The sequence below is a fragment of the Streptomyces sp. NPDC005492 genome (genome assembly GCF_040605995.1).
Lineage (GTDB): Bacteria > Actinomycetota > Actinomycetes > Streptomycetales > Streptomycetaceae > Streptomyces.
Genome location: NZ_JBEXDX010000014.1, coordinates 112,833 through 170,503, shown reverse-complemented (window position 1 = coordinate 170,503; position 57,671 = coordinate 112,833). Strand labels below are relative to the sequence as shown.

Below are 57,671 nucleotides of genomic sequence, written 5' to 3'. Positions count from 1 at the left end.
GACCCGAGGCCAGCAGCATCGACTCGGCCCGCGACAGGCCGGTGTCCTCGGCGATGACGTCGCAGATCGCCTCGGCGCACTCGTTCGTCACCTTGTCGACTCGCTCGCGCACGGCGGGCTCGTTCGTCAGGTCCGACTCGAAGACCAGCCGGAAGGCGCCGCCGTCGTCCTCGACGTAAGCGAAGTACGCGTCCATCGTCGCCCGGACGCGCTGCTTGTTGTCGGAGGTCGACGCGAGCGCGGTCTGCACCGCCTGGATCAGCGACTCGCAGTGCTGGTCGAGGAGGGCCAGATAGAGGTCGAGCTTGCCGGGGAAGTGCTGGTAGAGCACCGGCTTGCTGACGCCGGCGCGCTCGGCGATGTCGTCCATCGCGGCCGCGTGGTACCCCTGCGCGACGAAGACCTCCTGGGCGGCTCCCAGCAACTGGTTCCGTCGGGCACGGCGCGGCAGGCGTGTGCCTCGCGGGCGCGCCGCCTCTGTCTGCTCGATGGCTGTCACGCCGCCTCCCAAATGTCGTCCTCATGCGGTGAGCGCCGCGCCGCCATCGTACTTTTCGGTAACCGTGGTGTGCGCGGTGAGAGCGCAGAATTTCACGGACCGGACGGCGGCGATAGCGGCGCAAAGTGTTTCGAAGGGGGATGGAGTGGGCAAGGGTGCGCGTCTCACCGCCCCCTCCATAGGGGCGCCGTCAGCGATAGTCGTCCTCGTCGATGGCGACGGCCCGGGCCTGTTCGATGACGTCGGCCTCGTTCGCGGCGTCGGGGTCCACCCTGGTCAGTGGCTCGTCGCCGTCCGGAGTCACATCGGCCGACTGCTCGGCCGCGTCGTCCTCCGGGGCCTCGACGTCGAGCTCGGCGGCGGTGTCCTCGTCCTCGAAGGTCTCGGGATCGGTGGGGTCGACGGCCATGGTGGGCTCCCTTCCTAGGTACGCGTCCTTGTGCGGGTGCCCTGAATATGAGCCTAGGAGACACCCGATCCGGACGCCATGCGATGTGCGTGGCGCGCGTTCGCTGTCCGTGACGGCGTCTGTGGCGAGGGTGGGCGCGGAACGGCTTGTGACCGCGAACACATGAACCACTGCGTGATCGTCTCGTAACATTGCCGCATGTCTTCGACAGAGCTGCCTTCCGTGTCGGCCGCCAGTGTGCTCCCGAGAGTGGCGCCCGTCAGGGTCGGCGAAGGGGAGCGGCTCCGGTCGGTCGGGCTGCCGGGGATCACCCTCACGATGCGGTCGAGACCACCGGTGCGCGAAGGACTGCCGCCCGCGCTCTACGTCCACGGACTCGGCGGTTCCTCGCAGAACTGGTCGCAGCTCATGGCCGAGTTCGACGGCCTGGTCGACAGCGAGGCCCTGGACCTGCCGGGCTTCGGTGACTCCCCGCCACCGGACGACGGCGACTACTCCGTCACCGGGCACGCGCGCGCGGTCATCCGCTACCTCGACGCGGCCGAGCGCGGCCCCGTGCACCTCTTCGGCAACTCGCTGGGCGGCGCGGTCACGACCCGCGTGGCGGCGGTCCGCCCGGACCTGGTCCGCACGCTCACTCTTATCTCCCCGGCGCTGCCGGAGATCCGCGTCCAGCGCTCGGCGGTGCCGACGGCGCTGCTGGGCGTCCCCGGAATCGCGTCGCTGTTCACCCGCATCAGCAGGGACTGGACGGCCGAACAGCGCGTCCGCGGGGTCCTCGGCCTCTGCTACGGCGACCCCGGCCGGGTGACCCCCGAGGCGTTCCGGTACGCGGTCGAGGAGTTGGAGCGACGTCTCCAACTGCCGTACTTCTGGGACGCGATGGCCCGCTCTTCGCGCGGCATCGTGAACGCGTACACCCTGGGCGGCCAACACGGCCTCTGGCGCCAGGCCGAACGCGTCCTGGCCCCGACCCTCCTCATCTACGGCGGCCGGGACCAACTCGTCGGCTACCGCATGGCCCAGCGAGCGGCCCGCACCTTCCGCGACTCCCGACTGCTGTCCCTGCCGGACGCGGGACATGTCGCGATGATGGAGTACCCCGAGACGGTGGCGACGGCGTTCCGCGAACTCCTCGCGGACACGGGAGAGTTGGGCAAGCCTGCGGCGACGGGCACAGGTGCAGGGCGCACGCTCCGTACGGTCGAGGCGGAAGGTTTCGGCCGAGGTGGCGCGGGTGGCGCGCGAGGGTCCCGTGACGGCGGTTCGATGCGTACGGTGAGCGAAGGCAAGGCCGACGATATGAACAAGGGGAGCTGAGGGGGCGACGTGGGACGCCATAGTCGCCGCCGTAAGTCCCCTGCCGAGGGTGACTCCGCGGACATAGGCACGGGCGCACGGGGCGCCGAGGAGACTCAGGGATCGCAGCGAGGTGTGGGGCGCGGGGGTGGCCTGCCTGGGCAGCGGGCTGTGCCGGGGGCGGGCTCGGGTGCGGTTTCCGGTGCGGGTCCGGGTTCAGGTGGAGGGGTGGGGCGTAGGCCAGGGCCTGGGGGGATGCCTGGCCGGGAGCAGTCTTCGGCGGGCGGTGGTCCGGGGTATGGAGGAGGGTCGGGGCTGCCTGATGGGACGCCGGCTCGGGGAGTGCCGCGCACGGCGGAGGGAGCGCCTGTAGGGGGTGCTTCGCGTTTCGGGGGAGCGGTGCCTGGGGCCGCAAACGGGGGGCCGCGGCTTGCGGATGGGGCGCCGGGTCAGGGCGTGCCGCGTTTTCAGGGTGCGCCGCCCGGGCAGGGTGCGTCGCGTTCCCCTTCGCTGGATGGGACCCCGGGGCATGGCGTCCCGCGTTCCCAAGGTGCGCCGCCCGCGCAGGGTGCGCCGCGTCCCCCGGCCCCGGATGGGACCCCGGCTCACGGCATCCCGCGTTTCCACGGCGCCCCGCCCGCTCAAGCAGGACCGCGTCTCCCCGACGGGACCCCTGCTCACGGGACGCCGCGTTTCTTCGGCGGTACCGGTGCTCCCGCCACCGGAGGCACACGCCTGCCTGATGGCACTCCCGCGCGCGGCGTGCCGCGTTTGCCGGACGGTACGCCTGCTCGCGGTGTCCCCAGGTTTGCGGACGGTACGCCTGCTCAGGGTGTCCCGAGGTTCGCCGACGGCACTCCGGCGCACGGGTTTCCCCGGCTTCCGGACGGCACTCCGGCGCACGGGTTTCCCCGGCTTCCGGACGGCACTCCGGCGCACGGATTCCCCCGGCTTCCGGACGGGACCCCGGCGCACGGCTTTCCGAGGCTCCCTGATGGCACCCGTATGCCTGACGGCACCCCCGCGCACGGCACGCCCCGCTTCCCCGGCGGCACCCCTGCACAGGGCGTCCCGCGGCTGCCGGACGGCACCCCCCGAGCCCGTGCCGGTCATCCCGAGCAGGCTGAATCCGGTGGTGGTTGGGGTGAGTTGAGGGGGAGGAGCGGCGCACCCGCTGCCAGCCCCGGGGTGTCCATCCCCCGGCAGCGCCAGGCGCCTCAGGCCGGTCGGGGCCCCCGGTCGGACTACGTCGACGCCTTCGAAGCGGACGACGACGTCTTCGCGCCCCGGACGGATGCCGCGACGCACGCGCACCCCGCCGATACGTACAGCTCCGACACCGACGACGCGTCTCCCAGCGATCCCGATTCCGCGCCCGCACCGGCCAAGGCCCGCAAGGGCCGCGCCTACACCGGCATCGCTGCCGCCGCAGTCACCACCGTGCTGGCCGTCATCGTGGCCGGGCAGGTCGTCACTGACCGTGACGACGGCGGGGCACGGTCGCAGGAGGCCACCGATCAGGGGCGGGATGCGGGGAGTACGGCCTCCGCGCAGCCCAGTCCGTCCGGTGCCGCGCGCGTCGCGACGCTGACGTACGCGCAGAAGATGGACGAGAAGTACCCGCTCAGCGCCAAGCTCAAGGGCCCGGACAAGTTCGACGCGGTGCCCGGCGTCGACAAGGCGCCCGGCAAGGGGCGCAAGTACACCTACCGTGTGGACGTGGAACAGGGACTCGGCCTGGACGGCGCGCTCTTCGCCGAGGCGGTGCAGAAGACGCTCAACGACAACCGGAGTTGGGCCCACAACGGCGCCCGTACTTTCGAGCGCATCTACTCCGGCAAACCGGACTTCGTGATCACGCTCGCCAGCCCTGGTACGACCGCTACGTGGTGTGCCAAGTCCGGGCTCGACACCACCGAGGACAATGTGTCGTGCGACTCGGCGGCCACCGAACGCGTGATGATCAATGCGTATCGATGGGCGCAGGGGTCCTCAACATATGGGGACAAGATGTACGCGTATCGACAGATGTTGATCAACCATGAAGTCGGTCATCGTCTCGGCTACGGGCACGTCACCTGCGACAAGGACGGCGAGTTGGCCCCGGTCATGCAGCAGCAGACCAAGTTCCTCGACCACGACGGGATCCACTGTCTGCCGAACTCCTGGCCGTACCCGAGCAGTTGACCCGCGACGCTTATGTCACATTGACACGAGCCGCAACTTCCTTCATATTTTTGGGCATGTGGTCTAGTCATGTCGCGAACCGCGCCGCCATCGAGCTGGCGCTCATCGGCGTGACCCCGCTCTGCGTGGCCGACATTCTCTGTCGCTGAACACCCGCCCCTGGCGTTCGTGTCGCGACCCGTACCACCATGCCCTTGTCCATGGCCGTGGCAGGGCTTTTCCGACGACCTGACGCCGGGGCAGAGGCCTGTTCGCTGCCGTCTCACCCCTCGTCCACCTGTCTCAGTATTCGAGAAGCTCCGTGAGAGTTCCCGAGAAGCTACCCCGAGAGGTCGTCATTCCGATGCGTCAACCGTCCGTCATAGCCCGGCGCGTGGCCGTGGCATCCGTCAGCCTGGCCGTGGCAGCGGGCGCCGCCGCCTGCGGGCCGAAGGACAACGATGCCAACGGCTCCGGTGGCGACTCCACGCCCCACAAGGGCGGCACCCTCACGGTCCTCAACTCGCAGCCGCAGGAGGACTTCGACCCCGCGCGCCTGTACACCTCGGGCGGCGGCAACGTCCCGTCCCTCGTCTTCCGTACGCTCACCACCCGCAACCGTGAGAACGGCGCGGCCGGCGCCAAGGTCGTCCCCGACCTCGCCACCGACACCGGGCGCCCGAGCGAGAACGCGACCGTGTGGACGTACACCCTGAAGAAGGGCCTCAAGTACGAGGACGGCACCGCGATCACCTCGGCCGACATCAAGTACGGCATCGAGCGCTCCTTCGCCGCCGAACTCTCCGGCGGCGCGCCCTACTTGCGGGACTGGCTGGTCGGCGCGGCCGACTACCAGGGGCCTTACAAGGACAAGAAGGGGCTCGATGCCATCGAGACACCCGACAGTCGGACCATCGTCTTCCATCTGAACAAGCCCGAGGGTGAGTTCCCGTACTTGGCGACCCAGACCCAGTTCACGCCTGTCCCCAAGGCGAAGGACACGGGGACGAAGTACGAGCAGCACCCGATCTCTTCGGGGCCGTACAAGGTCGTCAGCAACCAGAACGACGGTGAGACGCTCGTCCTGGAGCGCAACACGTACTGGTCCACCGCGACGGACGCCGAGCGCAAGGCCTATCCGGACAAGATCGACGTGAAGTCGGGGCTCGACTCGTCCGTGATCAACCAGCGGCTGTCGTCGTCCCAGGGGGCGGACGCCGCCGCCGTCACCACGGACACCAACCTCGGTCCTGCCGAACTCGCCAAGGTGACCGGCGACAAGGAGCTCGCGGCGCGCGTCGGCACCGGGCACTTCGGTTACACGAACTACATCGCGTTCAACCCCACGGTCGCGCCGTTCAACAACGTCAAGGTGCGGCAGGCGATCTCGTACGCCATCGACCGTTCCTCGGTGGTCAACGCGGCGGGCGGTTCGTCGCTGGCCGAGGCCGCGACCACCTTCCTGCCGAACCAGAAGTCCTTCGGGTACGACCCCTACGACCTCTTCCCGGCGGGCGCGTCCGGCAACGCGGCGAAGGCGAAGGAGCTGCTGAAGGAGGCCGGTCACCCGAACGGGATCACCGTCACCCTGACGCACTCCAACGACAAGGACTTCGAGACCAGCCCGGAGATCGCGACCGCGATCCAGGACGCGCTCAAGAAGGCCGGCATCACCGTCAAGCTCCAGGGCCTGGAGATCAACGACTACAAGGACAAGATCCACAGCGTCAAGACCGAGCCGGGCTTCTTCCTCGCCCACTGGGGTGCCGACTGGCCCTCCGGCGGTCCCTTCCTCGCCCCGATCTTCGACGGCCGCCAGATCGTCAAGGACGGCGCGAACTTCAACACCGGTCTGCTCAATGACAAGTCGGTCAATGCCGAGATTGATTCGATCAACAAGTTGACGAATCTTGACGAGGCCGCCAAGCGGTGGGGTGCACTGGACAAGAAGATCGGCGAGCAGGCATTGACCGTGCCGCTGTTCCACCCCGTCTACAAGCGACTGGTCGGCAAGGACATCAAGAACGTCGTGATCAGCGACTGGACCGGCGTCCTGGACATCTCCCAGGTCGCGGTCAAGTAACCCCATGAGTGAGGCACTTGTCGCCTCCCAGGCCGCCGGGACGGACGTCTCCGTCCCGGCGGCCTCGGGGGCCCGTCAGTTCTGGCGGCGGCTGCGTGCGCAGCGCGCCGCCCTCGTCGCGGCGGCCGTCGTCGCGCTGCTCGTCCTGGTCGCGCTCGCCGCGCCACTGCTCACCGCGATCGAGGGCCAGGACCCCTTCACCTACCACCCCTCGCTCATCGACTCCGCGCGCGGCGGCGTACCGACCGGCTCCTTCGGGGGGATCGGCGCCGACCACTGGCTCGGCGTCGAACCGCAGACAGGGCGCGACCTGTTCGCCCGGCTCGCCTACGGCGCCCGGGTCTCGCTCGGCGTCGCCCTGGGGGCCACCGTCGTACAGGTCACCATCGGGGTCGTGATCGGTGTCGCCGCCGCGCTCGGCAGTCGATGGGTTGATCAACTGTTGAGCCGGATCACCGACATCATCGTGGCGATGCCGTTGATGATCATGTCGTTGGCGCTGCTGGCGATCGTGCCGAGCAGCTTCCCCCGGCCCCTGCTCGTCGCGCTAGTCATCGGGCTCATCGCCTGGGGCAACATCGCGAAGATCGTCCGCGCCCAGACGCTGTCCCTGAAGGAACTCGACTACGTCTCCGCGGCCAGGCTCAGCGGCTGGGGCACCTGGCGCATCGCCCGCCGCGAACTGCTGCCCGGGCTGGCCGCGCCCGTCATCACGTACGCGGCGCTCCTCGTCCCGATCAACATCACCACCGAGGCCGCGCTGTCCTTCCTCGGTGTCGGCGTGAAGCCCCCGACGCCCTCCTGGGGACAGATGCTCACCGCCGCCGACGTCTGGTACCAGGCCGCCCCGCAGTACCTGCTGCTGCCCGCCACCGCCCTCTTCGTCACCGTCCTGGCGCTGACCGTCCTGGGCGACGGCATCCGCACGGCCCTCGACCCGCGCGCGGCATCCCGGCTGCGCATCGGCACCGGCCGCAAGCGCGAGGCCAAGGCCGACGCGAACGCCAAGGCCACGAACACCGAGGAGGCCACCTCATGAGCGGCTTCGGAGGATTCGTCCTGCGCCGCGGCATCGCCACCGTGATCACCCTGCTCGCCATCTCGGTGATCGTCTACGTCGTCTTCTTCGTCACCCCCGGCAACGTCGCCCAGATCACCTGCGGCCCGCGCTGCTCGCCGGAACAAGTGCACCAGGTCGCCCAGCAGTTGAGGCTCGACGACCCGCTGTACCTCCGCTACTGGCACTTCCTCCAGGGCATCCTCGTCGGCCAGGACTACTCCACAGGCACCTCCGTGGAGCACTGCGCGGCGCCCTGCCTCGGGCTGTCGTACCAGGGCGACCAGCAGGTCACCCAACTGATCCTGGCGAAGCTGCCGGTCAGCCTGTCCCTCGTGTTCGGCGCGATGGTGCTGTGGCTGATCCTGGGCGTCGGCACCGGCGTCCTGTCGGCGTGGCGGCGCGGCCGGTTCACCGAACGCCTGCTGACCGGCGTCACCCTCGCGGGCGTCGCCACCCCGGTGTTCGTGATCGGCCTGGTGCTGATGATCGTCGTCTGCGGACAGCTCCAACTGCTGCCCTTCCCGCAGTACGTCGCCCTCACCGACGACCCCGAACAGTGGGCCTGGAACCTGCTGCTGCCCTGGCTCTCACTGGCCCTCATCGAGGCCGCCGCGTTCGCCCGGCTCACCAGGGCGTCGATGCTGGAGACGCTCGCCGAAGATCACATCCGCACCTTCCGCGCGTACGGCGTCGGCGAGCGGTCGATCATCGGGCGGCACGCGCTGCGCGGCGCGTTCGCGCCGATCATCGCGCTCAACGCCAACAACGTCGGCTCGGCGGTCGGCGGCGCGGTCCTCACCGAGACGCTCTTCGGACTGCCCGGCATCGGACAGGAACTCGTCCATGCCGTCAATGTCGTCGACCTCCCTGTGGTCGTCGGCATGGTCCTCGTCATCGGCTTCTTCGTGGTCGTCGCCAACGCCGTCGCGGACGTGCTGTACGCGGTGGCCGACCGACGGGTGGTGCTCGCATGAGTCCGGTGCACGGCTCCACGGACGGCTCCGTGGACGTCCTGGTGGAAGTCACCGACCTGACGGTCGGGTTCGGGTCGCTGCGGGCCGTCGACGGCCTCTCCTTCCGGCTGGAGAGGGGCGCCGCGCTGGGCCTGGTCGGCGAGTCCGGCTCGGGCAAGTCCACAGTCGCCTCGGCCCTGTTGGGCCTGCACCGCGGCACGGGGGCCGAGGTCGGCGGCTCGGTGCGGGTGGCTGGCATCGACGTGCGGGAGGCGTCCGACGCGGAACTGCGGCGGCTGCGCGGCGGGAAGGCGGCGATGGTCTTCCAGGACCCGCTGTCGTCCCTGGACCCGTACTACGCGATCGGCGACCAGATAGCCGAGGTGTACCGGGTGCACGCGCGTGTGTCGCGTCGCGCGGCACGCGCGCGTGCCGTCGACGTACTGGAGCGGGTCGGCATTCCGGACGCTCCTCGACGGTCCCGTTCGCGTCCGCACGAGTTCAGCGGCGGTATGCGACAACGCGCCCTGATCGCCATGGCGTTGGCCTGCCAACCGGACCTGCTGATCGCCGACGAGCCCACGACCGCGCTCGACGTGACCGTCCAGGCGCAGATCCTCGACCTGCTGCACACGCTCCGCGAGGAGACCGGCCTCGGCCTGCTGCTCGTCACCCACGACGTGGGCGTCGCCGCCGAGAGCGTCGACGAGATCCTGGTGATGCGGCACGGACGGGCCGTCGAACACGGGCCGGTAGGTGCCGTATTGGGGGCGCCGACCGAGCCGTACACCCAGGATCTGCTCGGTGCCGTCCCGCGCGTGGACGCGCGGCGCGCGCCCTCGGAGGCGTCCCAGGAGGTCGTTCTGGAGGCGACCGGCCTACGGCGTGAATTCGGGCGCGGGAAGCGGGCGTTCGCGGCCGTGGACGACGTGTCGCTGACCATCCACCGGGGCGAGACCCTCGGCATCGTCGGCGAGAGCGGCAGCGGCAAGACGACACTGGGCCGCATGCTGGTCGGGCTGCTGAGGCCGACGGCCGGCGAGATCAGGCCCGGCGGTGGCGTACGCCCAGAAGTGCAGATGGTGTTCCAGGACCCCGTCTCCTCGCTCAACCCCCGCCGCAGCGTGGGCGAGTCGATCGCCGACCCGCTCCGCGCGCGTGGCGAACGCGACGAGGAGCACATCAGGGGGCGCGTCCGCGAACTGCTGGAGCGCGTGGGGCTCGAAGGGGCGCACTACGACCGCTACCCGCACGAGTTCAGCGGTGGTCAGCGCCAGCGTGTGGGCATCGCGCGGGCGCTCGCGGCAGACCCACGCGTGATCGTGTGCGACGAACCGGTCTCCGCGCTCGACGTCACCACACAGGCCCAGGTCGTCGCCCTGCTCGGTGAACTCCAGCGCGAACTGGGCCTCGCCCTGGTCTTCGTGGCCCACGACCTCGCCGTCGTGCGCCAGGTCAGCGACCGGGTCGCGGTGATGCGACGCGGGAGGATCGTTGAACAAGGCCCCGCCGACGAGGTCTACGACTCCCCGCAGGACCCGTACACGAAGCAGCTCCTGGCCGCCGTACCGGCCCTCGATCCGGAAGTGGCGGCCCAGCGCAGGGCGACACGACGGGAGTTGGCGACGGCCTGAGGATCGTTGAACGATCCGCTCCAGGGTGATCCCTTAGCGCGAGCGAACGCGAGCCGCACGGGAAAGTTACGACCGTTCACCCCTTTTGGTGGCGCGATGGACAACCGTCCATCGCGCCACCGCCTTGTCCGCATACGTTCGTCCCGCTGCGAGCCGCCGGGTCAACGGCGGCTCCCCATATGGGAGATCGGGGGTGTGCCCGTGCGCATAGGACTGCTTACGGAGGGTGGCTATCCGTATGTGAGCGGTGACGCCAGGCTCTGGTGCGACCGGCTCGTGCGCGGGCTCGGGCAGCACGAGTTCGACATCTACGCGCTCAGCCGCAGCGAGCGCCAGGAGGACGAGGGCTGGCTCGAACTGCCGCCGCACGTCACCCGCGTACGGACCGCGCCGCTGTGGACCGCAGAGGATGACGGGGTGTCCTTCGGGCGCCGTGCGCGCCGGCGGTTCGACGAGTGCTACGAGGAACTGGCGGCCGTCCTGTGTGCCGGGGACGGCCGGACGGCGGTCGACGGGCCGCTGTCCGAGGCCGCGTCCGCAGGGCCCTCCGAAGTCCCGGCGGCGGCCTCCGCCCATGTGGCGGACCGTTTCGCCAACGCGCTGTACGGGCTCGCGGACCTCGCCCGCGACGAGGGCGGACTTGTTGCCGCGCTGCGCTCCGAACGCGCTGTGCGCGCGCTGGAACGCGCCTGTCGTGCGCCCGGCGCACTCCGTACGGCACGCGAGGCGCGCGTACCCGAACTCCTCACCGTCGCCGGACACCTGGAACGCGCCCTGCGCCCCCTCTCCCTCGACTGGTACGAGGACGACGCCCTCGGCTCCGTCGACCTCTGCCACGCGACGGCCGGAGGCACGGCGGCCCTCCCCGGCCTGCTCGCCCGGCACTTCGCCGGCGTACCGCTGCTGGTGACCGAGTACGGCGTGCAGTTGCGCACGCACTACCTCGCCTCCGCGGACGCCCCGCCCGCCGTACGGGCCCTGCTCGCCGCCTTCCACGGCAGGCTGGCCGCCGAGATCTACCGCCGGGCCACCCTGATCACCCCCGGTAACACCCACACCCGCCGCTGGCAGGAACGGTGCGGCGCCGACCGGGCGAAACTCCGCACGGTCTACCCGGGCATGGAGGCGTCCCGCTTCGCGGAGGTGGGTGAGGCACCGGAGGGCGCCGACCGGGACACGCTCGTGTGGGTCGGCCGTATCGAACCCGCGAAGGACCTGATCTCCCTGCTGCACGCCTTCGCGGAGATCCGCAAGGAGGAGCCCGGGACGCGTCTGCGGATCGTCGGCGCCCCCTCCGGTGCTGAGGGCGACGCCTATCTGGGCCACTGCCGGGCGCTGGCCGCCCAGCTCTTTCCCGACGAGGCCGAAGGTGTGCACGCGGTCGGCGACAACCCGGTGTCCTTCGAGGAGATCGGCGGCCCGGAAGCCCCCACGCTGGCCGAGGCGTACGCGTCCGGCACGATGACGGTCCTGTCGAGTGTCGTCGAGGGCTTCCCGGTCGGCCTGGTCGAAGCCATGTTCTGCGGCCGGGCGACCGTCTCCACGGACGTCGGCGCGGTGGTCGAGGTCATCGGCGGTACGGGACTCGTCGTACCCCCGCGCAATCCGCGGGCGCTCGCCGAGGCGTGCGTGACCCTGCTGCGCGACCCCGAGCGCCGTGAGCGCCTGGGCGCCGCCGCGCGCGCCCGCGCACTCGAACTGTTCACCGTCGAGCAGAACATCGCGGCATTTCACGGCATTTACCTGGAGATCGTCTCGCACTCCCCGGTCCGCCATGTCGTCCTCGACGACGCCGGCGCCCCGCGCCCCTTCGCCGCCCCCGCCGAGGCCCACGTCCCCGGCGGCTGGACCGGCCCCGCGGCCCGCGTCGTTGCCCGCGGCGGCCCGCGCTGGGCGGCAGGAGCACCGGTACGCGCGACCACGGAGGCGGCCCGATGAGCGGCCTCGGCGAACTCGACCGCCCCGGGACACCCCGAGGGGCGGGGGCGTGGGACGCGCGGTCCGAGGAGTGGCTCGGGGGACCGGGGGAGGAGCACCCAGAACCGGAGGCGCACGAGGGGGACACGTCGGCTGTCGATCGGGACACCCACGACAGCCCTCTCTCCCCGCCCGTTCTACGGGACGCTGAGCCGTCGGCACCAGAACAGGCCGCCCGTGCGAGCGACCGCAAGCCAACCCCCGCCCGGCGCGGCGCCGCCGACCCCGTGAAGGCGCTGATGCACCGTCACCGCGAGCTGTGCGAGCGGGCCGTCGACCCGCTGGAGATCGCGGCGGGGCTCGAAGCGCACGGAGTCACCGACCGGACCGCCGGCCGTTTCCGGCACCGGGACGTCTTCTCGCTCGCCGAGGAGATGTACGCCCGCGTGCCCCGCGACGACGCGGCGACCCCGCGCTCCGAGGCCGTGGCCGCGCCGGCGCCCCGCGCCGACTGGGCCGTACTCGCCCTGCTGCCCGGAGTCCTCTGTGCCGCCACCGTGACCGGCCTGCGTCTCACGGACGGCCGGGTACGGCTGACGGTCGCCGTCGTCGGCGTGCTCGCCGTGGCCCTCGGCGTGCGCGTGGCGCTCGGCCGCGGCCCGCTGAGCACCCCGCCCGGCACCCACGCCTGGCGCACGCCCCCCGGCGCGCGCCTGTGGACGTACTGGCTGCTCGCCTACGCCCTCCTCGGCGACGGACTGCTCCGCGCCGCGGACGACGGGGGCCCCGACGGACTGCCCACCGGCACCGCGGACGGCCTCTGGCCCCTGACCACCGCACCCGTCCTGGCCCTCACCCTGGCCTGCGCCCCCGCCGCATGGTGCGCCCACCACTTCGCCGTACGCGCCCGGCGCAAGCTCGCGACCAGCCGGGGCCTGGAGGACTTCGCCGACTCCGTGCAACCGCTGCTGCTCGGCACGTTCGCCCTGTTCCTGTGCGCCCTGACGGCCCTCCTCGCTCTCTGCGGCGCGATCCTGGGCGAACCCGCCGCGTACGCCCAGGCCGTGACCCTGGGTGCCCTGCTGCTGCTCGCCCGCCTCCTCATCGTCCGCCGCTTCACCCACGCCCCGGCCCTCGCCCTCGGCGCGGCGGCCGCGGCCGAGGCGACGGCACTGGCCCTGGACTTCATCGGCCGGCTCCCCGGCTGCGGCTTCCTGGCCACCCCGGTCGAAACCCTCATGGGCTTCTGGGGCCCGGGCGGCATTCCCGCCCTCGCCTGCGGAGCGGCCGCCCTGATCCTCCTGTTCCACACCACCCGCACGCTGACCAGAGCCTCCGCGCACGCGCCTGCGGACGAGCCGGGGTGACACCGACATGCCCCCATGCCAACGCGTCACGTCACCCGGCCGCAGGCGCCCGGCCCCACCGCCGGAGGCGACCGCACCACCTTGTGAAGGAGAACACCAGATGATCACCTCCCGATCCGGAGAGTCGGCCCGGGGAGCCGTCCGATGAGGGTCCTGCTGATCGGAGCCAATGGCTACCTCGGCCGCTTCGTCGCCGACCGCCTGCTCGCCGACCCGGCCGTCCAGCTCACCGCGCTCGGCCGCGGCGACGACGCCGACGTCCGCTTCGACCTCGCGTCCGGCAGCCCCGGAGCACTCACCCGCTTCCTGGACGCAGTCCACCCCGGAGTCGTCGTCAACTGCGCCGGTGCCACCAGAGGCGGCGCCCGCGAACTCACCCGCCACAACACCGTCGCCGTCGCCACCGTCTGTGAGGCCCTGCGCCGCAGCGGCTGCGGCGCCCGGCTGGTGCAGATCGGCTGCGGCGCCGAGTACGGCCCCAGCCAGCCCGGCTCCTCCACCGCCGAGGACGCCGTGCCCCGCCCCGGCGGCCCGTACGGCGTCAGCAAACTCGCCGCCACGGAACTGGTGCTGGGCTCCGGCCTCGACGCCGTCGTGCTGCGCGTCTTCTCGCCCGCGGGACCCGGCACCCCCGCCGGCTCCCCGCTCGGCCGGCTCGCCGAGGCCATGCGCCGGGCCATGCAGTCCGGCGACGGCGAACTCAAGCTCGGCGGCCTGGGCGCGCAACGCGACTTCGTCGACGTCCGGGACGTGGCCCGCGCCGTCCATGCCGCCTCGCTCTCCGCCGCGCAGGGCGTCATCAACATCGGCTCGGGCCGCGCGGTCCGGCTGCGCGACGCCGCCGCCGTCCTCGCCCGCGTCGCGGGATACGGCGGTGCCCTGCACGAACTCGACGGTCCGCCCGGACCGCTGCGGGCCGCCATCGGCCACCCCCGCAGCGACCCCGACCACGCGGCGCCCGTCGCGTACCCGTACCCGGACGGCTGCGGGAGCTGGCAGCAGGCCGATGTGCGCACCGCGCGCGACCGGCTCGGCTGGCGGCCCCGGATCAACCTGGAGGAGTCCCTCGCCGACATCTGGATGGAGGCGGCGTGCCGCATCTGACCAGCACGTCCCTGGGCATCGCGAGCACCGGCGTCCGCACCGGCTTCGGCATCCCCGGCTACGCGCACCCGCTCGTCGCCCCCACCGAATGGGGCGAACTCACCCGCCCCGGCACCCCCTTGCACTGGGTGGTCCTCAATGTGTCCTCCGGTCCCGGGACCCGTCCCGACCCGCACTGCCTGGAGGCGGCCGGCCGGCTCCGCAATACGGGCGTCCGTGTCCTGGGCCACCTGGACGTCGCGCACGGCGCCCGTGCCTTCGGCGCGCTGGTCTCCGAGGCTCAGCGCTATCTCGACTGGTACCGGGTCGACGGCTTCCTCCTGGACCGCTGCCCCGCGGGACGCGGCGCGCTTCCGGAGGTCCGCCGCACGCTCACCGCGCTGCGCGAGATCCGTGACGGCGCCCACATCGTGCTGGGGCACGGCACCCACCCCCACCCCGGATACGCCGAGTGCGCCGACCAGTTGGTGACCTTCTCCGGCCCCTGGAGCGACTACCGCTGGTCGCAGGTCGCCGAGTGGACCGCCGACCACCCGCCCGAACGCTTCTGCCACTTCGTGCACGGCGTCCCGCGCGGCCATCTCGACGAGGCGCTGCGCATCGCCCGCTGGCAGGGCGCCTCGACCCTCTACTTCACCGACCGCACCGATCGCGGCGGCCGCACCGACCCCTGGGAGACGATGCCCGGCTACTGGGACGAGCTCGTCTCGCGGATCGGAACAGGTGTCTCGGAATGAAGAGGGGCATGGCAGTGTTACGGGGAGAACAACTGTAGTGATTGACCGACCAACGGAGTCCCCGTGTCGCTGCCACCCCTGGTCGAGCCGGCTGCCGAGCTCACCGTAGACGAGGTCCGCAGGTACTCCCGCCACCTGATCATCCCCGACGTGGGCATGGACGGGCAGAAGCGGCTGAAGAACGCCAAGGTGCTCTGTGTGGGCGCCGGCGGTCTGGGCTCGCCGGCGCTGATGTACCTGGCCGCGGCGGGCGTGGGCACGCTCGGCATCGTGGAGTTCGACGAGGTCGACGAGTCGAACCTGCAACGCCAGATCATCCACAGCCAGGCCGACATCGGCCGCTCCAAGGCGGAGTCGGCGCGCGATTCCGTGCTGGGCATCAACCCGTACGTGAACGTGGTCCTGCACGAAGAGCGGCTTGAGGCCGAGAACGTGATGGACATCTTCAGCCAGTACGACCTGATCGTCGACGGCACGGACAACTTCGCGACCCGCTACCTGGTCAACGACGCCGCCGTACTGCTGAACAAGCCGTACGTGTGGGGTTCGATCTACCGCTTCGACGGCCAGGCCTCGGTCTTCTGGTCCGAGCACGGCCCCTGCTACCGCTGCCTCTACCCGGAGCCCCCGCCCCCCGGCATGGTCCCCTCCTGCGCCGAGGGCGGCGTCCTGGGCGTGCTGTGCGCGTCCATCGGCTCCATCCAGGTCACCGAGGCGATCAAGGTCCTGACCGGCGTCGGCGACCCGCTCGTCGGCCGACTGATGATCTACGACGCCCTGGAGATGCAGTACCGCCAGGTCAAGGTCCGCAAGGACCCGAACTGCGCGGTCTGCGGCGAGAACCCGACCGTCACCGAGCTCATCGACTACGAGGCCTTCTGCGGCGTCGTCTCCGAGGAGGCCCAGGAGGCGGCGGCCGGCTCGACGATCACTCCCAAGCAGCTCAAGGAGTGGATCGACGACGGCGAGAACATCGAGATCATCGATGTCCGCGAGGTCAACGAGTACGAGATCGTCTCGATCCCCGGCGCCAGGCTGATCCCCAAGAACGAGTTCCTCATGGGCACCGCCCTCGAGAGCCTCCCGCAGGACAAGAAGATCGTCCTGCACTGCAAGACGGGTGTCCGCAGTGCGGAAGTCCTCGCCGTCCTCAAGTCGGCCGGCTTCGCGGACGCGGTCCACGTCGGCGGCGGCGTGATCGGCTGGGTCAACCAGATCGAGCCCGACAAGCCGGTCTACTAGGCACACGCCTTTCCGGAAGGGGCTCGGCACCACAGGTGCCGGGCCCCTTTCCGCTGCCCGGGTTTGCGTCGCCCGGGCGGGCGTTCGCGCTACGAGGCGCAGACCTTGCCGTCCTTGGGCACCGTCCCCTTCAGCAGATACGCGTCCACCGTCGAGTCGACGCAGTCGCTCCCGCTGCCGTACGCCCCGTGCCCCTCGCCCTTCCAGGTCAGCTCCACACCGACGCCCTTGCCCAGCTCGTCGGCCATCTTGCGGGCGCCCTCGTACGGCGTCGCCGGGTCCCCGGTGTTGCCGACCACCAGGACCGGCGCCGCACCGGACGCACTGACCTCCGGGGTGTCGTACTGCCCGGCCACCGGCCAGTCGTGACACCACCCGGCCGTGTCCCAGCCCATGAAGTCGCCGAACACCGGGGAGATCTTCTCGAACTCGGGCAGCAGCTTCCGCGTCTGCTCGGGCGTCGGCCGCTGCTTGTCGTCCAGGCACGATATGACCCGTTGCGAATGGGTCGTCGTGCCGTAGTGCCCCGTGCTGTCACGGTCGTTGTAGCCGTCGGCGAGCGCCAGCAGCTCCGAACCGTCGCCCCCCTCGGCGGAGTCCAGGGCGCTGGTCAGGGTGGGCCAGCTCTCCTTGCTGTACAGCGGGAGGACGATGCCGGTCAGGGCGAGGGTCTGGGTCAGCTTCCGCCCGGACGAGGTCGCCAGCGGCTTGGCGTCCAGCCGCTTCAGCAGGGCCGCGATCTTCTTCGAGCCCTGCGTGGGGTCCTGTCCCGTCGACTTGAGGTAGTCGTCGAGGGCGCGCTGGAAGCCCCGGGTCTGGTTCAGCGCGTGGCCCACCGAGTCGGCGCTCGGGTCGACGACCGCGTCCAGGATCAGCCGTCCCACCTTCTTCGGGAACAAGTGGGCGTACACACCGCCGAGTTCGGTGCCGTACGAGATGCCGAAGTAGTGCAGCTTGTCGTCGCCCAGGACCTGGCGCATCAGGTCCATGTCGCGGGCGGTGTCGGTCGTCGACACATGTGACATCAGCTTCCCTGCCGCCTTCTCGCAGCCCTTGCCGAAGTCGGTGGCGTCCTGGAAGTACGCCGTCTCCTCGGTGGGTGTGTCCGGCGTGGCGTCCACGTCCTCGGTGGCCTGGATCGCCTTGTCGCTGCGGCAGCGGACGCCCTCGCTGGCGCCGACTCCACGCGGATCCCAGCTCACCAGGTCGTAGCGCTCGTGCAGCGCGGACACGGCGGCGGAGTACGCCGGCATGTAGTCGACGCCCGAGCCGCCGGGGCCGCCGAAGTTGAACAGCAGCGAGCCGATGCGGTCCCCGCCGGTCGACCTGGAGCGGATCAGCGCGAGCCCGATCGTGGAACCGTCCGGCTTCGCCCAGTCCAGCGGCACCTTGAGCGTCGCGCACTGCCAGTCACTGCTCGGCGCGGCCGAGTCCCCGGTGGCCTTGCAGCGACCCCAGTCGAGCTTCTGCGCGGTCAGCGAGGCGGGCAACGCGGCCGTGGTGGACGTAGAAGTGGAGTCTGCCGTCGACGGTGTCGCGGCGCCCGTCCCCGCGCCGCCCTTGCCGTCGTCGGACGAGCCGCCGCTACAGCCGGCCGTCAGCAGTGCGGCAGCGGCCATCAGGGCCGTCCACCGTACGAATCGCGCCATGTGCTTCCCCCATCGCAGGCCGTCCGCGTCACGCCGCGGATGGCGGTCAGGCCATAGTAGGCGGCGCGAGCCGAGCCCGCGGCAGCCTGTGGATAACGTTCTGACCTGCGGTTATGTCCGGGTTCCGTGATTGGGGTCAGGAGCAGACGGTGCCGGTCGCCGGGATTTTTCCGTTCAGCAGATAGCCGTTCACCGCGCTCTGCACGCACTTGTTCTTGCTGTCGTACGCCCCGTGTCCCTGGCCCTTGTACGTCAGCTCGACCGCGACGCCCTTGCCGAGCGCGTCCACCATCTTCCGCGCGCCCTCGTACGGCGTGGCCGGGTCGCCGGTGTTGCCCACGACGAGGATCGGCACCGACCCTTTCGCGCTCACGTCGGGATGGTCGGCGGCGCCCGCCACGGCCCAGTCGGTGCAACTGACCATGCCCCAGGCGAGGAAGTCGCCGAACAAGGGGGAGGCGGCCCGGAACTCGGGCAGTTTCCGCTGCACATAGTCGGCGGTGTACCGCGGCTTGTCGTCGGCGCAGTTGATGGCGACGTTGGCCGCGGTGATGTTGCTGTACTCGCCGTTCTCGCTGCGTCCGTTCATCGAGTCGGACAGCAGCATGAGGACCTTGCCGTCGCCGGCATAGGCCTGTTCGAGTCCCTCGGTGAGGTACGCCCAGAAGTCCTTGGAGTACAGGGCCTGCGCGATTCCGTTGGTCGCCGCCGTCTGGGTCAGCCGGCGGGGGAAGACACCCGGGATCGTCTTGCTGTCGAGGCTCTTGAGCAGCTTGGCGATGCGGTCCTTGACGTCCTGCGCGGTGTCGCCGACCGGGCAGTCCGTCGTCTTCGACGTGCAGTCGTCGGCGAAGTTGTCGAGTGCGAGCTGGAAGCCCTTGGCCTGCCCCAGGGAGCCCTGTTCGGAGCTCTGGGTGGGGTCGACGACCGCGTCGAAGACGGCGCGTCCCACGTGCTTCGGGAACAAGTGGGCGTAGACGCCGCCGAGTTCGGTGCCGTAGGAGATGCCGAAGTAGTGCAGCTTGTCGTCGCCCAGGACCTGGCGCATCAGGTCCATGTCGCGGGCCGCGTCGGTGGTGCGCACCTGGGGGAGCATCTTCTTGGAGTTCTTCTCGCAGGCCGCGTTGAACTGCTTGGTGTTGGCCAGGAGCTTGGTGCGCTCGGCCGCGTCGTCCGGTGTGGCGTCCTGCTGGAAGTACTGGTCGAGCTGGGAGTCGCTCTCGCACGTGACGCCGGCGCTGCGGCCGACACCGCGCGGATCGAAGCTCACCAGGTCGTAGCGGGTGCGCAGGGTCGCGTAGTCCGCGCCGAACGCGGGCAGCGTGGTGACGCCCGAACCGCCGGGGCCGCCGAAGTTGAAGACGAGCGACCCGATCCGCTTGCTCGCGGTGCCGCTGGCCTTCGCCCGGATCAGCGCGAGCCCGATCGTGTCGCCCTTGGGTTTGCTCCAGTCGAGCGGCGCCTTCATGGTGGCGCATTGCCACGTGCCGCCGTTCGGCAGCGGCGACGGCGCGGCGCCGCCGCCCTCCGACTCGGACGGCGCCGGGCAGTCCTTCCAGCTCAGCTTCTGGGCCGTCGGATCCTGGTCCTTGGAGTCGCCGCCGCAGCCCGTCAGCGTGGCGGACAGCAGGGCGACGGCGGCGGTCAGGGCGGCGGCACGCAGCCGGGAAGGGTTCGCCATGACCCCATCCTGGGGTCGGGCGGGGCGGTGCGCTCGGGGCGCGGTCCGTACGAGGTACACACGCGTGCGTGCCCTACGTGTGTACGTATCGGTGCTCTACAGGGAGCCCTTGCGGGACAGGTGGTTGAAGAACAGCCAGCCCGGCAGCACCGGAATCCACAGCGTCAGCAGCCGGTACAGGAGCACCGCCGGAGCGGCGACCTCCTTGGGCAGGCCGACGGCGATCAGACCGAGGGTGAGGCTGGCCTCGACCGCGCCCACACCGCCCGGGGTCGGGGCCGCGGAGCCGAGCGCGTTGCCGGCGAGGAAGACGACGGCGACGCTGGCCAGGCTGAGCGACGTCGACTGGTCGCCGAACGCCCGGATCGACGCGTCCAGGCACATCACGAAGCAGGCCGTCAGCAGCAGCATGCCGCCGATGCCGGTGACCAGCTTCTGCGGCCGCTGGAGCACGTCGAGCATGCGCGGGATGACGCCCGCGAACAGCGACCGCACGCGCGTGACGAGGAACTTCCGCAGGAAGGGCACCGAGGTCACCACGAGCACGAGCACCGCCACCGTCAGCAGACCGGCGATGACCGTCCGGGACGGCGACAGGGACGGTGTCTTCTCGGTGCCGGTCAGATAGCCGAACGACAGCAGCATCAGGATGTGGCAGCCCAGCCCGAACAACTGGGACGCGCCGACACTCGCCACCGCGAGTCCGGGCCGCACCCCGGCACGCTGGAGGAAGCGCGTGTTCAGGGCGACACCGCCGACCGCGGCCGGTGCCACGATCTTCACGAACGATCCGGCGACCTGCGCCGCCACGGTCCGCAGGAACGGAACCCGCTCCGGCACGAACCCCAGGAGGGACATCGCCGCCGCGAAGTAGCTCACCGCCGAGAACATGACGGCCGCGGCGACCCAGCCCCACTGGGCGTTGGCGACGAGCGGGCCGAACTCGATGTGCGTGAGCTGCGTCAGCAGGAAGTACGCGCCGATCGCACCGGCGATGAAACTGATCAGCGTGCGCGGCCGCACCCGCTCCAGACGGGCCGGTTCGACCGGCGCCTGCGGTCTGATCAACAGCACCTGGTGGCGGATCTGGGTGAGCAGATCCTCCTCGCGGGCCTCGTCCAGCGCCTCGTCGATGGCCCGTTTCTCGGCCCGCTGCTCCGCGCGTACGGCCTTCTTGTCGGGCTTCTTGTCGGTCTTCTTGTCGGGCTTCTCCAGGACCGGAGTGGAGCCCTCCGAGACCGCCTCCGTGTGGGCCTGTCTGGTCTGCCGGGACGCCTCCAGGATCGCCTCGCGCTCCCGCTGGGCCCGCTCCCGGGACAGCCGGCGCAGTGTCGCGCGCGTGGAGCGCGACAGCGCGATGGGCTGGAGCATGGGCAGACAGTCGGCGACGGCGTCGGGGCCGAGGACGCCGACCGCCGAGGCCACCGCGCGCTGGGCGCCCACCCGGAGGCCGATCGTCGTCACCAATTGGGCGACGTCCATGCGCAGCAGCAGCTCACCGGCCGCGATCTCGCCGCCGCGCAGATCCGTGAGGATCACCTTGCCGGAACGATCCACCAGAATCGCGTCACCGGCGAGCCTGCGGTGGGCGATGCGCCGCGACTGCAGTGCCTGTACCTGGTGCCAGGTCAGGCGCAGCAGATCGTCGGTGATCTCCTCGTCCGCGAGCGAGTCCAGAGTGCGCCCGCCGGTGTGCTCGTAGACGAGCATGACGGCGTCGGGGCCGAGCTCCGAGGTGGCGATCAGCTTCGGTGCGTTGGCCCCGGCCGCGATCGCCGCGTACGCGAGCAGGGCCTCCTGCTCCAGCGCCTGGCGCAGCGACTGAAGGCTGCTGCGGGTCGCGAAGCCGCGCAGCGTCAGGTTGCGCCACGCGCGGTAGAAGAACCCCTGTGCCTGCTGCTCCCGGTCGACCACGGTGACGTCCAGTGGCGGGCCGTCCTCCAGGGTCACGAAGTAGCGTCGGCCACGGTCACCGTTCTCCGTGTCGACGGCCTCCTCGCGGGCCGCGCCCACCGGACGGAAGCCGACCGTCCGCAGGCCCGCCATCAGTGTCCGCCCGGTCGGACGGACGTTCGGCGAGCCCACCGCGTACAGCGTCCCGTAGGCCACGGTCCAGCCGATGAGCACCGTCAGGATGATCGAGAACGGCGTCGTGTAGCCGGTGACCAGCATCGAGAAGGCGTCGAGCAGCAGGACGATCCACAGCACGGAGCGCCAGCGCGGCCGCCGGGACATGCCCACCGCCGTCATATAGGCGATGACGGGCGCCAGATAGCCGTGCACCGGGTCGGTGAGGGCGTGAATGTCGCCCGGGGAGGGCTGAGTGAGCGCCTCCTGGATGGAGCCCGGGGCGGCCTTGGCGACCCACAGGTCCGTGGCGAGTGTCACTCCGTGCGCGAGGACCGCCGCGAGTACGCCGTCGGCGATGCGCAGCCCGTCCCGCTTGATCAGCCGCTCGATCGCGAAGGCGACCGGCACCAGCAGGATGGCGATGCTGGACGCCAGTCCCGCGATCTTGATCAACAGATCGGGGGCCTGCCCGGTGCCCTTGTTGATGTCCTGTTCGAGCCCCGAGGTCGTGCCGTGCGCGAACGCGGCGATCGCGAGCAGTACGACGATCGCGAGAAAGCCCACCAGGAGGCGCATGAGATCCGAAGGGCGGTGCACGCGCGCGGGGAGCAGCGGTTCGTCGCCCTCGACCTCCTCGGCGTGCTGTTCGTCACCGCAGTCGTCGAGGCCGGGCGCGGGCGTCCGGGCGGGCCCCGTCTCGGGGTCCTGCTCGCTCGCGTCGTTCTCGGCGGCGGTGTCCGGGCGCGACGCGGCGTCAGAGGTACCCTCCGCGTCTTCGGGGTGCACACCCTGCTGCTTCATCGACTCTTCTTGATCTCGTATCACCGGTCACCGCCCGCACGATGGTGGCATGCCCCACCGACACACGGGGGCATCAGGGTGCAAATGCGGGGGCGCACAGTCTGCCCCACGCGCCGCTCCGGGGCGAGGGATACGCACAGTCGCCAGCGCGTCGCATTGTCGGTGGGGTGCGGCAGGATGGGGCGGATGAGCGAGGAGAGCCTTCCGGACGACACCGGCCCGCACCACGACGACGCGCTGCCCGAGTACGCGGAGCGGGTCCTCGACGTGGCCGAACGGATTCCTCCCGCGCACGTCATGACGTACGGGGACGTCGCGGAGTGGCTGGAGGAGGGCGGGCCGCGCCAGGTCGGGCGCGTGATGGCCCTCTACGGCGGAGCCGTCCCGTGGTGGCGGGTCGTCCGCGCGGACGGCGTGCTGCTCCCCGGCCACGAACTGCGGGCGCTCGATCACTACCGCGCCGAGGGCACCCCCCTGAAGGAGGCGAGCAGGGCCGCCGAGGGACACCTGCCCCGCATCGACATGAAACGGGCGCGATGGGACGGCGGCGAGCGCGCGGACGGTCACACCTGACAGCTTCCGCCATCGGACGGCCCCCGGGGCGACCCGTGGCCCGTACGGGGGAAACCCGGCACATCCGTCGCATGCCGTACGTTCGAGGGGCGAGGGTCGCGTGAGCCGTGCGGGAACAAGCGGAAGCCCTGCTTCCCTACGACCCGTCGGCGTAGCGTCGGCTGCACCTGTCCCCCTCACCCCGCGACCACCGCCCTCCACGCACGGTGGTCGGGCAACCAGCACACCCACCAGGACCGGCGAACCACGTGAGCTCCTCTTCCTCCACCAGGCACTTGTCGCACCCCCAGGTGCGACAGGGGAACCGTGGCGCTTACCGACTGGTGCGTACCCCGCCGGAGCGACCAGTTCCCCCTCGTCTGGACGCGCCACAGCGCTCGGTGGTTGACCACCAGACCGGTCCGCTGCTGGTCCTCGCAGGTCCGGGCACCGGCAAGACCACCACCCTCGTGGAGTCCGTCGCGGCCCGTATCGCCCGGGGAGGTGACCCCGCGCGGATCCTCGTGCTGACGTTCAGCCGCAAGGCGGCCGTCGAACTGCGCGACCGCATGGCGCTGCGCATCGGGGCCGCCCGCGCGCCCCGGGCGACCACCTTCCACTCGTTCTGCTACGCCCTGGTCCGCGCCCACCAGGACAGCGACCTGTTCGTCGAGCCCCTACGGCTCCTCTCCGGCCCCGAACAGGACGTCGCCGTACGCGAACTGCTCGCCGGTCAGCCCGACCTGGAGCGGCTAGGACTCGCCCATGTGCGCTGGCCGGACGAACTACGGGCCTGCCTCACCACCCGCGGCTTCGCCGACGAGGTCCGCGCGGTCCTCGCCCGCAGCCGCGAACTGGGCCTCGCCCCCGACGCCCTGGATGCGTTCGCCCGTCGCATCGGCCGCCCCGACTGGCGCGCCGCCGCCGCCTTCCTCGCCGAGTACCTCGACGTACTCGACCTCCAAGGAGTGCTCGACTACGCGGAACTGGTCCACCGCGCGGTGCTCCTCGCCCACCGCCCCGAGGTCGCCGAGCGACTCGCCGCGCAGTACGACGCCGTGTTCGTGGACGAGTACCAGGACACCGACCCGGCCCAGGTGCGACTGCTGCACGCCCTCGCCGGCGGCGGGCGCACCCTGGTCGCCTTCGGTGACCCCGACCAGTCGATCTACACATTCCGGGGCGCCGACGTGAACGGCATCCTGGAGTTCCCGAGCGCCTTCCCGCGCGCGGGCGGCGATCCGGCCCCCGTGGAGGTGCTCCGGACCTCTCGCCGCTCCGGCGCCGCCCTGCTGACCGCCACTCGGCTGCTGACCCAGCGCATGCCCCTGACTCGGCTCCCGGCGCAGAAGGTGCGCGCCCACCGCGAGCTGTCCCCGGTGCGGGACGGCGGACGCGTCGAGGTGTACACGTACCCGACCCCAGGTACGGAACTGGACAACATCGCCGATATCCTCCGCAGGGCACACCTGGAGGACGGCGTCCCCTGGAGCGACATGGCCGTCCTGGTGCGGGCCGGCTCCCGGACGATCCCCACGGTCCGCCGCGCCCTCACGGCGGCCGGCGTCCCCCTGGACATCGACGGCGACGACCTGCCCCTGCGCCACGAACCGGCGGTGGCACCGCTGCTGACGGCCTTGCGGGCGGTGGCGGTCGCGGAGTCGTCCGCGGGCGCCCCGGCCGTGGCGGACGCATCCGCCTCCGGCAGGGCCGAAGCGAGTCCCATGGACGACGCGTCCGAAGCGAGTCTCACGGATGTCGCGTCCGAAGCGATCCTCACGGACGCAGTGTCCGACGAAAGACTCACTGGCACTGCGTCCGAGGAGAGCCTCACTGGCACGGCGCCCGAGGAGAGCCTCACTGGCACGGCGCCCGACGGAAGCCTTACCGACGCCCGGTCCGACGAGAGCTTCACCGGCGCCGTGTCCGACGAAAGACTCACTGAAACGGCGCCCGAGGAGAGCCTCACTGGCACGGCGCCCGACGGAAGCCTTACGGACGCCCGGTCCGACGAGAGCCTCACGGACACCTCCTCCGGGGAGCCCGCCCCCGACGCCGCCTCCGAAGAGCCCGCCCCGGACACCTCATGGCTCGACACCGAGACCGCCCTCACTCTGCTCGCCTCCCCCCTCGCCGCCATGGACGCCGCCGATCTGCGTCGCCTGGGCCGGGCGCTGCGCGAGGAGGAGCGGGCCGGGGGCAACCCCGTGCCGCCGCCCTCGGACGAGCTGCTCGCGCGAGCCCTCGCCGAGCCGGAGCGGCTGGTCGCGCACGACCCCACGTACGCGCGTGGCGCCCAGCGCCTGGGCGCGCTGCTGCGCAAGGCGCGGGAGCGTCTGGCGGGCGGCGGTACGGCCGAGGAGGCGCTGTGGGACCTCTGGCAGGGCACACCCTGGCCCGGGCGCCTGGAGCGGTCAGCCCGGCGTGGCGGCGCGGCCGGGCGCAACGCGGACCGCGACCTGGACGCCGTCTGCGCGCTGTTCGCGACCGCGGCCCGCGCGGAGGAGCGCACCGGCGGCCGGGGCGCCCTCAACTTCCTGGAGGAGATCGACGCCGAGGACATCGCCGCCGACACCCTCACCCGGCGTGCCGTACGCCCCGACGCCGTACGCCTGATGACCGCGCACCGCTCCAAGGGCCTGGAGTGGCGCCTGGTCGTCGTGGCAGGCGTCCAGGAGGGCCTGTGGCCGGACCTGCGCCGACGCGGCTCACTCCTGGAGGCCGACCGCATCGGCCGCGACGGACTCGCCGAACCGCTCACCCCGGGTGCCCTGCTGGCCGAGGAACGCCGCCTGTTCTACGTCGCCGCCACACGCGCGCGTGAACGCCTCGTCGTCACCGCGGTGAAGGCCCCCGCGGACGACGGCGACCAGCCGTCCCGCTTCCTCACGGAACTCGGCGTCGAGCCCAAGGACGTCACCGGCCGCCCGCGCCGCCCGTTGTCGGTCGCCGCACTGGTCGCCGAACTGCGCGCCACGACTGTCGACCCACGCGTGTCCCACACCCTCAGGGAGGCCGCCGCGCGCCGCCTCGCCCGGCTGGCCGCGCTCGCCGACGAGGACGGCCGCCCGCTGGTCCCGTCCGCGCATCCGTACCGCTGGTGGGGCATGTTCGAGCCGACCGAGAGCAAGGTGCCGCTGCGCGACCGCGACCAGCCCGTCGTGCTCTCCGGAAGCGCCCTCGACCAGCTCGCCAACACCTGTGCCCTGCAATGGTTCCTGGGCCGCGAGGTGAAGGCCGACGCGCCCGCGACCGCCGCCCAGGGCTTCGGGAACGTGGTGCACGTCCTCGCCGACGAGGTCGCCTCCGGACGTACACCGGCGGACCTCGCCGTCCTCATGGAGCGCCTCGACACCGTGTGGAACGCGCTCGCCTTCGACGCGCCCTGGAAGTCGGAGCAGGAGAAGGGCAACGCGCGCGTGGCGCTCGAACGCTTCCTGAAGTGGCACGTCAACTCCAACGGCGTCCGCACCGGCCGCACACCGGTCGCCAGTGAGCACGACTTCGACGTGACCCTCGAAGCGGGCGACTACGAAGTGCGCATCCGCGGCTCCATGGACCGCGTCGAGGCGGACGGCGACGGACGCGCCTACGTCGTCGACTTCAAGACCGGCAAGCAGACACCGACCGCCCGCGAGGTGGAGCGCCACCCTCAACTCGCCGTCTATCAACTGGCCGTCCGTGAAGGCGCCGTGGACGAGGCGTTCGACGGAGTCCGCCCCGAACCGGGTGGCGCCGAACTCATCCAACTGCGTCAGGGCGCCGCCCAGCGCGACGGCGGCGAGACACTGCCCAAGGTGCAGGCCCAAGAGCCCCTGGAGGGGGAGTGGGCCGGTGAACTGCTGGCCACGGCCGCGGGCAAGGTCCTCGACGAACGGTTCACGCCCACGGCCGGTCAGCACTGCGCGCACTGCGCGTTCCGGGCCTCGTGCAGCGCGCGGCCCGAGGGCCGGCACGTGGTCGAGTGACGCGCGTGACCCATCGCACCACATGTGCTGACCTGCCCTTCTCCTTCCCCTGAGGGCAATTGGTCCTCGACTGTCAGTGGCCGCCGCTAGCCTCTCCGACATGGCCGCCCGTATCACCGCTCCCGATCAGCTCAAGGAGCTCCTCGGCATCCCCTTCACCCCGGAGCAGACGGCCTGCATCATCGCGCCGCCCGCCCCGCAGGTGATCGTGGCCGGAGCCGGGTCGGGCAAGACCACGGTGATGGCGGCCCGCGTGGTGTGGCTGGTCGGCACCGGACAGGTCGCCCCCGAGCAGGTCCTCGGCCTGACCTTCACCAACAAGGCCGCCGGTGAACTCGCCGAGCGCGTCCGCAAGGCGCTGATCAAGGCGGGCGTCACCGACCCCGACGTCATCGACCCGGACAACCCCCCGGGCGAGCCGGTGATCTCGACGTACCACGCCTTCGCGGGCCGCCTGCTGACCGACCACGGGCTGCGCATCGGCCTCGAACCGACCTCCCGTCTGCTCGCCGACGCCACCCGGTTCCAGCTCGCCGCGCGCGTACTGCGCGAAGCCCCCGGCCCCTATCCGGCACTCACCCGCTCCTTCCCGGACCTCGTCAGCGACCTCCTCACCCTCGACGCCGAGCTGGCCGAACACCTCGTACGCCCCGAGGAGTTGCGCGCCTACGACGCCGATCTCCTGCGCCGGCTGGAGGGCGTCAAGCTCAGCAACGCAGAGCTGCGCAAGGTCCCCGAGGCGGCCGCCGCCCGCCGCGACCTCACCGAGCTGGTGAGCCGCTACCGGGCCGCCAAGCGCGAGCGCGACCTGCTGGACTTCGGCGACCAGATCGCCCTCTCCGCGACCCTGGCGCGCACCCGCCCCGAAGTCGGCGACATCCTGCGCGACGAGTTCCGGGTGGTGCTGCTCGACGAGTACCAGGACACCTCGGTCGCCCAACGCATCCTCCTGGCAGGCTTGTTCGGCGCCGGCACCGGACACCCGGTGACCGCGGTCGGTGACCCCTGCCAGGCGATCTACGGCTGGCGCGGCGCGTCCGTCGCCAACCTCGACGACTTCCCGGAGCACTTCGCGCAGGCGGACGGCAGCCTCGGAGCCCGCCAGTCGCTGAGCGAGAACCGCCGCAGCGGCGGACGCCTCCTCGACCTCGCCAACGGCCTCGCGGAACCCCTGCGCGCCATGCACGCGGGCGTGGAGGCCCTTCGCCCGGCCCCCGGGGCCGAGCGCGACGGCATGGTCCGCTGCGCGCTGCTGCCCACCCACGCCGAGGAGATCGACTGGCTCGCCGACTCCGTCGCCCACCTCGTACGGACCGGGAAGGAGCCCGGCGAGATCGCCGTCCTGTGCCGTACGGCCACCGACTTCGCCGAGATCCAGGGCGCCCTGGTGGCCCGCGACATCCCCGTCGAGGTGGTCGGTCTCTCCGGGCTGCTGCACCTCCCCGAGGTCGCCGACCTCGTCGCCGTCTGCGAAGTCCTCCAGGACCCCGGCGCCAACGCCTCCCTGGTCCGCCTGCTGACCGGCCCGCGCTGGCGCATCGGCCCACGCGACCTCGCCCTCCTGGGACGACGGGCCCGGCTCCTGGTGGCGCACACGCGCGTGGGTGCCGACGAGGACCCGGACCGCCGGCTCGCCGAGGCCGTCGAGGGGGTCGACCCCTCCGAGGTGATATCGCTCGCCGACGCCCTCGACACGTTCCTGGAGACACCCCTGTACGGCGCCGACGGCGACAGGGACGACGACGGGCTGCCCTTCTCGCCGGACGCGCGCGTGCGCTTCGCCCGCCTGGCCACCGAACTGCGCGATCTGCGCCGCTCCCTGTCCGACCCCCTGATGGACGTCCTGCACCGCGTCCTGGCCGTCACCGGGCTGGAGGTCGAACTGGCTGCGTCCCCGCACGCCCTGGCCGCCCGCCGCCGCGAGACCCTGTCGAACTTCCTGGACGTCGCCGCCTCCTTCGCCGCCGGCGACGGCGAGGCGACCCTGCTCGCCTTCCTCGGCTTCCTGCGCACCGCCGCCCAGTACGAGAAGGGCCTCGACAACGCGCTGCCCGGCGGCGAGAACACCGTCAAGGTCCTCACCGCGCACAAGTCCAAGGGCCTGGAGTGGGACGTCGTGGCCGTCCCCGGCCTGGTCACCGGGACCTTCCCCAGCGGCCAGGGCCGCGAGAAGTGGACCGCCCAGGGCAAGGTTCTGCCGCACGCGCTGCGCGGCGACACCGCGACCCTCCCCGACGTCACGTCCTGGGACTCCAGAGGGCTGAAGGCCTTCCACGAGGCCATGAAGGACCACCAGCACAGCGAGGAACTCCGCCTCGGCTACGTCACCTTCACCCGCCCCCGTTCCCTGCTGCTCGGTTCCGGCCACTGGTGGGGGCCCACCCAGAAGAAGCCCCGCGGCCCCTCCGACTTCCTCATGGCCCTGTACGACCACTGCACGGCCGGACACGGCGAGATCGAGGCCTGGGCGGACCGGCCCGAGGACGACGAGGAGAACCCCGCCCTGCACACGGCCACCGCCGACCAGGCCTGGCCGCTGCCCCTCGACGACGTGGCGATGGCTCATCGCCACAAGGCCGCCAAGATGGTCCTGGACCACCTGGAGCACCTCGCCTCCCACGACGAGAGCCACCCCGCGGCCACCCACGACCCCAACACCCACGACGACCCGGACTGGCCCCCACCACCGGAGGACGAGGAACCTCCCTACGAGGAACCGCCTTACGAGGAACCTCCCTACGACGATCGTCCTTACGACGAGCCTCCGTACGGGGAATCCCCCCGCGAACCCGAAGACGGCCTCCCGGAGGACGACCCCGACTGGGACGCCCGGACGACCACGGACCGCCCGACCCTCCCGCATCAGGCGACGGCCCCGCACCCCGCCCAACACTCCCGTGCGCCAGGAGGCGCACGCCCACACCCCACGGAGCCGCCCGGCACCCGCCTCACCCCCGAAGAGGCCCGCGCCATCGCCTCCTGGGACCGCGACCTCGACGCGCTCACCGGTGAACTCCTGCGCGCCCGCCAGAGCGTCACCGACGTACCCCTGCCGGCCTCCCTGACCGCCACCCAACTGCTGCGCCTGGCCGCCGACCCGGACGGGCTCGCGCAGGAACTCGCGCGCCCTCTGCCACGTCCACCGCAACCCGCCGCACGCCGAGGCACCCGCTTCCACGCGTGGGTGGAGTCGCGCTTCGAAGAGCTGACCCTGCCCATGCTGGAGCCGGAGGAACTGCCGGGCAGCGACGCGGAGATCGCCGACGAACGCGATCTGGAGGCCCTCAAGGACGCCTTCGAACGCACGGAGTACGCGCGGCGCACGCCCTACCGCGTCGAGACCCCGTTCCAGCTCGCGATCGCCGGCCGCGTCGTACGGGGCCGTATCGACGCCGTCTACAAGGAGGGCGACGGCGACGGGGCGACGTACGAGATCCTCGACTGGAAGACCAGCCGTACCCGCGACGCGGACCCGCTCCAGCTCGCGATCTACCGGGTGGCCTGGGCCGAGCGGCAGGGCGTGCCCTTGGAGACGGTGACGGCCGCGTTCCTGTACGTGCGCGGCGGCGAGGTCGTCCGGCCGGAGGGCCTCCCGGACCGGGCCGCACTGGAGCGGCTGCTGCTGGAGGAGCCGGGCGCGCAAGCAAACTGTGAGGAACCGCCCACCGAGGATGTCAGTGCGGGCCGATAGGCTCGTGACCATGAGCCACACCGTTGACAGTGCCGTCAGCGCGGTCCGCACGTACATCGAGCAGCACCGCGCAGCCTTCCTCGACGACCTCGTCGAGTGGCTGCGCATCCCGTCCGTGTCGGCGCAGCCCGACCACGCGCCCGACGTCCGACGCAGCGCGGACTGGCTCGCCGCCACACTCCGGGAGACAGGCTTCCCGACCGCCGAAATCTGGCCGACCCAGGGCGCCCCCGCCGTCTTCGCCGAGTGGCCCTGCGACGACCCCGAGGCGCCCACGGTCCTCGTCTACGGCCATCACGACGTTCAGCCCGCCGCCCGCGAGGACGGCTGGGACAGCGAGCCCTTCGAACCCGTCGTCCGCGAGAACCGCCTCTACGCGCGCGGGGCGGCCGACGACAAGGGCCAGGTGTTCTTCCACACACTCGGCGTCCGCGCCCACCTCGCCGCGACCGGCCGCACCACCCCGGCCGTCCATCTGAAGCTGCTCGTCGAGGGCGAGGAGGAGTCCGGCTCCCCGCACTTCCGGGCCCTCGTCGAAGAGCACGCCGACCGGCTCGCCGCCGACGCCGTGATCGTCTCCGACACCGGGATGTGGTCCGAGCACACCCCCACGGTGTGCACCGGGATGCGCGGCCTCGCCGAGTGCGAGATCCGGCTGCACGGCCCCGACCAGGACATCCACTCCGGCTCCTTCGGCGGCGCCGTGCCGAACCCGGCGACCGCCGCCGCCCGCCTCGTCGCCGCACTGCACGACGAGCACGCACGCGTGGCGGTCCCCGGCTTCTACGACGGCATCGTCGAACTCACTGACCAGGAGCGGGAGTTCTTCGCCGAGCTGCCCTTCGACGAGCAGGAATGGCTGCGCACCGCCAAGTCGTACGCCACCCACGGAGAGGCCGGGCACACCACCCTGGAGCGGATCTGGGCCCGCCCCACCGCCGAGGTCAACGGCATCGGCGGCGGCTACCAGGGCCCGGGCAGCAAGACGATCATTCCGTCCTCGGCGATGGTGAAGCTGTCGTTCAGGCTGGTCGCCGGCCAGGACCCCGACCACATCGAGAAGGCCGTCCGCGACTGGGCCGGCAGGCAGGTGCCGGACGGAATCCGCCAGGAGATCACGTTCAGCGCGGCCACGCGCCCGTGCCTGACGCCTCTGGACCACCCGGCCCTGCGGTCCGTCGTCCGCGCCATGACGCGCGCCTTCGAGAAACCGGTCCGCTTCACCCGCGAGGGCGGCTCGGGACCGGCCGCCGACCTCCAGGAAGTCCTCGGGGCACCCGTCCTCTTCCTGGGCATCTCCGTCCCCTCCGACGGCTGGCACGCCCCGAACGAGAAGGTCGAACTCGACCTCCTCATGAAGGGCGTCGAAGCCACCGCCCACCTGTGGGGAGACCTCGCCGACACCTGGCGCCATGCGCCCTGACGAACTCGCGCGATCCGGAACGGCGACCCGCGCGGGGCACACTGGAAGAACCGCCCCGCACACCCCGTCCCCGCCGGACCCGGTCGCCTCCTGCCCTACGTCCCGCTGAACCGCCCGCCGAAACAATCCGCATTGCCGGGGGAGTTGGAAGCACCCGTGACCACCTGGACCGACCACACAGCCGATCGACCCATCTCGCTCACCGCCCCGAGCGGCATCGACCGAGCCGCCCACCACCGGCTCGACGAGGCCTGGCTCGCCGCGGCGTGGAGCCACCCCACCACCCGCTGCTTCGTGGTCTCCGGCGGCCAGGCCCTCATCGACGAGACGCCCGAGGGCAGAACCGAACTCGTCATGACCCCGTCCTTCGAGGCGCCCCTCACCGAGGCACACCGTTACTTCCTGGGCACCGACGACGACGGCGTCAGCTACTTCGCCCTCCAGAAGGACGCCCTGCCGGGCCGTATCGACCAGTCGGCGCGGCCCGCGGGCCTGCGCGAGGCGGGCCTGCTGCTGTCGCCCCGGGACGCGGGCCTGATGGTGCATGCGGTCGCCCTGGAGAACTGGCAGCGCCTGCACCGCTTCTGCTCCCGCTGCGGCGAGCGCACGGTGATCGCCGCGGCCGGCCACATCCGCCGCTGCCCGGCCTGCGGCGCGGAGCACTACCCGCGCACCGACCCCGCCGTGATCATGGCCGTCACCGACGAGGAGGACCGCATCCTGCTCGGGCGCCAGGTCCACTGGCCCGAGGGACGCTTCTCGACGCTCGCCGGCTTCGTGGAGCCCGGTGAGTCCATCGAGCAGTCGGTGCGCCGCGAGGTCTTCGAGGAGGCCGGTATCACCGTCGGCCACGTCGAGTACGTCGCCAGCCAGCCCTGGCCCTTCCCGTCCAGCCTCATGCTGGGCTTCATGGCCCGCGCCACCTCGACCGACATCAACGTCGACGGCGACGAGATCCACGAGGCCCGCTGGTTCTCCCGCGAGGAACTGCGCGCGGCCTTCGAGTCCGAAGAGGTGCTGCCCCCGTACGGCATCTCGATCGCGGCCCGACTGATCGAGCTCTGGTACGGCAAGCCGCTGCCGACGAGAAGCTTCGTCTGAGGCGGAGGCGACCGGGGAGCGCTGGATGACCGACCCGTACTGGAACCACAACGTCCACTACCACCCCGTGGTGGTCGACGCGGTGCCCGAAGGCTGCCGCACCGCCCTGGACGTCGGCTGCGGTGACGGCCTGCTCGTCCGCAAACTGGCGAGCAGGGCCGAGTCGGTGACGGGGGTGGACCGCTCGCCGCAGATGATCCGGCTCGGCCGCGCGGACCTCCCGGAGAACGTTACCTTCGTGGAGGCGGACTACCTCGACGACACCGCACTCGACGAAGGCACATACGACTTTGTCAGCGCGGTCGCCGTCGTCCACCACACGGAGTTCGAGCAGGCCGTGCGACGGCTGGTGAGTCTGCTCGCACCCGGAGGTCGGCTGGTGATCGTCGGCCTGGCGTGCAACCGGACGTTCCTGGACTGGGTGATCAGCGGCTGCGGGCTTCCCGTGAGCCTGTTCCTGGCGCGACGGAACGGCGGGAAACGCGGGCCTGTCGGCATGCCCATGGAGGACACGACGATGTGCTGGGGCGAAGTGAGCGAGGAGGCCCGGCGCCTGTTGCCCGGCGTCCGGCTCAGGCGACGGCTCCTGTGGCGCTACGTGGCCATATGGGACAAGCCGGCCGCCTGAGCCGAGTAGCATCAGAACGACAAGAAGGCGGCCCCTGACATCAGGGGCCGCCTTCTCCGAAGCCGCGTTCGCCGACCGTCGTTCAGGCGCCGATCTTCTGCTTGACCTGGGCGAGTGACGGGTTCGTCAGGGTCGAGCCGTCTTCGAACAGCAGGGTCGGGACCGTCTGGTTCCCGCCATTCGCCTTCTCGACGAGCGCCGCTGAAGCCGGGTCCTGCTCGATGTTGATCTCGTTGTACGCGATGCCCTCGCGGTCCATCTGGCTCTTCAGCCGACGGCAGTAACCGCACCACGTGGTGCTGTACATCGTCACAGTGCCCGACATCTTCTCGCGCTCCTCAACAGCTCGGGGGATGTGTCCTCGCAGTGAGGGGAACGTACGCGAGGGGGCCGCCATTCCCGCCGGGGGTATCCCGCGGGACGTGACGCCTGCCGCATTAGTACGACTGCGGGTGCCTCCCTGTGGACAACCGGCTCACCCGTCTCCGGGGACCTGGCAGCATGGCCGTGTGACAGCAGCAACGCACTCCTCCCTGTTCCCGCAGGTACCGGACTCGGCCGACGCGGTGCTCGACGGGCTCGACCCCGAGCAACGTGAAGTGGCCACGGCCCTGCGCGGACCGGTGTGCGTGCTGGCGGGCGCCGGCACGGGCAAGACACGGGCGATCACCCACCGGATCGCCTACGGAGTGCGCGCCGGTCTCCTCCAGCCGTCCAGCGTGCTGGCCGTCACCTTCACCAACCGGGCAGCCGGCGAGATGCGCGGCCGCCTCCGCCAGCTCGGTGCCGCGGGCGTCCAGGCACGTACGTTCCACTCGGCCGCGCTGCGCCAGCTCCAGTACTTCTGGCCGAAAGCGATCGGTGGCGGCATGCCCCGGCTCGTCGACCGCAAGATCCAGCTCGTCGCCGACGCGGCGGCCGCCTGCCGCATCCGACTGGACCGCGGTGAACTGCGGGACGTCACCGCCGAGATCGAGTGGTCCAAGGTCACCCAGACCGTCCCCTCCGACTACGCGGCCGCGGCGGCCAAGGCGGGCCGGGAGATCCCGCGCGCCGCCGCCGAGATCGCCCAGCTCTACACGACGTACGAGGAGGTCAAGCGTGACCGCGCGGTCATCGACTTCGAGGACGTCCTGCTGCTGACCGTCGCCGTCCTCCAGGACCGGCAGGACATCGCCGAACAAGTCCGCTCGCAGTACCAGCACTTCGTGGTCGACGAGTACCAGGACGTCAGCCCGCTCCAGCAGCGCCTCCTGGAGCTGTGGCTGGGCGACCGCGACAGCCTGTGCGTCGTCGGCGACGCCAGCCAGACGATCTACTCCTTCACCGGGGCGACGCCCGACCACCTTCTCGACTTCCGCACCCGCCACCCCGGCGCCACGGTCGTCAAGCTCGTCCGCGACTACCGCTCCACACCCCAGGTCGTCCACCTCGCCAACGGCCTGCTCTCCCAGGCCCGCGGCCGGGCCGCCGACCATCGCCTGGAGCTGATCTCCCAGCGCGCCGCGGGCCCCGAGCCCGTCTACGCCGATTACACCGACGAGCCGGCCGAGGCCGAGGGCGCCGCCCGCCGCATCCGGGACCTGATGGCAGCGGGCGTCCCGGCAAGCGAGATCGCGATCCTGTTCCGCACCAACTCCCAGTCCGAGACTTACGAACAGGCCCTCGCCGACGCCGGGGTTCCCTACCAACTGCGCGGTGCCGAGCGGTTCTTCGACCGCCCCGAGGTCCGCAAGGCAGGTGCCGCCCTGCGCGGCGCGGCCCGCTTCGGGGGCAACGACGCGCTCCTCGACGACGTCGTCGACCTGCCCTCCCAGGTCCGTGCCGTCCTCTCCGGCGAGGGCTGGACCACCGAACCCCCGGCCGGCTCGGGCGCCGTCAGAGAGCGCTGGGAGTCGCTCGCGGCCTTGGTCAACCTCGCCCAGGACTTCGTCGCGGCGAAACCCGGAGCCACCCTCGCCGACCTGGTCGCCGAACTCGACGAGCGGGCGACCGCCCAGCACGCCCCGACCGTCCAGGGCGTCACCCTCGCCTCCCTGCACTCGGCCAAGGGCCTGGAGTGGGACGTCGTGTTCCTGGTCGGTGTCGCCGAGGGCATGATGCCGATCACCTACGCGAAGACCGACGAACAGATCGAAGAGGAGCGCCGCCTCCTCTACGTCGGAGTCACCCGCGCCAGAGAGCGGCTCCACGTCTCCTGGGCGCTGTCCCGCTCGCCCGGCGGCCGCCCGAGCCGCCGCCCCAGCCGCTTCCTGGACGGTCTGCGCCCCGGCTCGACCGGCGCCGCCGGCAGACCCGGCGCGGTCGCCCCCGGAGGCATCGAGCGCGGCTACCCGGGCAGCGGCCCCAAAGCCGTCCCTCGGCGGACGCAGCGCACCCCGGCCCGCTGCCGCGTCTGCGGCCGCACGCTCACCGACGCCGGTGAGATGAAGCTGATGCGCTGCGAGGACTGCCCCACCGACATGGACGAGGGCCTCTACGAGCGGTTGCGCGAGTGGCGGGAGGTCCAGGCGCAGCGCAGCGGCCAGCCGGCCTTCTGCGTCTTCACCGAGAAGACACTGATGGCGATCGCCGAGACCGTCCCCGACGACGAGGGCGAACTCGCGCGGATCCCCGGCGTCGGAGTGCGCAAGCTCAACCGCTACGGGGCCGATGTCCTGGCCATCTGCGGCGGTCAGGAGCCCGCGGAGGGTGCCGCGGGGGACTGATGGAAACTCGTCGGAAAAATAGTTTGCGCATGCCCCAGCAATCCCCATAGGTTCTTAGACACGGGAACAGGGGGCCTTCTCGAAGGCCCTGATTCCGTGCTGTACTTGCATATCCGAAGGACCGGTCTCACCCCCGGTCCCCCGAGACGCCGAGAGGAGGCGATTCCAGTGATCAGCATCAACACCAGCTCCAGCAGCACCGTGAAAATGACCGATCCCTCGGTCGTCTCCCTGTGCATGCTCGGCGTTTCGAACCTGGGCACCGGTCTGTCCGGCATTTCTGCCGCCCGTCCGGCGTCCCCCGTGTCTCTCGCGGTTCTTCCCGTCCGTGAGCGCAATGAGCGACCGACCAAGGCACTGGAAGCAGTAGCGGCACAGGCGCAGGCCTATGCCTTTGCGGCCGGTGCCGGAGGCCGGAAGAAGACGACGCAGCACCACCAGATGTGGGCCTTCCGTGGGCCAGAACCCTGGAGTGATCCAGCCTGATCGATCAGGCCGGCGCCTTCAGGGCCGCGGAACCCCATCCGGGATCCGCGGCCCTTCTGTTTTCCCCGAACGGGGACGACGGAGCGAAGGGGCCTCGGGACAAGAAAAGAACCCGGTACCAGCCGACAACCGGCCCAACAGGGCCGGAACGACCAGACGAGGAAGAACAACCGTGCAACTCGAAGCGCACGCCCCGTCCGTACCGCCTTCCGAAACGATCCCCCCGCCCGGCCTCACGGAGGACTCCACCTTGATCCCGCTCACCGCGCTCACCGCGCTCGACGACGCCATCGAGAACCTCGGCGTACCCGTCCCCTGCCGTTCCTACGACCCGGAGGTCTTCTTCGCCGAGTCGCCGGCCGATGTCGAGTACGCCAAGTCCCTCTGCCGTACCTGCCCGCTGGTCGAGGCCTGCCTCGCCGGTGCCAAGGAGCGGCGTGAGCCCTGGGGCGTCTGGGGTGGCGAGCTGTTCGTCCAGGGTGTCGTCGTGGCCCGCAAGCGGCCGCGTGGCCGTCCGCGCAAGAACCCGGTCACGGCATGAACATCTTCGGAACGATCGACCGCCCTCTCACGCACGACCCCAAGAAGCAGGCCCCGATGAAGCCGTCCACTCCCAGCGAGCCCGCGGGCTCCGCGATCCCAGACTTCACCACCCCGGGTGCGACCGAGTCGCGCCAGAACAGGACCCGAGAGATGCAACTCATTCCAGAAGCCCTGGCTCGTGCGCATATGCACGAGCGCCTGCATGAGGCCGAGCGGGAACGCCGGGCCGTGCGCCTGGTCTCCGCCCGCCGGATGCAGCGCAGGGCCGAGCGTGCCTCGATGCGCGCCCGCCGTGCGCTCGCCATGGCCGTCATGCAGTAATCGATCACACCTGAAGCGGTGGCCTCCCGGTCCCGGGAGGCGAAAGCTCCACGCGGGGGCCGGTCCGTCCGAACGGACCGGCCCCCGCGGTGCGTCCACCCACCGATCGCCGGGTACGGCGATATCGTCGCCGCGTGACGAGTCCTCCCGGAGGCAGTGACGACAGCGCCTCCACCGCGCAGGCCCCGCCCATGGTGTGCGCCCGCTGCGGCACCCGGTCGGAGGGCCCACAGCCCACCTGGACCTGCTCCGTGGAGAACGGAACCCGCAGCTACTTGTGCGACACCTGTGCCAGGGAGAACCTCAGGGCGATCGAGGGACGGCTGGACTCGGCCTGGTGGTAACCCCGTCCCCGCTCACGCCTCCGCGGCGGGCTCCTCCTCGTACGCCTCCAGGTCCTCCGGCAGGAACCCCGGCAGCCACTCCTCCAACTCCTCGCGCAGTCGCACCGTCGCGCCCAACTGGCACAAGACGCCGATTGTGCTCAACGTCACCCGGTGTATCAGGAGATACGCCGGAGGCAGATTGAGCTGCCTGCCCAACTGGTGGGCGGGGGAGCGGGGATCGGCGATGCGGGCCGCCTGGCTGCGCATCCAGCCGCGGGTGAAGGTGAACTCGTCGACCTGCGCCGGTTCGATGATCGGCACGAGGTAGTCGAGGACGGCATCGGGGTCCAGCTCTATCGACTCCTTGACGAAGCCCTCCGTGCACAGCAGTTCGTAGACCGCCTCGGCGTCACCGTCGAGTGTCATGCGCAGGGAGTCGCCGATGGGGGTCGGCAGGCCACCGGGGAGACGGTCGACCGTGCCGAAGTCCAGGACGCCCAGGCGCCAGTCGCCCTTGCCGTCCGGGTCGGCGGGCAGCAGACGGAAGTTGCCGGGGTGCGGGTCCGCGTGGAGGAGGCCGGTGCGGGCCGGACCGGAGAAGAGGAAGCGGGCCAGGAGCTGCCCCGCCCGGTTGCGCTGCTCCGGGGTGCCGTCGGCGATCACCTCCGACAGTGGGATCCCGTCGATCCACTCCGTGACCAGGACCTGGTCGCACTGGTGGACCACGGCGGGCACCACGACATCCGGGTCGCCCTCGAACTCCTCCGCGTGCGCCTGCTGGGCCTGCGCCTCCAGGCCGTAGTCCAGCTCCTCGGAGACCCGGTCGCGCAGCTCGGCGATGAGGGGCTTGATGTCCATCCCGGGGATGAGCGGGCCCAACAGGCGGGCGAAACGGCTCAGTTGGGTCAGGTCGGACAGCAGGGCCTCGCCGGCGCCCGGGTACTGGACCTTGACCGCGACCTCGCGGCCGTCGTGCCACACGGCCCGGTGCACCTGCCCGATCGACGCCGCGGCCGACGGCTTGTCCTCGAACTCCAGGAACAACTCGCGCCAGTCCTCGCCGAGCCGCTCCTCCAGCACGGCGTGCACGGTGCGCGTCGGCATCGGAGGCGCGGCCTCCTGGAGCTTGGTCAGCGCGGCCCGGTAGGGACCGGCGACCTCCTCGGGCAGCGCCGACTCGAAGACGGACAGCGCCTGCCCGAACTTCATCGCCCCGCCCTTGAGCTCGCCGAGCACCTTGAACAGTTGCTCCGCCGTGCGCTGTTGCAGCTCACGGCCGACGATCTCCGCGGACTCGCCCACGATCCGTTTCCCGAGCCCCCACGTGGCTCTCCCGGCGAAGCCGAGCGGGAGCGCGGCGAGCTTGGCGGTACGGGTGACCGCCTTGCGCGGAAGATCAGACATGCGCCCTCCAAGTCCCAGCCGGCCGGGCCGAGTCTGCCCTACGGCGCACACCCCTCGACGGCCGGTCCCCTGCCATTGTCGCGTGTCGATCCTCGTCCGTAGAGGTGTGTCTCTCCTCACCTTTCTCCGCATCCTTCTCCGCGGCTCCGCACGGGCATGCGGAATGCGCCCAGACCGGCCGGGAGTGCCAGTGGAGACCGGGCAGCGAGACCTCCCACCGGGCGCCCGCGCTCGACGGTGACTGCCCGTCGAGGAAGGCGAGCGCGTGCGCGGCCCCCAGTCCGGCGACGGTCGTGGCCAGCGCCAGATCGCAGGGGCGCACCCGGGGCTGCCTGCCGGAACGCCACTGCGCGACGAGACGGGGCCAGGTCGGGTCCCGGTCGGTGCGCGCCTGATGCAGACAGCCCGCGCAGGCCGTCTCACCTGGCAGCACCAGCGGGCCCACGATTCCGGTGCCCTCCACGACACCGGCGTAGAGATGAGGGGTTCCCGAGGCGATCAGGTCGGCGGCCGCGGACGGGTCGGGCGCGTGCACGGCGACGTCGTCGCGCGGGGCGAGGATCACCAGGGAGAAGCCCGGGTCGTTCTCCTCCGGCGCCGACCGCGAGGTCCGGCGCGGTGGACGACCCGGTGCCGCCCGGCGTACCGCGCGCCGCGCCGCCTCGTCCCGGCGCTCGCCGACCGCCTCTGCGGGCAGTCCGCCCGGAGCCACGTCCCAGGGTTCGGTGTGGCCGCCGTCGCGTACGTCGACCTCGCCGACCCCCGCGCCCGACAACAGCGCGGCCATCGCCGCGCCCACCCGGCCCGCGCCTCTCACCTGCACCCGCAGTCCGCTGCGCGCCGCCATACGGCCCATCGCCGCGCCCGGCTCGCCGGTGACCAGGGAGAGGGACGCGAGGTCCGGGCGCAGCCGGTCGAGGACGTCCTTCTTCGCGCGGAGGGCGTCGGCCCCGGGACCGCCCCCTTTCGCGTCGTCGAGCAGACCGGCCCGCGTCAGCCGCTCCACCAGTTGGTCGACATGCCCCTCGGGCAGATCCATCCGATGGCCTTCTTCACGCAGGAGCGGCAGTCCGCGCGTGCCGTTGAGCAGGTCCAGGAAACTGCCCGTCGCCGTGTCCATCGGGCCGAGCGTCATCGCGTGCGCCGGGGTCATCCCGAACTGCACGGTGTTGAGATCACGCCAGCCGCGCCTGAGCGCGGGCTTCACCATCGGATGCATGACTGGCCCCCGTAGCCCTAGGAAGTTACGTCCAGTGAGCCGGTGGAAGCGGTCCGTGATCCGCCGGCGATGCCAGCCTGCCCGGCCCGGGCGTCGGGTGCCGAAAGTTGTCCACAGGCAGGGGGTATTCGTCGTACAAATCAAACGCTCGGTGGGGGATCGACACCGAACCGTCCCAGGGGCGGGACTTCCCGCGTGTGCAGAGGGTAACGTCGGGGCGTGCCCGCCGACCCACTGCACAGCGCCGGAAAACCACAGCGCAGTATGACGAGCCAGCCGCCAAGCGGCTCGGGGGCGAGCGCGATCGAGGTTCGCAGGAGTGCGCGTCGGCGCAGAACGGTCTCCGCGTACCGCGAGGGCGATCGCACCGTCGTGCTGATTCCCGCCCGTATGTCCGAGGCGGAGGAGAAGCGCTGGGTCACCGTCATGCTCGACAAGCTGGCCGCCCAGGAAAGCAAACGCGTGCTCGGTGACGCGGAGCTGGCGGAGCGCGCCGAGCGCCTGTCGGACCAGTACTTCGACGGCCGCGCCCGGCCCACGTCGGTGCGCTGGGTCACCAACCAGAACACGCGCTGGGGCTCCTGCACACCCTCCGAGGGCAGCATCCGTCTCTCCCACCGGCTCCAGGGCATGCCCGAATACGTCGTCGACTACGTGCTGCTGCACGAACTCGCGCATCTCCTGGTCCCCGGACACGGCCCGCGTTTCTGGCGTCTCCTGGAGGCCTATCCCCGCACCGAGCGGGCCAAGGGCTACCTCGAAGGGGTGGTCGCGGCCGAACGGCTGCCCCATCTGCCAGGCACCCGCGACGAGTGACGTCCCCCTGGGGGTTGTGTACCGGGTCTGTACCGACATCCTCCGGTGTCAGAGATTGCAGTTAGCCTGACGCGACGCACTTGCATCGGGATGGGGGACGGTCGTTACGCATGGCCAGGGAATTCCAACGCGGCCACAAGGCCAAGATCAGTGACCTCACCGCGGGCACCGATCTGTACGTAGGCGTGCAGATCACCGGCCCCGGGCTGACGTTCGACATCAGTTGCTTCGGTCTCGACGCCGAGGAGCGGCTTTCGGACGACCGGTACTTCGTGTTCTTCAACCAGCCGAAGTCCCCGGAGGAGTCCATTCAGCTCCTCGGCGCCCAGGCGGGCGACTCGGAGTCCTTCCGGGTCACGCTCGACAGGATCCCGCCGCAGATCCACAAGTTGGCGTTCACGGCGACGCTCGACGGCGCCGGACAGATGTCGCAGATCGCCCCCGGGTACGTCCGGATCGTCGCGGGCGGCGAGGAGGTGGCCCGGTACTCGTTCAACGGTTCGGAGTTCACCACCGAGCGGGCCGTGATGCTCGGTGACTTCTACCTGAAGGACGTCTGGCGGTTCGCTGCCGTCGGCCAGGGCTTCGACGGCGGCCTCGAAGCGCTGCTGAAGAACTTCGGCGGCGAGGTCATGGAGGAGGAGGCGCCCGCCGCGCCGCAGCCGCAGTCCGGCGCCGCCCCGGGCTTCGCCCCGCCCCCGCAGACCTCCGCCCCGCCCGCGTTCGGCGCCCCGTCCGCCCCGGCACCCGCGCCTGCCCCGGCCCGTCAGCCCGCACCACAGGGCTTCACACCCCCGCCGGCCCCGGCGCCCGCCCCCTCCGTGCACGCCGCGCCGACGATCATCGCGCCGATGACCCCGCCCGGCGGCGGAATGGTGCCGCCGCCGGCCCCCGCCCCCGCGCCCTACAGCCAGCCGCCGCAGCCGTACGGACAGCAGGCCCCGGGCCAGACCGCGCCGCTGCCTCCCGGGTACGGCCAGCCGCCGCAGGCACCCCAGCCCCCGCCCGGCTACGGCCAGGTCCCGGCCCAGCCCGCCGCCTATGGTGTGCCCTCCGGCGCTCCCCAGGCCGCCGGTGTCTCGGCCGCGCTGGAGAAGTTCAAGGAGACGCCCACCGGGCAGCGCTGGACGCAGCAGAACAAGAAGCTGATCCGCGTCGACCTCGGCATCGGCGGCCAGCCCGTACTGGCCCGCCAGGGCAGCATGGTGCTCTACCAGGGCAAGGTCGACTTCGGCTACAAGGGCGCCGGGTTCGCCGGCCGCATCACGGGCAACGCGACCGGCCAGGAGATGCAGCTCATGCGCTGCACCGGCCAGGGCCAGGTGTTCCTCGCCGAGAACTCCACCAACCTGCACCCCGTCGAGCTCCAGGGCGACGCGATCTGCGTCTCCGCGGAGAACGTCCTCGCCTTCGACGAGAGCCTCCAGTACGAGGTCCGGCGCATCGAGGGACACGGCATCCCCGGGGGCGCGCTGTTCACGATGCAGTTCCAGGGGACCGGCACCATCGTCGTCAAGACGCACGGCGAGCCCGTCGTCCTGCCGGTCACGCCGACCACGTTCGCCGACTGCAACGCGGTCGTCGCCTGGTCCGCTGCCGCCCAGGTGATCGTCTCCAGCCAGGTCCGGATGCGCCGCAACGCCTATCCGGGAGACACCGGGGAGAGCGTCAACCTGCAGTTCCGGGCCGCCCCCGGCAATTTCGTCGTCGTCCAGCCGTACGAGGTCTGAGGGAGCCCGACATGAACCAGCCGCTCGCGGGCTACGCCCCCGCACCCGTCACCGCCCGCATGGAGAACCACGGCAACAACATGCTGAAGGTCGCCATGCAGACCGGAAGCGACCTCTTCGCGCGCGTGGGCTCGATGATCGCCTACGAAGGCTTCATCCAGTACGAGCCCAACCCGCCGGCCGTGCGCCAGATCGCGCGCGACTGGATGACCGGCGAGGGCGCGCCCCTGATGAAGTGCTCCGGAGACGGACTGCTCTACCTCGCCGACTACGGCGCGGACGTCGTCGTGATCAACCTCAACGGCGACGGGATCTCCGTCAACGCCACCAACCTGCTCGCCTTCGACGCCCACCTCACCTGGGGCGTGGAGCGGGTCAAGGGGCTGGCGAAGTTCGCCGGCCAGGGCCTGTGGAACACCAAGATCACCGGCCAGGGCTGGGTCGCGCTGACCTCGCGCGGCAAGCCGATCGTCGTCGACTGCGGCGGTGGCGAGGACGAGACGTACGTCGACCCGGACGCGCTCGTCGCCTGGTCCCCGAACCTCAAGGTGAAGGGCAAGCGCAGCTTCAAGGCGCAGTCGCTGATCGGCCGCGGCAGCGGCGAGGCCTATCAGATGGCCTTCTCCGGGCAGGGCATCGTCGTCGTCCAGCCCAGCGAGGACAGCACCGACCGCCTCCGGTTCCGGGGCTGAGGGGGAACACGACACCATGCAGAGCCCGCTTTTCGCGTTCAACGACTCGCAGTCCCAGGACCGCTACAGCCTCCAGAACAAGCAGATGCTGCGCATCGTCCTGGAGGGCCACGACGACATCCTCGCCCGCAAGGGCACGATGGTCGCCTACCAGGGGCTCGTCGAGTTCGACGCCGAGTACCAGAACAACCAGCAGGCACGCGCGCGTGCCTACACCGGCGAGGGCCTCAGCCTGATGCGCTGCCACGGGCAGGGCACGCTCTTCCTCGCCAACCTCGCCCAGCACATCCACGTGGTGGACGTCGAGCAGGACGGCCTGACCGTCGACAGCAGTTACGTCCTCGCGATGGACTCCTCGCTGCACCACGAGGTCATCGCCGTGGACAGCCAGTACGGCATCTCCGGCTCCGGGAAGTACCAGCTCAACATCACCGGCCGCGGCAAGGTCGCCCTGATGACCTCGGGCGCGCCGCTGATGATGCAGGTCACGCCGGACAAGTACGTCAACTGCGACGCCGACGCGATCGTCGCCTGGTCCACCGGACTGCGCGTCCAGATGCAGGCCCAGACGCATTCCTCCGGGGTGTGGCGGCGCCGCGGCAACACCGGCGAGGGCTGGGAGCTGAGCTTCATGGGCAGCGGCTACGCGCTCGTCCAGCCCAGCGAACTCCTGCCGCCGCAGAACGCGGCGATCGGCCAGGGCCTCGCCGCGCAGTACGGCATGGGCCAGCACGGCGCCCACGCGCAGAACCAGGGCAACGTCTGGAGCTGAGCGTCCAGTAGAGCGACACGTAAGGGGCGCCCGCCATTGCGGGTGCCCCTTACCGCCTCAGAGCCGGGCGCGGGTCGCTTCGAGCAGTCGTACGACCGACTTGTCCGCTACGGCCGCCACCTCGTCGTAGGCGAACCAGCGCAGGTCGAGGGACTCGTCGCTGATCTCCTGGACGGCGCCCGGGGGTGCCACGACCGCGTACTGGACGTCGTAGTGGCAGTGGCACGGCGCCGGGATCGGGTGGCGGTCCAGGCGGGCCGGGCCGCCCGGCAGCAGCGTCAGTCCGGTGATGCCGGACTCCTCCCCGGCCTCGCGCAGGGCGGCGGCCTCCAGTGAGGTGTCCTCCGGCTCGCAGTGACCGCCCATCTGCAGCCACATGCGCAGCTTCTTGTGCAGGGTCAGCAGGACCCTGCCGTGCTCGGGATCGATCACCAGGGCGCTCGCCGTGACATGACCGGAGTGGCAGGACTTCCACATGCCGTCCGGGTGCTCGGCGAGGTGGTCCAGGTAGGCCTGGCGCAGGTCCGCCTGGTCCTCGTAGCTCTTGAGTACGAGGACCGCGTCGTCGTGCAGGCTCACTCGGAGTCGTCGTCCTTCTTCTTCAGGTCCGGCTTCTCCTCGGTGCCGCTCGCCGCCTCGCCGAGCATCTTGTCCAGCTCGGAGAAGTCCAACTGCTCGCGGTGCACGAAGCCGTCCGGGTCGTCCAGGTCGGAGGCCGTCGGCAGCATGTCGGGGTGGGCCCACAGGCCGTCACGGCCGTCGACACCGCGCGCGTCGGTGAGCGAGGCCCACAGCCGGGAGGCGTCGCGCAGCCGACGCGGGCGCAGCTCCAGGCCGATCAGCGTGGCGAACGTCTGCTCGGCGGGACCGCCCGTCGCACGACGGCGCCGCAGGGTCTCGCGGAGCGCGTCGGCGGACGTCAGACGCGGCTTCGCGGCGGCGTGGACCACCGCGTCCACCCAGCCCTCGACCAGCGCCAGAGCCGTCTCCAGACGGGCCAGGGCGGCCTTCTGCTCGGGCGTGTCCTCCGGCTGGAACATGCCCTGCTGGAGGGCGTCCTGCAACTGCTCCGGGTTCTGCGGGTCGAACTGGCCGACCACGTCCTCCAGCTTGGCGGTGTCGACCTTGATCCCGCGCGCGTACCCGTCGACCGCGCCGTACAGGTGCGAGCGCAGCCACGGCACGTGGGCGAACAGGCGCTGGTGGGCGGCCTCGCGCAGGGCGAGGTAGAGCCGCACCTCCTCCTGCTGGATGCCGAGGTCCTTGCCGAACGCCTCGATGTTCAGCGGCAGCAGCGCGGCCTTGCCGACCGGGCCGAGCGGCAGACCGATGTCGGTCGAGCCGACGACCTCGCCCGCGAGCGTGCCCACGGCCTGCCCGATCTGCGTGCCGAACATGGCGCCGCCCATGGAGCGCATCATGCCGATCAGCGGGCCCGCCATGGCCTGCATCTCCTCGGGCAGGACGTCACCCATGGCCGCGCCGACGCGCTCGGCGACCGGGTCCACGAGCTCCTTCCAGGCCGGCAGGGTCGCCTCGACCCACTCCGCGCGGGACCACGCCACGGCGGAGCCGGAGCCGGACGGCAGCGAGGTCGCGTCGTCCAGCCACAGGTCGGCGAGACGGACGGCCTCCTCGACCGCGCTGCGCTCGGCGGGGCCGACACTCGCGTCCTTGGTGCCGTCCTGGGTGCCCTGGGAGACCGTCTGGCGGGCGATCTGCTTGGCCATGTCCCAGTTCACCGGGCCGCCCTCGTACGAGAGCATCTGGCCCAACTGCTGGAACGCGGCGCCCAGGTCGGTGGGGTTCAGGGAGCCGAACATGGCTGCGAGCGGATTGTCCGCGCCGGGGCCGCCAAGGCCCCCGGCACCGGGCAGCCCGCCAAAACCGAACGGGTTGGCCGGTCCCTGACCACCACCGCTCTCCTGGTCCTTCTTCTTGCCCTCGTCGCCGTCGTCCGGCTCCTCCGGCGGAAGGCCGAATCCGAATGGGGTGTCACTCACGGGATTCCTCGGCTGGTAAGGCCGCCGGTTCTCTCCGACGGCACGACTGCCCTTCAACACCACCCAGCGTAGACACCGCGAGCCGATCGGGCCTCGGTGCTTCGCCGAGACCTGGCCTGCGGCAGGATGGATGCCACCTGGTCCGGACGCGTCACGCGCGTCCGTACTGAAGACAACCGCTGGAGACGCCCGGTGAGTTCCCCAGATCCGCAGGTTCGCGCAGCGCGAAACCACTCAACCAGTCCCGCCGTGCGCGGGCCCGTCGTCGCGGTCACCGGCGCCGCGTCCGGGATCGGGGCGCTCCTCACCGAGCGGCTCGCCGCCTCCGACGAGATCAAGCAGGTCATCGCCATCGACGAGCGGCGCGGCGAGTGCGCGGCGGCCCAGTGGCACATCCTCGACGTACGGGATCCGGCCATCGCGGAGAAGCTGCGCGGCGCGGACGTCGTCGTCCATCTGGCGCTGGACCTCGATCTGGAGACGGACCCGGCCGCCCGTTCGGCGTACAACGTGCGGGGGACGCAGACCGTGCTGACGGCCGCCGCGGCGGCCGGTGTCCACCGGGTCGTGCTCTGCACCTCGGCGATGGTCTACGGAGCGCTGCCCGACAACGAACTGCCGCTGTCGGAGGACGCCGAGCTGCGGGCCACCGCGGAGGCCACCGGAGTGGGCGACCTCCTGGAGGTCGAGCGGCTCGCACGGCGCGCGCCCCGGGCGCACCCCGGGCTCAATGTCACCGTCGTACGCCCCGGAGTGCTCGTCGGCGGCACCGACACCGCGCTGACCAGGTACTTCGAGTCGCCCCGGCTGCTCGTGGTGGCCGGGTCTCGGCCCGCCTGGCAGTTCTGCCATGTCGAGGACCTGTGCAGCGCGCTGGAGTACGCGGTCCTGGAGAAGGTCGACGGGGAACTGGCCGTCGGCTGCGACGGATGGCTGGAGCAGGAGGAGGTCGAAGAGCTGAGCGGCATCCGGCGCATGGAGCTGCCGTCGGCGGTCGCGCTCGGCGCCGCCGCCCGGCTGCACCGCATCGGACTCACCCCGTCCCCGGCCGGCGACCTGGCGTACACGATGTACCCGTGGGTGGTGAGCGGGAGTCGGCTGCACGACGCGGGCTGGCGGCCGCAGTGGACCAACGAGGAAGTGCTCGCGGAGCTGCTGGAGGAGGTCTCCGGCCGGCACACCGTGGTCGGGCGCCGGCTGGGCCGCAAGGACGCGACGGCGGCCGGTGCGGCGGGCGCGACGGTCGCGCTGCTGGGCGCGGCGGCGGTCGTACGACGGGCACGCAAGGCCCGGCGCCGGATCTGACCAGCGCGCTGCCGCACCACGCCTCCCATGACCCTCCTAGAAAGCGCGCCCCCTGTAGGACGCTCCAAACAGGCACGCGCGCGTGCCGGGCGAACGTGCTATTCCGAGCTGTCGTCGGGGTGGGGCACGATGGAGGCATGGCATCCACGATCGACCATCCCGGTGAGCAGGCCGCGCAGGATCCCGTCAAGCTGATCGGGATCCGGGAGACGCCCCTCTCCGTGGACGAGGTCTTCCGGGCCGTCGGGGACGACGCGGCCGGTGGGACGGCGTTGTTCGTCGGGACCGTCCGCGATCACGACGGCGGTGCCGATGTCGACCGACTGGGGTATTCCTGCCACCCCAGTGCCGAGGCCGAGATGCGGCGCATCGCCGAGAAGGTCGTCGCGGACTACCCGGTGCGGGCGCTGGCCGCCGTCCACCGGGTGGGGGAGCTCGAGATCGGGGACCTGGCGGTCGTCGTCGCCGTGTCGTGCCCCCACCGGGGCGAGGCCTTCGAGGCCTGCCGGAAGCTGATCGACGATCTCAAGCACGAGGTGCCGATCTGGAAGCACCAGAGGTTCTCCGACGGCACCGAGGAGTGGGTCGGCGCCTGCTGACGAGCTGATGACCGCTCACCGACTTCTCACCCGCCCTCCGGTTGCGTAACCGCCCCCCTGCCATGAGCGTTGTCACTGGGGCTGGTTAATGTGCTGATCAGTCAGTTGCGGTGACTCATGTGGGGTTGGGAGGTCGGCATGGCGGCGCTCGCCTGGTTGCTGATTCCGCTGATGGCCGCGATCGGTGCAGGTCTGTGGGGCAGTTGGGCCAACAGAACCCGCAAGATACGCAGCGACGGCCCGGAACTGGACGGCTACGCCCGCTTCCGCGAGGCCATGGAGAAGTCCCACTCGGGCATGTGATCGGAAGTCGGCCCTGACGGTGCGCTGACAGAAGCGTCCCGTACTGTCGTGCCATGCCACGCCGCACCGCGACGATGCTCGCCTCCACCCTGATGCTGATCGCGCTCCTGTGCGCGGGAGTCTTCATCACAGTCCCGTACGCGGAGATGTCACCGGGCCCGACGGTGAACACGCTCGGGAACCACGACGGCGAGCCGGTACTGCAGATCAACGGGCGCAAGACCTACCCGACGACCGGTCACCTGAACATGACGACGGTCCGGGTCACCAGCGCCGACTACAACATGAACCTCGTCGAGGCCGTGTACGGCTGGCTCGCCCACGACAACAAGGTCGTCCCGCACGACACGCTGTACCCCGACGGCAAGACGGAGCAGCAGTCCACCCAGGAGAACGCCGAGGAGTTCAGCCAGTCCCAGGAGAGCGCCAAGGTCGCCGCCCTGGACCAGCTCGGTATCCCGGTGACGTCCTGGGTGATCGTCTCGACGGTCGTCAAGGACTCCCCGGCCGAGGGCAAGCTGCACGCCGGTGACGTGATCAAGGCCGTGGACGGTACGACGGTGAAGCAGCCCGACGACGTCGCGAAACTGGTGACCAAGCACAAGCCGGGCGAGAACGTCGTGTTCACGATCGTGCCCGCCAAGGAGCAGGCCGCCGCCGTGAAGGCCAACAAGACGGCGACCGCGACCAAGAAGATCACGATCACCACCGCGACGTCCGACGACAGCGGCGCCAAGCGCGCCATCGTCGGCATCTCGGCCGGGACCGATCACACGTTCCCGTTCACCATCGACATCAAGCTCGCGGACGTCGGCGGCCCGAGCGCCGGCCTCATGTTCGCGCTCGGCATCTACGACAAGCTCACCCCGGGCGACCTCACCGGCGGCAAGTTCGTGGCCGGCACCGGCACCATCGACGACGACGGCAAGGTCGGCCCGATCGGCGGCATCTCCATGAAGACCGTCGGCGCGCGCAGCAAGGGCGCGAAGTACTTCCTGACCCCCGCCGAGAACTGCGCGGAGGCCGCCAAGGACACCCCCAGCGGCCTCCAGCTCGTCAAAGTGAACACCATCAAGGACGCGATCAGCTCCCTGAAGCTGATCAACAGCGGCAAGACCGTCGACCTGCCGAAGTGCTCCACCAAGAGCTGAACACGCCCTGGCTACGACTCTGGGGGCGTCCTCGAACGGAGGGCGCCCCCAGAGTCGTAGCCAAGGAGGTCGTCAGTCCTCGAAGGTCGCCGACAGGGCCTCGGCGAGGCCCGGGACCAGGGCGCCGCCCGTGAGGACCTCCGTGGGGGAGTCCTTCTCGCGCAGCCGCAGGGCCGAGTCGCGGGTGCCGTCGCGCAGGACCGCGACCGTCATGCGGACCTCCTGGCGGTCCGGGTGCTGGGCGACCCACTGGGTGAGCTTCTTCTCGCTCAGCCCGTCCGGGACGGAGGCCTCTGCGGACGGCGGCAGCATCAGCCGCTCGACGGTGAGCGCGCAGCCGACCACCGCGTCGGGCCAGGCGATCGTGCCGAGGAACTCGTCCAGCGGCTTTCCGGCCGGGATCTCCTCCTGCTCGATCGGGGTGAGACCGGAGGCCTCGGACTCGTCCCGCAGGCCGAGTTGGGCCGCGAGGCCGGGTTCCTGGGCCCGCAGCCGCGCGGTGTCTACGAGGGCGAAGAGGCGAGCGGGCTGGTCCCAGCCGAGGCCGGCGGCGTACTCGTCGATCTCGAGCACGGCCCGGGTGAGGGGGTTCGCTGCCATGGGAGTGTTGGACATGGTCACAATCCTGCCTCGTTCATGGCCGGAATCGGGAACCGAGTAAACGGTGAGTAAGTTGCATAGGTGTGGGCCCGCGATCACGCGGGGCTACGGAGGGTCCGCGAACCCGGGGACCTGACGCAACGACAGCGACCAACAGCGAACTTCGAGGTGCGCACCTTGGCTTTCCAGATGCCGGACCGCGGCGGAGGCCCGACAGGGCCGCGGATCAGAGTGGGCCGCCCGTCCCGGCGTGTCCGGACGTTGCTCATGACACTGGGCGTCCTTGCCGTACTCGGCATGGCGTTCACGATGTTCGCGGGCTTCTGGACGGACTGGCTCTGGTACCGGTCGGTGCATTACTCGTCCGTGTTCACCACCACCCTGTCGACCAAGATCGGGCTCTTCTTCGTCTTCGGCCTGCTGATGGCGGCCGCGGTCGGGGTGAACATCTGGCTGGCGCACCGACTGCGCCCGCCGCTCAGCGCCATGTCGATGGAGCAGCAGAGCCTCGACCGCTACCGCATGGGCATCGCGCCGTACAAGAAGTGGCTGCTGCTGGCGATCACCGCCCTCGTCGGGCTGATCGCGGGCGCCTCGGCGTCCAGTCAGTGGCGGGTCTGGCTGATGTGGGTCAATGGCGTGCCCTTCCACCAGAAGGACCCGCAGTTCCATCTCGACGTCTCCTTCTACGCCTTCGACCTGCCCTGGTACCGCTTCCTGCTCGGCTTCGGCTTCGCCGCCGCGATCCTCTCGCTGCTCGCCGCCGCGCTGACCCACTACCTGTACGGCGGCCTGCGCATCACCAGCCCGGGCGCGCGGGCCACGGCCGCCGCCACCGGACATCTGTCGGTGCTGCTCGGCATCTTCGTCGCCCTCAAGGCGGTCGCCTACTGGCTCGACCGGTACGGACTCGCGGTCAAATCAAGCGACTTCAAGGCGACCGGTGACTGGACGGGCCTTAGGTACGTCGACGCGAACGCGTATCTGCCGGCCAAGACGATCCTGTTCTGCATCGCCGTCATCTGCGCGCTGTTGTTCTTCGCCACCCTGTGGCGGCGCACCTGGCAGCTCCCCGTCATCGGCTTCGGTCTGATGGTGCTCTCCGCGATCCTCATCGGGGGCCTGTACCCGGCGATCGTCCAGAAGTTCACGGTCCAGCCAAACGAACAGGCCAAGGAAGCCCCGTACGTCCAGAAGAACCTCAAGGCGACGCGCGAGGCCTACGGCATCGACGACACCAAGGTCACGGAGTACTCGGGGACGAGCACCACCAAGGACAAGGCCAAGCTGCGCTCCGACGTCGACTCCACGGCGAGCATCCGCATCGTGGACCCGAACATCGTCTCGCCCACCTTCCAGCAGCTCCAGCAGATCAGGAACTACTACGCGTTCCCGACCAACCTGGATGTCGACCGGTACACCAAGGACGGCAAGGACCAGGACACGGTCATCGGTCTGCGTGAGCTGAACCTCAACGGCATTCCGAAGAACAACTGGATCAACGACCACTTCCGCTACACCCATGGCTACGGCGTGGTCGCCGCCAAGGGCACGGAGGCCGACTCCGAGGGCCGCCCGGTCTTCACCGAGTCCGATCTGCCGTCCACGGGCGACCTCGGCACGTACGAGCAGCAGATCTACTACGGCGAGAAGACCACCACGTACTCGATCGTCGGCGGTCCCCAGAAGGAGATCGACTACTCCGACGACAGCGGCGAGAAGACCACCAGCTACAAGGGCAAGAGCGGGGTCAGCCTCTCCAACCCGCTCAACCGGGCCGCGTACGCGGTGGCTTTCAACGAGCCGCAGATGCTCTACTCCGGTGCCATCGGCGACGGTTCGCGGATCCTGTACAACCGCACGCCCAAGGAGCGCGTCGAGGCGGTGGCGCCCTGGCTGACCATCGACGGCGACGCCTACCCGGCGGTCGTGGACGGCCGTATCCAGTGGATCGTGGACGCGTACACGACCAGCAACGGATACCCGTACGCCTCGCGGACCACCCTCGGTGACACCACGGCCGACTCGCTGACCGCCTCCAACAACAACCGCGCGGTGGTGGCCCAGCAGAACCAGGTCAACTACATCCGCAACTCGGTGAAGGCGACCGTCGACGCGTACACCGGTCAGGTCAAGCTCTACCAGTGGGACACCGAGGACCCGGTCCTGAAGACCTGGATGAAGGCGTTCCCGGGCACGGTCAAGTCCAAGGCCGACATCTCGTCCTCGCTGATGGCCCATCTCCGGTATCCGCAGGACCTGTTCAAGGTCCAGCGCGAGCTGCTCACCCGGTACCACGTGACGGACGCGCAGACGTTCCTCAGCGGCAGCGAGGTGTGGCAGGTGCCGGACGACCCGACCAACAAGTCGGGCAGCGCGGTGCCGCCGTACTACCTGAGCATGAAGATGCCGGACCAGTCCGCGCAGGCGTTCTCGCTGACGACGACGTTCACACCGAACGGCAGAGACAACCTCAGCGCCTTCATGGCCGTCGACTCCGAGGCCGGCACCCCTGATTACGGCAAGATCAGAATCCTGAAGCTGCCGACCAGTACGACCGTCGGCGGACCCAAACAGGTGCAGAGCGCCTTCAACTCGGAACAGGACATCGCCGAGTCCATCAAGCTGCTCAAGGGCGGCGACTCCGACATCGAGTACGGCAACCTGCTGACGGTGCCGCTCGACGGGGGACTGCTGTACGTGGAGCCCGTCTACGTACGCGGTGGTGGACTCAAGTACCCGCTGCTGCGCAAGGTGTTGGTGGCCTACGGAGGCAAGACCGCCTTCGAGGACACGCTGGACGAGGGGCTCAACAAGGTCTTCGGGGCCGAGAGTTCGACGACCACGCCACCGGACGAGAGCACCAGTCCACCGACATCCACTAACCCGACGGTCCAACAGGCCCTGACCGACGCCCAGAAGGCCTTCGACGCCGGGCAGGAAGCCCTGAAGAAGGGTGACTGGGAGGCGTACGGCCAGGCGCAGAAGGATCTCCAGGCCGCGCTGAAGCGGGCGGAGGACGCGCAGGCCGCGGCAGGCAAGAGCAAGAGCAGCGCCAGTCCCAGCAGTAGTCCGAGTCCGAGCGCCAGCCCCAGTAGCGGATAGGGAAAAGCCCACCTCACGCCCGTGGTACGGTTGCAACACAACGGCGCGGGGTGGAGCAGCTCGGTAGCTCGCTGGGCTCATAACCCAGAGGTCGCAGGTTCAAATCCTGTCCCCGCTACTGATCGCGAAGGCCCGGATCCTTTCCAGGATCCGGGCCTTCGCGCTGTGCGAACGCATGTGCCGACGAGGGTGACGGCCGTGCCGCCGGGGGGACTTGGTGAAACCGTGTTTTGCTTGTCTCTCTGTGGGCATGTCGACAAAACGCTGTAGAGACCTCACTGGCTGCGGTATACCAGGTGTACCCAGGTTGCAGGTGGTGCGACGATGGACGTTATGGGGGACAAGGCAACTCTGTTGGATACAGGGCGTTTTGTGCAGCCTTCCGACCGGGACGAAACCGGGGACGGGGAGGCTGTCGACGAGGCACGCACACGGCTCGCCGCGCAGGCCGGCGACGTCGAGGCGACGAGTGTCCTCGGAGCCATACTGCTGCGCCGCGGTGATCTCGACGGAGCCGAGCCCCTGCTGCGTGCCGCCACCGCCGAGGGTGACCGGGCCGCGGCCAACAACCTGGGTGTCCTCCTGCACCAGCGCGGATACACCGACGAGGCCGCCGGATGGTGGCGGATCGCCGCCGTGGCCGGCTCCGCCGCCGCCGCGCACGCGCTCGGCCGCTACCACCGCGAGCGCGGCGACGAGCCCGCCGCCGAGTACTGGCTGCGCCAATCCGCCGAACAGGGCCACGCGCTGGGCGCGTACGCCCTCGCCGACCTGCTGGAGCACCGCGGGGACACCGCGGCCGAGCGATGGATGCGCTCCGCCGCCGAGCGCGGGCACCGCGAGGCCGCGTACCGGCTGGCACGGGCGCTTGATCACAAAGCGGCACAGGAGACGCAGGAGGGCGAGAGCGGCGCTGACAACGGTGTCGAGGCGTCCGCAGGGGGCGAGTCCGAGCAGTGGTACCGGCAGGCCGCCGCGCGCGGCCATCAGCGGGCCGCGCTGCACCTCGGGGCGATCCTGGAGAAGCGGGGCGAGCTGAAGGAGGCCGGGCGCTGGTATCTGACCTCCGCCAAGGACGGCGAGGCCCGCGCCGCCTGCGCCCTCGGCTTCCTGCTGCGCGACGCCGGCGACACCGAGAGCGCCGCCGTGTGGTGGCTGCGCGCCGCCCAGGACGGCGACGGCAACGCGGCCAACGCGCTGGGCGCGCTGCACGCCGAGCGCGGCGAGACGCAGACCGCCGAGCGCTGGTACCGGGCCGCGATGGACGCCGGTGATGTGAACGGCGCGTACAACCTCGGCCTGCTCTGCGCCGAGCAGGCCCGGACCGCGCACGCCGAGCAGTGGTACCGGCGGGCGGCCTACGCCGGACACCGCGAGGCGGCGAACGCGCTGGCCGTGCTGCTGCTCCAGGGCGGCGACGCGACCGGCGCCGAGCCGTGGTTCTCCAAGGCCGCCGAGGCCGGCAGCGTGGACGCCGCCTTCAACCTCGGGATCCTCTTCGCCGGGCGCGGCGAGGAGGCCGTAGCGCTGCCCTGGTACGAACGGGCGGCCGCCGCGGGGCACACCGAAGCGGCCTTGCAGGTCGGCATCGCCCGGCTGCGGGACGGCGACGAGCCGGAGGCCGAGCGGCATCTGCGCTGCGCGGCCGGCGGGGGGAGCGCGGAGGCGGCGTACCGGCTGGCCTCGGTGCTCGACGCGCGGCGACCGCCCACGCCCGCCCACGAGTTGGGCGAGCAGGTGCACGAGAAGACCGAGTGCGAGGAGTGGTACGAGCGGGCGGCTTCGCAGGGGCACCGGCGCGCCCAGGTGCGGGTCGGGATGCTGGCCGCCGCGCGCGGCGATGTCGTCGAGGCGGCCCGCTGGTACCGCGAGGCGGCCGAGGCCGGGTCCCGCAACGGTGCCTTCAACCTCGGGCTGCTGCTGGCCCGCGAGGGCAGCGAGCCGGAGGCGGCGGTGTGGTGGGCACGGGCCGCCGACGCGGGGCACGGGCGGGCGGCCTTGCGGCTGGCCCTGGTTTACGCGCGTCGCGGGGAGCTGGCCGAGGGGCAGCGCTGGGCGGACCGGGCGGTGACGCTCGGGCCGGGGGAGGTGTCCGAGCGGGCGGCCCGGCTGCGGGACGCGCTGCGGCAGGAACTGACCGCGTGATGTCGGACCAGCCGGGACCGGCGAAACGAGCGCCGCTGACCTGCACTGTTAAACGATTTGCTTCTTCCCGCGTCCCTGACGTAACGTTGCATTCATCGACGCGGGGTGGAGCAGCTCGGTAGCTCGCTGGGCTCATAACCCAGAGGTCGCAGGTTCAAATCCTGTCCCCGCTACTGAAGGCCGAGGGCCGGAATCCGAAAGGGTTCCGGCCCTCGGTCGTTTCTACGGCTGATGCCCCACCGCCTCCTCGTACAGCGAGCGGTCCAACGTCCGGGACTCGGGCAGCGTGGCCCCCTTCGACACGCCCGCCGCCTTGTACGCGGCCTGCAATCGCGTCGTCGTACCCGAGCGGATCTCCCAGTCCATGGTGAGCGACGGCGTCGACTTCAGGACCGCCTCGTCCGTCTTCAGGAGTTTCGCCAGGTAGGCGACGAAGCTCGGGTCGCTCTTGTAGTCGTTCGCGAAGTACGTGTTCACCGTGCGGATGTAGGCCCGCATCAGGGCCACCCCGGCGTCCACGTCGTCGTGCAGGAGCGTGCGGCCGTAGAGCATGCCGCCCAGGGGCTCGCCGAGGGGCTGGCCGCCCAGGAAGGCATAGCGCGGGTTGTCGTCGACCTTGCGCCAGACCGGGTCCAGGAGCCAGGCGGAGTCGACACCGCCGTTCTGGAGGGCGGTGAGGACGTCGGCCGAACCGAGCTGCTGGTACTGGATCTTGTCGAGGCCGCCGCCGTGGTTCGCGAGGGCCTTCTCCATGGGGTACGCGATCACCGAGCCCTTGCCGATCATCGTGCCCATCCTGCGGCCCGCCATCCGGACGTCGGCCGCCGCCTCGCCGTTCCTCAGCTTCACCCACAGGCCGCTCTTCGACCGGGGGTCGGGCGAGAAGTTCCCAGCGACCCACTTGATGTCGAAGCCACCCTGGACGCCGTTCATGACGGCCGCCTCCGGAGCGGCCCACATCGCGTCGATGTCCCCCTTGGCCAGCAGCGGCAGCGCGTCCGGGGTCGGCAGCACCTTGAGGGTGACGTCCAGGCCCTCCTTCTTGAACTCGCCCTTGTCCAGGGCGACTTCGAGCGGGGCGACGTACTCCGCGCTCAGGGTTCCGGTCGCGATCGTCAACTTCCGCGTCTTGGGGAGGGGTTGGGCGGAGGGGGCGAGTGGCTGGCAGCGGGCCGGGACGCGGGTGGGGGAGAGGTCCGCCGGGTCGGTCCAGGACGACTTGCCGCAGCCGTCGACGGGCTTGATCGTGCGGCCGCCCGCGGCTGCCGTGCCCGAAGACCCGGAATCCCCCGCGTACTTGGACGAGCAGCCCGCCGATGCCAACAGAGCGGCCACGACGACCACCACACCGTACGCACGCCTTCTCATGACTGCCCCCGTCCTCGGTCCCGCGGTGCCCATGGGGTGAG

At 70.9% G+C, this 57,671-nt stretch carries 46 protein-coding genes and 2 tRNA genes (2 of these 48 cut by a window edge); 35 read left to right on the top strand and 13 right to left on the bottom strand.

Features of this window, described 5'->3' with window-relative positions; translation table 11 throughout:
- Positions 1–499, bottom strand: partial view of a TetR/AcrR family transcriptional regulator gene (locus ABZT04_RS21135; RefSeq protein WP_043674651.1) — the 5' portion only. Its footprint begins 146 nt before the window's first position; 499 of the gene's 645 nt are visible here — the first part of the coding sequence; the start codon lies at positions 497–499; the stop codon falls past the left edge of the window.
- A 190-nt stretch (positions 500–689) separates the two neighbouring features.
- Complete coding sequence (locus ABZT04_RS21130) at positions 690–908, bottom strand: hypothetical protein (RefSeq protein ID WP_356058273.1); 219 nt, start codon at positions 906–908, stop codon at positions 690–692.
- Between the two features lie 198 nt (positions 909–1,106).
- Here ABZT04_RS21130 and ABZT04_RS21125 point away from each other — a divergent pair, with 198 nt between their 5' ends.
- The 12 genes from ABZT04_RS21125 to moeZ all read left to right on the top strand — a co-directional run bounded on the left by ABZT04_RS21125 (position 1,107) and on the right by moeZ (position 16,470).
- On the top strand, positions 1,107–2,228 hold the full coding sequence (locus ABZT04_RS21125; RefSeq protein WP_356058272.1) for an alpha/beta hydrolase: 1,122 nt from the start codon (positions 1,107–1,109) through the stop codon (positions 2,226–2,228).
- 741 nt (positions 2,229–2,969) lie between these two features.
- A complete protein-coding gene (locus tag ABZT04_RS21120) occupies positions 2,970–4,394 on the top strand; it encodes a DUF3152 domain-containing protein (protein ID WP_356058271.1) in 1,425 nt (474 codons plus the stop codon).
- A gap of 56 nt (positions 4,395–4,450) precedes the next feature.
- On the top strand, positions 4,451–4,543 hold the full coding sequence (locus ABZT04_RS21115; protein ID WP_317886218.1) for an Ms4533A family Cys-rich leader peptide: 93 nt from the start codon (positions 4,451–4,453) through the stop codon (positions 4,541–4,543).
- 194 nt (positions 4,544–4,737) lie between these two features.
- Positions 4,738–6,456 (top strand): ABC transporter substrate-binding protein, encoded by a 1,719-nt coding sequence (locus tag ABZT04_RS21110; RefSeq protein ID WP_356058270.1) that lies wholly within the window; start codon positions 4,738–4,740, stop codon positions 6,454–6,456.
- A 4-nt stretch (positions 6,457–6,460) separates the two neighbouring features.
- Positions 6,461–7,495, top strand: a complete 1,035-nt coding sequence (locus ABZT04_RS21105) for an ABC transporter permease (RefSeq protein ID WP_356058268.1) — start codon at positions 6,461–6,463, stop codon at positions 7,493–7,495.
- The gene (locus tag ABZT04_RS21100) at positions 7,492–8,490 is read left to right on the top strand and encodes an ABC transporter permease (protein WP_356058266.1); all 999 of its coding nucleotides are present in this window, start codon (positions 7,492–7,494) and stop codon (positions 8,488–8,490) included. The genes ABZT04_RS21105 and ABZT04_RS21100 overlap by 4 nt, the downstream gene beginning before the upstream one ends.
- Positions 8,487–10,103, top strand: coding sequence for an ABC transporter ATP-binding protein (locus ABZT04_RS21095; protein ID WP_356058265.1), 1,617 nt, complete (start codon positions 8,487–8,489; stop codon positions 10,101–10,103). The genes ABZT04_RS21100 and ABZT04_RS21095 overlap by 4 nt, the downstream gene beginning before the upstream one ends.
- Positions 10,104–10,304: 201 nt before the next feature.
- A complete protein-coding gene (locus ABZT04_RS21090) occupies positions 10,305–12,041 on the top strand; it encodes a DUF3492 domain-containing protein (protein ID WP_356058264.1) in 1,737 nt (578 codons plus the stop codon).
- The gene (locus tag ABZT04_RS21085) at positions 12,038–13,387 is read left to right on the top strand and encodes a hypothetical protein (RefSeq protein WP_356058262.1); all 1,350 of its coding nucleotides are present in this window, start codon (positions 12,038–12,040) and stop codon (positions 13,385–13,387) included. Before ABZT04_RS21090 ends, ABZT04_RS21085 begins: the two co-directional genes overlap by 4 nt.
- Positions 13,388–13,531: 144 nt before the next feature.
- Positions 13,532–14,491, top strand: a complete 960-nt coding sequence (locus ABZT04_RS21080) for an NAD-dependent epimerase/dehydratase family protein (protein ID WP_356058260.1) — start codon at positions 13,532–13,534, stop codon at positions 14,489–14,491.
- Positions 14,479–15,228: a spherulation-specific family 4 protein gene (locus tag ABZT04_RS21075; protein WP_356058259.1), complete on the top strand. Its 750-nt coding sequence runs from the start codon at positions 14,479–14,481 to the stop codon at positions 15,226–15,228. Before ABZT04_RS21080 ends, ABZT04_RS21075 begins: the two co-directional genes overlap by 13 nt.
- Positions 15,229–15,291: 63 nt before the next feature.
- Positions 15,292–16,470, top strand: a complete 1,179-nt coding sequence (gene moeZ, locus ABZT04_RS21070; RefSeq protein ID WP_356058257.1) for an adenylyltransferase/sulfurtransferase MoeZ — start codon at positions 15,292–15,294, stop codon at positions 16,468–16,470.
- Between the two features lie 89 nt (positions 16,471–16,559).
- On the opposite strand, the gene ABZT04_RS21065 is transcribed toward moeZ, so the two are convergent.
- The 3 genes from ABZT04_RS21065 to ABZT04_RS21055 all read right to left on the bottom strand — a co-directional run bounded on the left by ABZT04_RS21065 (position 16,560) and on the right by ABZT04_RS21055 (position 22,671).
- Complete coding sequence (locus ABZT04_RS21065; RefSeq protein WP_356058255.1) at positions 16,560–18,119, bottom strand: alpha/beta hydrolase; 1,560 nt, start codon at positions 18,117–18,119, stop codon at positions 16,560–16,562.
- A 136-nt stretch (positions 18,120–18,255) separates the two neighbouring features.
- Positions 18,256–19,800: an alpha/beta hydrolase gene (locus ABZT04_RS21060; RefSeq protein WP_356058254.1), complete on the bottom strand. Its 1,545-nt coding sequence runs from the start codon at positions 19,798–19,800 to the stop codon at positions 18,256–18,258.
- Between the two features lie 96 nt (positions 19,801–19,896).
- Positions 19,897–22,671, bottom strand: coding sequence for a lysylphosphatidylglycerol synthase transmembrane domain-containing protein (locus ABZT04_RS21055; RefSeq protein WP_356058252.1), 2,775 nt, complete (start codon positions 22,669–22,671; stop codon positions 19,897–19,899).
- A gap of 186 nt (positions 22,672–22,857) precedes the next feature.
- On the opposite strand from ABZT04_RS21055, the gene ABZT04_RS21050 reads away from it, so the two are divergent.
- The 6 genes from ABZT04_RS21050 (at position 22,858) to ABZT04_RS21025 (ending at position 34,034) form a co-directional block, all read left to right on the top strand.
- The gene (locus tag ABZT04_RS21050; protein WP_356058250.1) at positions 22,858–23,244 is read left to right on the top strand and encodes an MGMT family protein; all 387 of its coding nucleotides are present in this window, start codon (positions 22,858–22,860) and stop codon (positions 23,242–23,244) included.
- A gap of 248 nt (positions 23,245–23,492) precedes the next feature.
- Positions 23,493–27,191, top strand: a complete 3,699-nt coding sequence (locus ABZT04_RS21045; RefSeq protein ID WP_356058249.1) for a UvrD-helicase domain-containing protein — start codon at positions 23,493–23,495, stop codon at positions 27,189–27,191.
- Between the two features lie 100 nt (positions 27,192–27,291).
- The gene (locus tag ABZT04_RS21040; RefSeq protein ID WP_356058247.1) at positions 27,292–30,882 is read left to right on the top strand and encodes a UvrD-helicase domain-containing protein; all 3,591 of its coding nucleotides are present in this window, start codon (positions 27,292–27,294) and stop codon (positions 30,880–30,882) included.
- A 10-nt stretch (positions 30,883–30,892) separates the two neighbouring features.
- Entirely contained in the window at positions 30,893–32,305 is a 1,413-nt protein-coding gene (locus ABZT04_RS21035) for a dipeptidase (protein ID WP_356058245.1), read from the top strand.
- Between the two features lie 156 nt (positions 32,306–32,461).
- The gene (gene nudC, locus ABZT04_RS21030) at positions 32,462–33,406 is read left to right on the top strand and encodes an NAD(+) diphosphatase (RefSeq protein WP_356058244.1); all 945 of its coding nucleotides are present in this window, start codon (positions 32,462–32,464) and stop codon (positions 33,404–33,406) included.
- Between the two features lie 25 nt (positions 33,407–33,431).
- Entirely contained in the window at positions 33,432–34,034 is a 603-nt protein-coding gene (locus ABZT04_RS21025; protein ID WP_356058242.1) for a class I SAM-dependent methyltransferase, read from the top strand.
- An 82-nt stretch (positions 34,035–34,116) separates the two neighbouring features.
- Here the strand turns inward: ABZT04_RS21025 and ABZT04_RS21020 are convergent, their stop codons facing one another.
- Entirely contained in the window at positions 34,117–34,359 is a 243-nt protein-coding gene (locus ABZT04_RS21020; RefSeq protein WP_355917670.1) for a mycoredoxin, read from the bottom strand.
- 184 nt (positions 34,360–34,543) lie between these two features.
- Between ABZT04_RS21020 and ABZT04_RS21015 the strand changes: the two genes are divergently transcribed.
- The 5 genes from ABZT04_RS21015 (at position 34,544) to ABZT04_RS20995 (ending at position 38,436) form a co-directional block, all read left to right on the top strand.
- Complete coding sequence (locus ABZT04_RS21015; protein ID WP_356058240.1) at positions 34,544–36,742, top strand: ATP-dependent DNA helicase UvrD2; 2,199 nt, start codon at positions 34,544–34,546, stop codon at positions 36,740–36,742.
- 168 nt (positions 36,743–36,910) lie between these two features.
- Positions 36,911–37,228 (top strand): hypothetical protein, encoded by a 318-nt coding sequence (locus tag ABZT04_RS21010; RefSeq protein ID WP_356058239.1) that lies wholly within the window; start codon positions 36,911–36,913, stop codon positions 37,226–37,228.
- A 172-nt stretch (positions 37,229–37,400) separates the two neighbouring features.
- Positions 37,401–37,769 carry a WhiB family transcriptional regulator gene (locus ABZT04_RS21005; protein ID WP_030668930.1) on the top strand — a complete coding sequence of 123 codons (369 nt, stop codon included), beginning with the start codon at positions 37,401–37,403 and terminating at the stop codon, positions 37,767–37,769.
- Positions 37,766–38,092: a hypothetical protein gene (locus ABZT04_RS21000; RefSeq protein ID WP_356058238.1), complete on the top strand. Its 327-nt coding sequence runs from the start codon at positions 37,766–37,768 to the stop codon at positions 38,090–38,092. The genes ABZT04_RS21005 and ABZT04_RS21000 overlap by 4 nt, the downstream gene beginning before the upstream one ends.
- A 134-nt stretch (positions 38,093–38,226) precedes the next feature.
- The gene (locus ABZT04_RS20995; RefSeq protein ID WP_356058237.1) at positions 38,227–38,436 is read left to right on the top strand and encodes a hypothetical protein; all 210 of its coding nucleotides are present in this window, start codon (positions 38,227–38,229) and stop codon (positions 38,434–38,436) included.
- A gap of 12 nt (positions 38,437–38,448) precedes the next feature.
- Here the strand turns inward: ABZT04_RS20995 and ABZT04_RS20990 are convergent, their stop codons facing one another.
- Both ABZT04_RS20990 and ABZT04_RS20985 read right to left on the bottom strand, forming a co-directional pair.
- Positions 38,449–39,822 carry an AarF/ABC1/UbiB kinase family protein gene (locus ABZT04_RS20990; RefSeq protein ID WP_356058235.1) on the bottom strand — a complete coding sequence of 458 codons (1,374 nt, stop codon included), beginning with the start codon at positions 39,820–39,822 and terminating at the stop codon, positions 38,449–38,451.
- Positions 39,815–41,041 (bottom strand): TOMM precursor leader peptide-binding protein, encoded by a 1,227-nt coding sequence (locus tag ABZT04_RS20985; protein ID WP_356058234.1) that lies wholly within the window; start codon positions 41,039–41,041, stop codon positions 39,815–39,817. Before ABZT04_RS20985 ends, ABZT04_RS20990 begins: the two co-directional genes overlap by 8 nt.
- A gap of 219 nt (positions 41,042–41,260) precedes the next feature.
- On the opposite strand from ABZT04_RS20985, the gene ABZT04_RS20980 reads away from it, so the two are divergent.
- The 4 genes from ABZT04_RS20980 to ABZT04_RS20965 all read left to right on the top strand — a co-directional run bounded on the left by ABZT04_RS20980 (position 41,261) and on the right by ABZT04_RS20965 (position 45,051).
- Positions 41,261–41,857 (top strand): M48 family metallopeptidase, encoded by a 597-nt coding sequence (locus ABZT04_RS20980; protein WP_356058232.1) that lies wholly within the window; start codon positions 41,261–41,263, stop codon positions 41,855–41,857.
- A 110-nt stretch (positions 41,858–41,967) separates the two neighbouring features.
- Entirely contained in the window at positions 41,968–43,587 is a 1,620-nt protein-coding gene (locus tag ABZT04_RS20975) for a TerD family protein (protein ID WP_356058231.1), read from the top strand.
- A gap of 11 nt (positions 43,588–43,598) precedes the next feature.
- On the top strand, positions 43,599–44,279 hold the full coding sequence (locus ABZT04_RS20970) for an AIM24 family protein (RefSeq protein ID WP_356058229.1): 681 nt from the start codon (positions 43,599–43,601) through the stop codon (positions 44,277–44,279).
- Positions 44,280–44,295: 16 nt separating this feature from the next.
- The gene (locus ABZT04_RS20965) at positions 44,296–45,051 is read left to right on the top strand and encodes an AIM24 family protein (protein ID WP_356058228.1); all 756 of its coding nucleotides are present in this window, start codon (positions 44,296–44,298) and stop codon (positions 45,049–45,051) included.
- Positions 45,052–45,108: 57 nt separating this feature from the next.
- Here ABZT04_RS20965 and ABZT04_RS20960 read toward each other — a convergent pair whose 3' ends face one another.
- Positions 45,109–45,630, bottom strand: coding sequence for an NUDIX hydrolase (locus ABZT04_RS20960; RefSeq protein ID WP_356058227.1), 522 nt, complete (start codon positions 45,628–45,630; stop codon positions 45,109–45,111).
- The gene (locus ABZT04_RS20955; RefSeq protein WP_356058226.1) at positions 45,627–47,054 is read right to left on the bottom strand and encodes a zinc-dependent metalloprotease; all 1,428 of its coding nucleotides are present in this window, start codon (positions 47,052–47,054) and stop codon (positions 45,627–45,629) included. The genes ABZT04_RS20960 and ABZT04_RS20955 overlap by 4 nt, the downstream gene beginning before the upstream one ends.
- Before the next feature lie 192 nt (positions 47,055–47,246).
- On the opposite strand from ABZT04_RS20955, the gene ABZT04_RS20950 reads away from it, so the two are divergent.
- From ABZT04_RS20950 to ABZT04_RS20935, 4 genes are all read left to right on the top strand, one after another.
- Positions 47,247–48,359 (top strand): SDR family oxidoreductase, encoded by a 1,113-nt coding sequence (locus ABZT04_RS20950; RefSeq protein WP_356058224.1) that lies wholly within the window; start codon positions 47,247–47,249, stop codon positions 48,357–48,359.
- Positions 48,360–48,496: 137 nt separating this feature from the next.
- Complete coding sequence (locus tag ABZT04_RS20945) at positions 48,497–48,958, top strand: molybdenum cofactor biosynthesis protein MoaE (RefSeq protein ID WP_356058223.1); 462 nt, start codon at positions 48,497–48,499, stop codon at positions 48,956–48,958.
- 138 nt (positions 48,959–49,096) lie between these two features.
- Positions 49,097–49,261, top strand: coding sequence for a hypothetical protein (locus tag ABZT04_RS20940; RefSeq protein WP_356058221.1), 165 nt, complete (start codon positions 49,097–49,099; stop codon positions 49,259–49,261).
- A 53-nt stretch (positions 49,262–49,314) separates the two neighbouring features.
- Positions 49,315–50,412, top strand: coding sequence for a PDZ domain-containing protein (locus tag ABZT04_RS20935; protein WP_356058220.1), 1,098 nt, complete (start codon positions 49,315–49,317; stop codon positions 50,410–50,412).
- Positions 50,413–50,484: 72 nt separating this feature from the next.
- Here the strand turns inward: ABZT04_RS20935 and ABZT04_RS20930 are convergent, their stop codons facing one another.
- Complete coding sequence (locus ABZT04_RS20930; RefSeq protein ID WP_356058219.1) at positions 50,485–51,027, bottom strand: PPA1309 family protein; 543 nt, start codon at positions 51,025–51,027, stop codon at positions 50,485–50,487.
- Positions 51,028–51,201: 174 nt separating this feature from the next.
- Between ABZT04_RS20930 and ABZT04_RS20925 the strand changes: the two genes are divergently transcribed.
- The 4 genes from ABZT04_RS20925 (at position 51,202) to ABZT04_RS20910 (ending at position 56,435) form a co-directional block, all read left to right on the top strand.
- On the top strand, positions 51,202–54,117 hold the full coding sequence (locus ABZT04_RS20925) for a UPF0182 family protein (RefSeq protein WP_356058307.1): 2,916 nt from the start codon (positions 51,202–51,204) through the stop codon (positions 54,115–54,117).
- A 44-nt stretch (positions 54,118–54,161) separates the two neighbouring features.
- Positions 54,162–54,235, top strand: a tRNA-Met gene (locus ABZT04_RS20920).
- A 206-nt stretch (positions 54,236–54,441) separates the two neighbouring features.
- The gene (locus tag ABZT04_RS20915; RefSeq protein ID WP_356058217.1) at positions 54,442–56,262 is read left to right on the top strand and encodes a tetratricopeptide repeat protein; all 1,821 of its coding nucleotides are present in this window, start codon (positions 54,442–54,444) and stop codon (positions 56,260–56,262) included.
- A 99-nt stretch (positions 56,263–56,361) separates the two neighbouring features.
- A tRNA-Met gene (locus ABZT04_RS20910) sits at positions 56,362–56,435 on the top strand.
- A 49-nt stretch (positions 56,436–56,484) separates the two neighbouring features.
- Here the strand turns inward: ABZT04_RS20910 and ABZT04_RS20905 are convergent.
- Together ABZT04_RS20905 and ABZT04_RS20900 are read right to left on the bottom strand one after the other, a co-directional pair.
- Positions 56,485–57,630, bottom strand: coding sequence for an ABC transporter substrate-binding protein (locus ABZT04_RS20905; protein WP_356058216.1), 1,146 nt, complete (start codon positions 57,628–57,630; stop codon positions 56,485–56,487).
- A protein-coding gene (locus ABZT04_RS20900) for an ABC transporter permease (protein ID WP_356058214.1) crosses the window boundary here: on the bottom strand, positions 57,627–57,671 show its 3' end. The gene runs 819 nt beyond the window's last position; the window shows 45 of its 864 coding nt (coding positions 820–864); its start codon lies off the right edge, out of view; it ends in the stop codon at positions 57,627–57,629. Before ABZT04_RS20900 ends, ABZT04_RS20905 begins: the two co-directional genes overlap by 4 nt.

Coding starts and splice junctions, on each gene's coding strand:
- ABZT04_RS20975 (WP_356058231.1), top strand. CDS start 41,968: ATGGCCAGGGAATTCCAACGCGGCCACAAGGCCAAGATCAGTGACCTC.
- ABZT04_RS20935 (WP_356058220.1), top strand. CDS start 49,315: ATGCCACGCCGCACCGCGACGATGCTCGCCTCCACCCTGATGCTGATC.
- ABZT04_RS21095 (WP_356058265.1), top strand. CDS start 8,487: ATGAGTCCGGTGCACGGCTCCACGGACGGCTCCGTGGACGTCCTGGTG.
- ABZT04_RS21110 (WP_356058270.1), top strand. CDS start 4,738: ATGCGTCAACCGTCCGTCATAGCCCGGCGCGTGGCCGTGGCATCCGTC.
- ABZT04_RS20945 (WP_356058223.1), top strand. CDS start 48,497: ATGGCATCCACGATCGACCATCCCGGTGAGCAGGCCGCGCAGGATCCC.
- ABZT04_RS21040 (WP_356058247.1), top strand. CDS start 27,292: ATGGCCGCCCGTATCACCGCTCCCGATCAGCTCAAGGAGCTCCTCGGC.
- ABZT04_RS20905 (WP_356058216.1), bottom strand. CDS start 57,630: ATGAGAAGGCGTGCGTACGGTGTGGTGGTCGTCGTGGCCGCTCTGTTG.
- ABZT04_RS21050 (WP_356058250.1), top strand. CDS start 22,858: ATGAGCGAGGAGAGCCTTCCGGACGACACCGGCCCGCACCACGACGAC.
- ABZT04_RS21035 (WP_356058245.1), top strand. CDS start 30,893: ATGAGCCACACCGTTGACAGTGCCGTCAGCGCGGTCCGCACGTACATC.
- ABZT04_RS21125 (WP_356058272.1), top strand. CDS start 1,107: ATGTCTTCGACAGAGCTGCCTTCCGTGTCGGCCGCCAGTGTGCTCCCG.
- ABZT04_RS21065 (WP_356058255.1), bottom strand. CDS start 18,119: ATGGCGCGATTCGTACGGTGGACGGCCCTGATGGCCGCTGCCGCACTG.
- ABZT04_RS20965 (WP_356058228.1), top strand. CDS start 44,296: ATGCAGAGCCCGCTTTTCGCGTTCAACGACTCGCAGTCCCAGGACCGC.
- ABZT04_RS21100 (WP_356058266.1), top strand. CDS start 7,492: ATGAGCGGCTTCGGAGGATTCGTCCTGCGCCGCGGCATCGCCACCGTG.
- ABZT04_RS20970 (WP_356058229.1), top strand. CDS start 43,599: ATGAACCAGCCGCTCGCGGGCTACGCCCCCGCACCCGTCACCGCCCGC.
- ABZT04_RS20990 (WP_356058235.1), bottom strand. CDS start 39,822: ATGTCTGATCTTCCGCGCAAGGCGGTCACCCGTACCGCCAAGCTCGCC.
- ABZT04_RS21020 (WP_355917670.1), bottom strand. CDS start 34,359: ATGTCGGGCACTGTGACGATGTACAGCACCACGTGGTGCGGTTACTGC.
- ABZT04_RS21085 (WP_356058262.1), top strand. CDS start 12,038: ATGAGCGGCCTCGGCGAACTCGACCGCCCCGGGACACCCCGAGGGGCG.
- ABZT04_RS20985 (WP_356058234.1), bottom strand. CDS start 41,041: ATGCATCCGATGGTGAAGCCCGCGCTCAGGCGCGGCTGGCGTGATCTC.
- ABZT04_RS21130 (WP_356058273.1), bottom strand. CDS start 908: ATGGCCGTCGACCCCACCGATCCCGAGACCTTCGAGGACGAGGACACC.
- ABZT04_RS21055 (WP_356058252.1), bottom strand. CDS start 22,671: ATGAAGCAGCAGGGTGTGCACCCCGAAGACGCGGAGGGTACCTCTGAC.
- ABZT04_RS21060 (WP_356058254.1), bottom strand. CDS start 19,800: ATGGCGAACCCTTCCCGGCTGCGTGCCGCCGCCCTGACCGCCGCCGTC.
- ABZT04_RS21115 (WP_317886218.1), top strand. CDS start 4,451: ATGTGGTCTAGTCATGTCGCGAACCGCGCCGCCATCGAGCTGGCGCTC.
- ABZT04_RS21080 (WP_356058260.1), top strand. CDS start 13,532: ATGAGGGTCCTGCTGATCGGAGCCAATGGCTACCTCGGCCGCTTCGTC.
- ABZT04_RS21000 (WP_356058238.1), top strand. CDS start 37,766: ATGAACATCTTCGGAACGATCGACCGCCCTCTCACGCACGACCCCAAG.
- ABZT04_RS20915 (WP_356058217.1), top strand. CDS start 54,442: ATGGACGTTATGGGGGACAAGGCAACTCTGTTGGATACAGGGCGTTTT.
- ABZT04_RS20940 (WP_356058221.1), top strand. CDS start 49,097: ATGGCGGCGCTCGCCTGGTTGCTGATTCCGCTGATGGCCGCGATCGGT.
- ABZT04_RS20930 (WP_356058219.1), bottom strand. CDS start 51,027: ATGTCCAACACTCCCATGGCAGCGAACCCCCTCACCCGGGCCGTGCTC.
- ABZT04_RS20925 (WP_356058307.1), top strand. CDS start 51,202: ATGCCGGACCGCGGCGGAGGCCCGACAGGGCCGCGGATCAGAGTGGGC.
- ABZT04_RS21025 (WP_356058242.1), top strand. CDS start 33,432: ATGACCGACCCGTACTGGAACCACAACGTCCACTACCACCCCGTGGTG.
- ABZT04_RS21105 (WP_356058268.1), top strand. CDS start 6,461: ATGAGTGAGGCACTTGTCGCCTCCCAGGCCGCCGGGACGGACGTCTCC.